Origin of the sequence: Nitrospira sp. KM1 (assembly GCF_011405515.1) — a bacterium.
Lineage (GTDB): Bacteria > Nitrospirota > Nitrospiria > Nitrospirales > Nitrospiraceae > Nitrospira_C.
On sequence record NZ_AP022671.1, the window covers coordinates 4,378,753 to 4,436,423 of the forward strand.

Annotated in this window: 54 protein-coding genes (2 of these 54 only partly in view); 45 read left to right on the plus strand and 9 right to left on the minus strand. The window is 55.5% G+C overall.

Features of this window, described 5'->3' with window-relative positions; all coding sequences use genetic code 11:
* The 4 genes from W02_RS20710 to W02_RS20725 all read left to right on the plus strand — a co-directional run.
* On the plus strand, positions 1-1,424 hold the 3' portion of the coding sequence (locus W02_RS20710; RefSeq protein WP_173051204.1) for a hypothetical protein. The gene continues 109 nt to the left of window position 1, outside the view; the window shows 1,424 of its 1,533 coding nt (coding positions 110-1,533); its start codon lies beyond the left edge, outside the window; the stop codon is at positions 1,422-1,424.
* A gap of 360 nt (positions 1,425-1,784) precedes the next feature.
* A complete protein-coding gene (locus tag W02_RS20715) occupies positions 1,785-3,662 on the plus strand; it encodes a ShlB/FhaC/HecB family hemolysin secretion/activation protein (protein ID WP_173051205.1) in 1,878 nt (625 codons plus the stop codon).
* Positions 3,663-4,345: 683 nt separating this feature from the next.
* Complete coding sequence (locus W02_RS20720) at positions 4,346-5,251, plus strand: DNRLRE domain-containing protein (protein WP_173051572.1); 906 nt, start codon at positions 4,346-4,348, stop codon at positions 5,249-5,251.
* Between the two features lie 61 nt (positions 5,252-5,312).
* Positions 5,313-5,864: a hypothetical protein gene (locus W02_RS20725; protein WP_173051206.1), complete on the plus strand. Its 552-nt coding sequence runs from the start codon at positions 5,313-5,315 to the stop codon at positions 5,862-5,864.
* Positions 5,865-7,153: 1,289 nt separating this feature from the next.
* Here W02_RS20725 and W02_RS20730 read toward each other — a convergent pair.
* Positions 7,154-7,294: a hypothetical protein gene (locus tag W02_RS20730; protein WP_173051207.1), complete on the minus strand. Its 141-nt coding sequence runs from the start codon at positions 7,292-7,294 to the stop codon at positions 7,154-7,156.
* Between the two features lie 756 nt (positions 7,295-8,050).
* On the opposite strand from W02_RS20730, the gene W02_RS20735 reads away from it, so the two are divergent.
* From W02_RS20735 to W02_RS20865, 27 genes are all read left to right on the plus strand, one after another.
* The gene (locus W02_RS20735) at positions 8,051-8,587 is read left to right on the plus strand and encodes a hypothetical protein (protein WP_173051208.1); all 537 of its coding nucleotides are present in this window, start codon (positions 8,051-8,053) and stop codon (positions 8,585-8,587) included.
* Between the two features lie 887 nt (positions 8,588-9,474).
* Entirely contained in the window at positions 9,475-9,924 is a 450-nt protein-coding gene (locus tag W02_RS20740; RefSeq protein ID WP_173051209.1) for a surface-adhesin E family protein, read from the plus strand.
* Between the two features lie 915 nt (positions 9,925-10,839).
* On the plus strand, positions 10,840-11,682 hold the full coding sequence (locus W02_RS21470; RefSeq protein WP_197742086.1) for a VPLPA-CTERM sorting domain-containing protein: 843 nt from the start codon (positions 10,840-10,842) through the stop codon (positions 11,680-11,682).
* 100 nt (positions 11,683-11,782) lie between these two features.
* Positions 11,783-12,616 (plus strand): DNRLRE domain-containing protein, encoded by an 834-nt coding sequence (locus W02_RS20750; RefSeq protein ID WP_173051210.1) that lies wholly within the window; start codon positions 11,783-11,785, stop codon positions 12,614-12,616.
* Between the two features lie 79 nt (positions 12,617-12,695).
* The gene (locus W02_RS20755; RefSeq protein ID WP_173051211.1) at positions 12,696-14,363 is read left to right on the plus strand and encodes a hypothetical protein; all 1,668 of its coding nucleotides are present in this window, start codon (positions 12,696-12,698) and stop codon (positions 14,361-14,363) included.
* Positions 14,364-14,441: 78 nt separating this feature from the next.
* Positions 14,442-16,169 carry a hypothetical protein gene (locus W02_RS20760; protein WP_173051212.1) on the plus strand — a complete coding sequence of 576 codons (1,728 nt, stop codon included), beginning with the start codon at positions 14,442-14,444 and terminating at the stop codon, positions 16,167-16,169.
* Between the two features lie 75 nt (positions 16,170-16,244).
* Entirely contained in the window at positions 16,245-17,129 is an 885-nt protein-coding gene (locus W02_RS20765) for a hypothetical protein (RefSeq protein ID WP_173051213.1), read from the plus strand.
* Positions 17,130-17,365: 236 nt separating this feature from the next.
* Positions 17,366-17,596 carry a hypothetical protein gene (locus W02_RS20770; RefSeq protein WP_173051214.1) on the plus strand — a complete coding sequence of 77 codons (231 nt, stop codon included), beginning with the start codon at positions 17,366-17,368 and terminating at the stop codon, positions 17,594-17,596.
* Between the two features lie 600 nt (positions 17,597-18,196).
* Positions 18,197-19,087: a hypothetical protein gene (locus W02_RS20775; protein WP_173051215.1), complete on the plus strand. Its 891-nt coding sequence runs from the start codon at positions 18,197-18,199 to the stop codon at positions 19,085-19,087.
* Between the two features lie 226 nt (positions 19,088-19,313).
* Entirely contained in the window at positions 19,314-19,496 is a 183-nt protein-coding gene (locus W02_RS22335) for a hypothetical protein (protein WP_370467992.1), read from the plus strand.
* Positions 19,463-20,320: a VPLPA-CTERM sorting domain-containing protein gene (locus W02_RS20785; RefSeq protein WP_173051216.1), complete on the plus strand. Its 858-nt coding sequence runs from the start codon at positions 19,463-19,465 to the stop codon at positions 20,318-20,320. The genes W02_RS22335 and W02_RS20785 overlap by 34 nt, the downstream gene beginning before the upstream one ends.
* Before the next feature lie 164 nt (positions 20,321-20,484).
* Positions 20,485-21,825 (plus strand): di-heme oxidoredictase family protein, encoded by a 1,341-nt coding sequence (locus W02_RS20790; protein WP_370467993.1) that lies wholly within the window; start codon positions 20,485-20,487, stop codon positions 21,823-21,825.
* A gap of 413 nt (positions 21,826-22,238) precedes the next feature.
* Positions 22,239-23,120: a hypothetical protein gene (locus W02_RS20795; protein ID WP_173051218.1), complete on the plus strand. Its 882-nt coding sequence runs from the start codon at positions 22,239-22,241 to the stop codon at positions 23,118-23,120.
* Positions 23,117-23,983 (plus strand): DNRLRE domain-containing protein, encoded by an 867-nt coding sequence (locus tag W02_RS20800; protein ID WP_173051219.1) that lies wholly within the window; start codon positions 23,117-23,119, stop codon positions 23,981-23,983. Before W02_RS20795 ends, W02_RS20800 begins: the two co-directional genes overlap by 4 nt.
* A gap of 63 nt (positions 23,984-24,046) precedes the next feature.
* Entirely contained in the window at positions 24,047-24,832 is a 786-nt protein-coding gene (locus W02_RS20805) for a MotA/TolQ/ExbB proton channel family protein (protein WP_173051220.1), read from the plus strand.
* An 18-nt stretch (positions 24,833-24,850) separates the two neighbouring features.
* Complete coding sequence (locus W02_RS20810) at positions 24,851-25,270, plus strand: biopolymer transporter ExbD (protein ID WP_197742088.1); 420 nt, start codon at positions 24,851-24,853, stop codon at positions 25,268-25,270.
* Between the two features lie 60 nt (positions 25,271-25,330).
* Positions 25,331-25,996 carry a TonB family protein gene (locus W02_RS20815; RefSeq protein WP_173051221.1) on the plus strand — a complete coding sequence of 222 codons (666 nt, stop codon included), beginning with the start codon at positions 25,331-25,333 and terminating at the stop codon, positions 25,994-25,996.
* A 25-nt stretch (positions 25,997-26,021) separates the two neighbouring features.
* Positions 26,022-26,972, plus strand: coding sequence for a type II secretion system protein N (locus W02_RS20820; protein WP_173051222.1), 951 nt, complete (start codon positions 26,022-26,024; stop codon positions 26,970-26,972).
* 311 nt (positions 26,973-27,283) lie between these two features.
* The gene (locus tag W02_RS20825; protein WP_173051223.1) at positions 27,284-27,892 is read left to right on the plus strand and encodes a hypothetical protein; all 609 of its coding nucleotides are present in this window, start codon (positions 27,284-27,286) and stop codon (positions 27,890-27,892) included.
* A gap of 324 nt (positions 27,893-28,216) precedes the next feature.
* Entirely contained in the window at positions 28,217-29,383 is a 1,167-nt protein-coding gene (locus tag W02_RS20830) for a molybdopterin-binding oxidoreductase (RefSeq protein WP_173051224.1), read from the plus strand.
* Positions 29,384-29,491: 108 nt separating this feature from the next.
* Entirely contained in the window at positions 29,492-30,994 is a 1,503-nt protein-coding gene (locus W02_RS20835; RefSeq protein WP_173051225.1) for a hypothetical protein, read from the plus strand.
* 209 nt (positions 30,995-31,203) lie between these two features.
* Entirely contained in the window at positions 31,204-31,965 is a 762-nt protein-coding gene (gene modA / locus W02_RS20840) for a molybdate ABC transporter substrate-binding protein (RefSeq protein WP_173051226.1), read from the plus strand.
* Positions 31,966-31,982: 17 nt separating this feature from the next.
* Positions 31,983-32,651 (plus strand): molybdate ABC transporter permease subunit, encoded by a 669-nt coding sequence (modB, locus tag W02_RS20845; protein WP_173051227.1) that lies wholly within the window; start codon positions 31,983-31,985, stop codon positions 32,649-32,651.
* Positions 32,648-33,739, plus strand: a complete 1,092-nt coding sequence (modC, locus tag W02_RS20850) for a molybdenum ABC transporter ATP-binding protein (RefSeq protein WP_173051228.1) — start codon at positions 32,648-32,650, stop codon at positions 33,737-33,739. Before modB ends, modC begins: the two co-directional genes overlap by 4 nt.
* Positions 33,740-33,877: 138 nt before the next feature.
* Positions 33,878-34,276 carry a TOBE domain-containing protein gene (locus tag W02_RS20855; RefSeq protein ID WP_173051229.1) on the plus strand — a complete coding sequence of 133 codons (399 nt, stop codon included), beginning with the start codon at positions 33,878-33,880 and terminating at the stop codon, positions 34,274-34,276.
* A gap of 377 nt (positions 34,277-34,653) precedes the next feature.
* On the plus strand, positions 34,654-35,115 hold the full coding sequence (locus tag W02_RS20860; RefSeq protein WP_173051230.1) for a hypothetical protein: 462 nt from the start codon (positions 34,654-34,656) through the stop codon (positions 35,113-35,115).
* Between the two features lie 264 nt (positions 35,116-35,379).
* Entirely contained in the window at positions 35,380-36,126 is a 747-nt protein-coding gene (locus W02_RS20865; RefSeq protein WP_173051231.1) for a response regulator transcription factor, read from the plus strand.
* A gap of 110 nt (positions 36,127-36,236) precedes the next feature.
* On the opposite strand, the gene W02_RS20870 is transcribed toward W02_RS20865, so the two are convergent.
* A complete protein-coding gene (locus W02_RS20870; protein ID WP_173051232.1) occupies positions 36,237-36,608 on the minus strand; it encodes a PilZ domain-containing protein in 372 nt (123 codons plus the stop codon).
* A 292-nt stretch (positions 36,609-36,900) separates the two neighbouring features.
* Here W02_RS20870 and W02_RS20875 point away from each other — a divergent pair, with 292 nt between their 5' ends.
* Positions 36,901-37,239: a hypothetical protein gene (locus W02_RS20875; RefSeq protein WP_173051233.1), complete on the plus strand. Its 339-nt coding sequence runs from the start codon at positions 36,901-36,903 to the stop codon at positions 37,237-37,239.
* A gap of 87 nt (positions 37,240-37,326) precedes the next feature.
* On the opposite strand, the gene W02_RS20880 is transcribed toward W02_RS20875, so the two are convergent.
* A complete protein-coding gene (locus W02_RS20880; RefSeq protein WP_173051234.1) occupies positions 37,327-37,665 on the minus strand; it encodes a hypothetical protein in 339 nt (112 codons plus the stop codon).
* 159 nt (positions 37,666-37,824) lie between these two features.
* Positions 37,825-38,325 (minus strand): response regulator, encoded by a 501-nt coding sequence (locus W02_RS20885; protein WP_173051235.1) that lies wholly within the window; start codon positions 38,323-38,325, stop codon positions 37,825-37,827.
* Positions 38,326-38,815: 490 nt separating this feature from the next.
* Between W02_RS20885 and W02_RS20890 the strand changes: the two genes are divergently transcribed.
* Complete coding sequence (locus tag W02_RS20890; protein WP_173051236.1) at positions 38,816-39,271, plus strand: hypothetical protein; 456 nt, start codon at positions 38,816-38,818, stop codon at positions 39,269-39,271.
* A 5-nt stretch (positions 39,272-39,276) separates the two neighbouring features.
* Here W02_RS20890 and W02_RS20895 read toward each other — a convergent pair whose 3' ends face one another.
* The gene (locus W02_RS20895; protein ID WP_173051237.1) at positions 39,277-39,774 is read right to left on the minus strand and encodes a hypothetical protein; all 498 of its coding nucleotides are present in this window, start codon (positions 39,772-39,774) and stop codon (positions 39,277-39,279) included.
* Between the two features lie 366 nt (positions 39,775-40,140).
* Here W02_RS20895 and W02_RS20900 point away from each other — a divergent pair, with 366 nt between their 5' ends.
* The 4 genes from W02_RS20900 (at position 40,141) to W02_RS20915 (ending at position 43,428) form a co-directional block, all read left to right on the plus strand.
* Positions 40,141-40,344, plus strand: a complete 204-nt coding sequence (locus tag W02_RS20900; protein WP_173051238.1) for a molybdopterin-binding protein — start codon at positions 40,141-40,143, stop codon at positions 40,342-40,344.
* A 238-nt stretch (positions 40,345-40,582) separates the two neighbouring features.
* Positions 40,583-41,776, plus strand: a complete 1,194-nt coding sequence (locus tag W02_RS20905) for a substrate-binding domain-containing protein (protein ID WP_173051239.1) — start codon at positions 40,583-40,585, stop codon at positions 41,774-41,776.
* Positions 41,777-42,329: 553 nt separating this feature from the next.
* On the plus strand, positions 42,330-42,869 hold the full coding sequence (locus W02_RS20910) for a hypothetical protein (RefSeq protein ID WP_173051240.1): 540 nt from the start codon (positions 42,330-42,332) through the stop codon (positions 42,867-42,869).
* A 28-nt stretch (positions 42,870-42,897) separates the two neighbouring features.
* Positions 42,898-43,428, plus strand: coding sequence for a hypothetical protein (locus W02_RS20915; RefSeq protein WP_173051241.1), 531 nt, complete (start codon positions 42,898-42,900; stop codon positions 43,426-43,428).
* A gap of 321 nt (positions 43,429-43,749) precedes the next feature.
* Here the strand turns inward: W02_RS20915 and W02_RS20920 are convergent, their stop codons facing one another.
* From W02_RS20920 to W02_RS20935, 4 genes are all read right to left on the minus strand, one after another.
* Positions 43,750-44,568 carry a hypothetical protein gene (locus tag W02_RS20920; RefSeq protein ID WP_173051242.1) on the minus strand — a complete coding sequence of 273 codons (819 nt, stop codon included), beginning with the start codon at positions 44,566-44,568 and terminating at the stop codon, positions 43,750-43,752.
* A gap of 76 nt (positions 44,569-44,644) precedes the next feature.
* Complete coding sequence (locus tag W02_RS20925; protein WP_173051243.1) at positions 44,645-45,409, minus strand: hypothetical protein; 765 nt, start codon at positions 45,407-45,409, stop codon at positions 44,645-44,647.
* A 387-nt stretch (positions 45,410-45,796) separates the two neighbouring features.
* Positions 45,797-45,964, minus strand: a complete 168-nt coding sequence (locus W02_RS20930; protein WP_173051244.1) for a hypothetical protein — start codon at positions 45,962-45,964, stop codon at positions 45,797-45,799.
* Positions 45,927-47,282 (minus strand): hypothetical protein, encoded by a 1,356-nt coding sequence (locus W02_RS20935; protein WP_173051245.1) that lies wholly within the window; start codon positions 47,280-47,282, stop codon positions 45,927-45,929. The genes W02_RS20930 and W02_RS20935 overlap by 38 nt, the downstream gene beginning before the upstream one ends.
* A gap of 410 nt (positions 47,283-47,692) precedes the next feature.
* Between W02_RS20935 and W02_RS20940 the strand changes: the two genes are divergently transcribed.
* The 8 genes from W02_RS20940 to W02_RS20975 all read left to right on the plus strand — a co-directional run.
* The gene (locus W02_RS20940) at positions 47,693-48,523 is read left to right on the plus strand and encodes an FkbM family methyltransferase (protein ID WP_173051246.1); all 831 of its coding nucleotides are present in this window, start codon (positions 47,693-47,695) and stop codon (positions 48,521-48,523) included.
* Positions 48,524-48,864: 341 nt separating this feature from the next.
* Positions 48,865-50,211, plus strand: a complete 1,347-nt coding sequence (locus W02_RS20945; protein WP_173051247.1) for a right-handed parallel beta-helix repeat-containing protein — start codon at positions 48,865-48,867, stop codon at positions 50,209-50,211.
* Between the two features lie 377 nt (positions 50,212-50,588).
* Positions 50,589-52,133: a lipopolysaccharide biosynthesis protein gene (locus W02_RS20950; RefSeq protein WP_173051248.1), complete on the plus strand. Its 1,545-nt coding sequence runs from the start codon at positions 50,589-50,591 to the stop codon at positions 52,131-52,133.
* A gap of 40 nt (positions 52,134-52,173) precedes the next feature.
* The gene (locus W02_RS20955; RefSeq protein ID WP_173051249.1) at positions 52,174-52,893 is read left to right on the plus strand and encodes an FkbM family methyltransferase; all 720 of its coding nucleotides are present in this window, start codon (positions 52,174-52,176) and stop codon (positions 52,891-52,893) included.
* An 8-nt stretch (positions 52,894-52,901) separates the two neighbouring features.
* Positions 52,902-54,380, plus strand: a complete 1,479-nt coding sequence (locus W02_RS20960) for an O-antigen ligase family protein (protein WP_173051250.1) — start codon at positions 52,902-52,904, stop codon at positions 54,378-54,380.
* A 9-nt stretch (positions 54,381-54,389) separates the two neighbouring features.
* Positions 54,390-55,205, plus strand: a complete 816-nt coding sequence (locus W02_RS20965) for a glycosyltransferase family 2 protein (RefSeq protein ID WP_173051251.1) — start codon at positions 54,390-54,392, stop codon at positions 55,203-55,205.
* Between the two features lie 11 nt (positions 55,206-55,216).
* Positions 55,217-56,296 carry a glycosyltransferase gene (locus W02_RS20970; protein ID WP_173051252.1) on the plus strand — a complete coding sequence of 360 codons (1,080 nt, stop codon included), beginning with the start codon at positions 55,217-55,219 and terminating at the stop codon, positions 56,294-56,296.
* Positions 56,297-56,300: 4 nt separating this feature from the next.
* A protein-coding gene (locus tag W02_RS20975) for a hypothetical protein (RefSeq protein ID WP_173051253.1) crosses the window boundary here: on the plus strand, positions 56,301-57,671 show its 5' portion. 420 nt of this gene lie beyond the right edge of the window; 1,371 of the gene's 1,791 nt are visible here — the first part of the coding sequence; its start codon is at positions 56,301-56,303; its stop codon lies off the right edge, out of view.

The window sequence follows — 57,671 nt, forward strand, 5'->3', positions numbered from 1 at the left end:
CAACTCACGGGCAGGCCTATCAAGGCGTCGCCAATCCGGTTGCGGGACAGGCGGCGGCGTCGATTCCGCTAAGCTTGTGTGATGCGGGAGGTCCGACTCCAGAGCGATATCAGAATCTCGCGAATATTACCGATTTAACGGACCCCACCATTCTCATCCCGGCCGGGAACATCGTGGTTTGGCGATGTACCAGAGGTGGTGTGCCGAATTTCCTGTTCCGTTACACAGGTGGATTTTCAGCCATGGCCTATAACAACGTGAAGGCTGCATTGGGCTCTCCTCAATCAAACTTCACCTCTATCGTACCGGGAGGGACGGGCTGTGTGGCCGTTGCCGGCAATCCTAAGACGGATCCAGGAACTGGAAAACAGTACAACAGTTTCCAGAATTGTTCACAGAAGGAACTGGTCCCGGCGAATTTCGCGACTTCGGATACAAAGGGTACTGCCTTTCAGCCGACCATGTGTGACCAGAGCGGCACCTGCGCTCAGACCATTCTTGACACCGGCGTCACGTCGTTTCCGATTACGGCCACGGCCTTTTCTGTTATCGTTGGAAACGGCGTGCAGAAGTGCGATCCGAATACAAAAGCCGCTGCAGGGAAAATTTCGCTGACCCGCATTCAGGCGGAAGCGATCTATACGGGAACGGTTTCGTCTTGGAATCAGCTGGGTTACTGCGTATATCCCGTACAGCCGTTGAATCCGCCCGATGCGTCGTTGGGCGCCGGAGCCGGCGACATGTCGCCGATCGGCACACCGTTCAACCCGGGCATCGATCAAAGCATCGTGACCTGCTCGCGGCCGGTCGATGCGGGAACCCGCATCAACTATGACGCGATATTCCAAAAGGATGTCCGACAGATCTCCACCGGGACCATCGGTCCGCCGTTTACCGGGGATATCAATTATCTCGCGCCAACCGTTTCTGACGGATTGGCCTGTGTGCAGGGACGCTCAGCGGCTCCTGCCAGCAACGCAAATATGAACGCCATTACGTACAATCGGGCGGACGAGGCGGCAAGCCCTGTGGCGTTCGGCCTCGGTAACGTCGGGCGTATGCGCGGCGGATACCCGGTGGCAATGGATGGTGTCCAGCCGAGCAACTTCACTGCACCGGCCGTGTTGTCCAATCCGAGCGATGCGGAGAGAGCCGCATCTCAGAAGGAATTCCGTTGCGGTCGATACATTTTCTGGGCCGACTGGGTCGGGATTCAACGCAACACGCCTGATGCCAACCAGGCTCTCTGGAACCAATACGTGGCAGGAATCGCGACTCTTCTGCCGAAAACCCAGATCGGATATTTCCACGCGAGAAACCTGCGCCAACCAGGTCAACCAGTGAATACGGAGATGTTCGTGCAAAAAGCAGACACGAAAGGGCCGATCACCGTTAATCCTGGTGATCATCCGGCCTGCTACTGATCGACGATCACTTCCTGGTATTACCGGGTAAGACCACGGAGAGAGATGATTACGGGGTTCCGTTGCGGCGCCCATGCGTCGCAACGGAACCGTGGTCGCAGCAGCAAGAGTGAACCTCTGGAAACAGTCCTGACAGAGAACAGCACCTCATCAATCGTGATCCGGTCGCAAGATCCCTGTGATTGGTGAAACGCGTACGCGATTGGTGGCGGTCATTGTTAAGGGAGCGGAGCCTCATCGACAGTCGAGGCACCTCTGTTCTGATCAGAACGAACAGTCCGCTGCTTGTACCATGGAGGTTGAGCAAGTCGGTAAGAGGAACCGGTTCCTCCAGATGTGGAGGGAGCGTGAATAGGGCAGTTGAAACACCTTCGACAAGTCTTGGCACCAATGGGCGTTGGCGACAAGCGATGCGGTTGGAAGGAGCCGCTTGCGGTCATAATCGTGTCACTCGCCATTGCGTCTGGAATCGCTCCAGCATATGGCGAAGGTCCTGCCCCGACCGGTAAGGCATCATCCACAACCGCAGTCCGAGCGGCGGATATTCCAAAAGCCAGCCCGTCTCGAAATGGCGATGTCAAAACAGTCGCCGCTGCCGACCGCAATACCAGCTCTTCGCGACCTTCCAAGGCTGCACCGGCGGTCAGACAGCCGGACCAGCCCGAAAGCGATGACCACGTTACGTTTACCATCAAAGATTTCTTTGTACAGGGAAACAATCTCCTGCCCCCCGAGCGCATCGATTCGTTGCTGGAACCATTTATCGGAAAGTCTCGCCGTTTCAACGACATCGAGAAGGCTCGCGCGACACTGGAGCAGGCGTACCGCGAGCTGGGGTATCCGACGATTGCCGTCACGGTTCCGGAGCAGACCGTGGAGTTCGGGATCATCACATTGACAGTGACAGAGGGTCGACTGAAGACGATCGACGTGACTGACAACTGGTGGTTTTCGTCCGCCTACATAAAGAACAAGCTTCCCGCGGTCAAGCCGGGAGCGCTCCTGCATGAGCCGACCGTTCTCAAACAACTGGATACTCTGAATGCCAACCCCGATCTCAAGGTCGTGCCGGTCTTGAAGACGTCCGACAATCCTGAGCAACTGAATCTTGAGCTGAAAGCGAAGGATCGGCCGCCTCTTCACGGAAAGGTCGAGTTGAACAATCGGGGTGTGCCGACGACCCCCAGGCTCAGACTGAACGCCGCGGTGCAGTATACGAACTTGTTCGACGCTGACCATGCCATCACGCTGCAGACGAGTCAAACTCCCCAGGATTGGGGCGCGGTCGAAGTCTACAGCGGCAATTACTACATACCGTTCGGCGCGTCCGAACACCAACTCGTGTTCTATGGTGCCACTGCACGCAGCCGCGCTCAGTTGGATTCCTCACCCATTCCCACGGGCGGCGGGTTGGATATTATCGGCAACTCCACCATTGCCGGGTTCCGCTACCAATTCCCGTTAGGCATGACGGGATCTTTGAGACACCAACTTTCGGTCGGGGTGGATTATAAACATCTCGGACGCAGCAATGCAGAGCTTCCGGGTACGGGCATCAGTGTGACGGCAACCAATCCGCTCACGTATACACCGGCGTCTCTGGGTTACACCGGTCTGGCTCGGGATGAACAGGGGTATACGAAGCTGACGGCGACAACTCGCGGCTACATTGCCGGCATCATGCCGGAAGGTGATAAAGATCATTTTGCAGGCGATCCCAACGATCCGTTGGAAACTCCCGGATTTCGAAAGGGCTCGTCCGGATCCTTCATTGTCGTGCAGGGCGGAATTGAGCGGTATCAGGTCTTACCAGGGGATTTCGGGCTTACGGCAAAAGCCGACGGTCAATGGGTGAACGAACCGGTTGTTCCAACCGAGCAATATTTCGCGGGAGGAATGGAGTCCGTGCGTGGATACCGGGAATTCGAAGCCGTCGGAGACAATGCCGCCCACGCGACTATCGAAGCGGTAAGCCCGGCTCTCAATAAGCTGCCGCTCGAGCATGTCAGCCGTTCGCTTCGCTTCGTGGCGTTCTATGACACGGCCTACTTGTGGATCAGACAACCTGTGCCGGGCCAAGTCGGCCATTGGTATCTCCAGGGCACCGGTGTCGGGTTCAGGTTAACAGTGAGCGATTACCTCCGGTTCCGCTATGACGCGGCCTGGACCCTCAACAGCGGACCGTTTACCCCTGCCGGGTCCTATTACGGACATTTTTCGCTGGAGGCTGTATTCTGAACAGAAGCAGCAAACACCGCGGGCATTGAGGCAGGGCACAAGATGCAGAATCTTTCGTCGATCCGGATACAAGATATTTAATCGCGGGTGCAGTGAAAAACGGAGATGAGAAGTGTGTAAACTATTTGTCAAAGGTGCCACGATAGGGTTGACGGAAAAGCACGTATTGGATAAACATACGTAGTATCGCTTCCAGACGTAGGGCGCGCTGCATCAATTGGGCGATTGTTGTAGCGGGGCGAGTCCGACGTTGAAGGAGAGCCGACGGCCGGTGCGCTCGACATCGGAGTGCCTGACCGTTGTGTCAAACCTGGTACGGACGTACCGGTCTTCTTTCAGCCAAGGACCTGTGTCATGAACCGCAGTCGCTCGCAGATTGATTCACCTATCCTCTTTCTACGAACCGGTTCCCGCCGCCGACGCGATGAACTCTCCGCAGAAGTTCCTACCCTGATATCAGGGCTCATCCATTCGATTCCACGGTTCGCGAGCACACTTGGCGCAAGGCAGCGTGCAGGCATTGGTCGGCAACTTCGCCGTCACGATGGGGTGTGCTTGACAGATGTTTCTGCTAAGAGGTTCAAGGGCCTACGGCAGAATGTCAGCAGTGCCAAGATGGTATTGCGACATGCTGATTTCCGCGCTCACGATGGAGCGCGTTTTACCATGATGGAGGTGTAACAATGTCCAAGCAGATCATGTTGAAGAGCGTCGCGCTCGTCGCGTTGGCGCTGGGCGCACCGGTCATTGCTCAAGCGGACACGGTGACGCTCCAAGCGTGGCACGACGCCACGATCTTTGAAAATGCCTTCCAATCTGGCGGCAACGGCGCCACGAACAGTAACGGGGCAGGCCCTGGCATCTTTGCCGGCTCCAATAGCAATCAATCTCCGCGACGTGGCCTGCTCTCCTTTGATGTCTCCAGCATTCCAACTGGTGCCACGATCACTGGTGCTCAGGTGCAGCTAACGGTAGGTCAGATCGCCGGCTCCGGAGGTTCCGGAAGCGGCGGTGATCAACTCACGAGAACTATTGAGCTCTATAAGCTGAACACGGATTGGGGAGAGGGAACGACTGGGAACACAGCGACCATGATTGGAGGCACCGGTCAAGGGTTTCCGGGAAACCCGGGCGATGCGACATGGACGGACAACAAGCTGACCCAGAGTCAATGGACTACCCCGGGCGCATTGGGCAACACGAATGGGGTAGCGAGTGCCAGCACTCAGATTCAAGGAGGTCTTGCGGTCGGAGGCGCCCAAAACCAAACATTTACGTGGAGCTCAGCCCAGCTGGTGGCAGACGTGCAGTCATGGTTGGCTAATCCAACAAGCAATTTCGGCTGGCTCTTGAAGAATGTCGATGAAGTCGATAATCCAGCGACGCCTGCCGTCAACGAAGGGTTCCAGACGTTCCGAAGCTTCTACACCAAGGAAGGTGAGACTTTGGGCTTGGGACAGGGGCCGCGGTTGGTACTGGACTATAGTTTGGCGCCCGTACCGGTACCGGCGGCAATTTGGCTGTTCGGCAGCGGCTTGGCGGCCATGGTCGGGTTTGCGCGCAGAAGCATGAATCGCATTGCGTCATAAATCATGACAGAGCAAGACCGGCGTTCGTAATGCGAACGCCGGTCGCCTCGAGGAGTCCACCATGATCAAATCGATGATAGTCGCGCTTCTGTCGAGTGGCTTGCTCGGATTCATGGCGCCAATGCACTTCGCAGAGGCGGCGCTGGTGCAGTTTCAGTTCAACGGCTCACAGACGGGCAATCCTGCGGTGACCGTGCAGGCGCTGCTGGGGATCGATTCATCCCTCGTGGCGCCCAACGGCTCATTCAATCAAGCGGACCTGTCCTCTTTTTTCGTGCAATATAACGGCACGGCGTTTACGGCGTCGTCCAGCGCGCTCCCGCCGAGTCTTTCGGGACAATTCAACAATGTGGCAAGCGGATTCTCCTCGCTCTTTGCCAACGACCCGCTGACTGTTCCCGGCCATTCCGGAACCAACAATTTTCAGTTCTTCGGAGGCAATGGCCAATCGTGGGCATTCGGCGTGACCGGTCCTGCGCCTGGCCCGTTGAACGTCCAAGGAACCGGTGTCTGGATGTTGGCGCCGGTACCCATACCGGCAGCTGTGTGGCTGTTCGGCAGTGGGTTGGCCTCGATAGTCGGCTTTGCACGCCGGACCGTGCAACAGCGATGATCGAATGGGCCGACATGTTGGCTGCAGTGTAGCGCATAGACAAATCGTCAAAGCAATGAGACAAGACGGCTAGTGATCGCCGGCCGTGTCATGTGTCTGCGGAGATGGCGCGAAGAACCCGGATGTTGTAACTATCGGGGACGATGACGCTTGGATTCCGGCTGACCGTGCTCACGAGTGTTGCGGAACAGATCTTTCGTAACGGCGGCAAGGCATCAGCCGACAATGTCACCCTTACGGCAATGTCAGCGGCCGAAACTGTGATTCAGGATAGTTCATCAGTCAAAGGCATGACGCAAGTGATTATGAGGACATGTCATCGGAGTTTATCTGACGGAGACAAATGAAAAGGCGACTAACGGGCCCATCTCTTCCGATTCAAGCCAACTGCTCGAACCGTCGGGTCGATAACATTTGCAAATCGTAATAATATGGTATCACGAGCAAAGTGAAGTCTTGATTTGCCATAATGGCCGTCGCTCGCCGGCGACGGCCATTTATGTTGGGACGCATGATGATTGGTTACTGTCCTGGCCCGAACAGGATGGTGTTCGTCCAAGTGTGAATGTGCGATACATTCACTTGTCACTGTTGAGCGGTGTGCAGCAAATTCCGGCGAGCAAATCCAGCGATCCTCACGAGTCCACTGCTGAAGAGCCAGAGGCGGCGAGAGAGGCGCTGACGAAGCGGTCTCTCTTCATCTACCGTGCGCCGCATTGTTCGGCGTAGGGCGGCGCACTGCTTCGATTGGGCGATCAAGCAGCGGGGCGAGGTCATATGAAGCTGCGCTCGGTCTTGAAGATCGTCGATGACAATACCCATATGTTTGAAATGTACGGCACCGACGATAAAAGCGGTCAGAAGCGAAGATGATGGAGATTACCTATATGCGGAAGTGATAACGCCGCCATGACGCGAACGCTATGCCTCGAGTCAGCGCATACAGGTCCTCCTCTCTTTCACTTGCGCGACTAATTGGAGATTTGACAGTATTGTGGCCGTCGTGGAGACAGCCATTGTGTTCCTGCTTGCCATACGACAAACCCACTCAAAAAATGGCGGAGGCGATAGCGGAGCGAACCCATCGCCAGTAGTCGCAAGACTGAAGCGCATAGTGTATTCGTCGAAGAGGAAACCAGGGCGAGCATACTGGATGGATGACGGTTTCGCTGTCCCTCTTAAGAGGCATCGATCGGCAATCCTGAACATACGACTGTAGGGCCGGTTGTTGGTAGTAACACGGAAGAGACGGCCCCCAAGGAAGTTCAGTGCTTCGATTGGCGTCGAGTTCATCCACCGGCAGAATCCCATGTCGAGCCGTTCCAGATCTCGACTCGGCCGGATCCATCGCCGAGCTCCACCACGCGCAGCTCGAGGTCTCCGATCTTCACCGGACCGACAATGACTCGAACTACTTGGTTATCAGTCATGGGGAGAGGTCGGTGCTTTGAGAATCTTAGATGAGATGGAAACTACGTCGTCCCACAGACGTTTCAACATCAGCCGAATTATGCGTCGTTTTCTCCCAACAATCCGCTCGCCTGTTTGTCGACGAGCGAGCATCTGTTCGGCACGGCTCTTCCACAAGCACTCTTCACAAACCTCATACCTATAGAGTGTACAGTTCAAGTGGCCACAGGTCGTACATCTGTCATGCCGGCCATTTCCCATGTATGTTCCTTTTGACATATGTCCAGGCAATAGCTCACGGCACTCATCCGCCATCAAGAAGATGGAGAGTAAGGAAGATATGTTTCGCAACTCCATACCACGCAAGAGGGGATGAGCGGTGAGTGCGAATTCGCGCATATAGTCCGGCACATGCGTCGTGCTGACACGTCTTCGATCATGCTTAGCACACCGAGTCGCAACCCCGGCTCGTCGACAGTGCGACGCCATCACCCTCACCAAAGATCGCTGGCAGGAATGACCTCGGAGTGGCGCTCGGCCCCTTCTTCCTTCGGGGCATCGAAATATATGCGAAAGGGACTCGCCGATACGAGATGCTGTACAATCGCCCTCACGAGCGCGCGCCGGCCAGGTTGCCGCAGAGTCAAATGAAGGCATCTTTGAGAACGCTAAGAGTGATGAAGCAACTTTTGTCCGGTTTGGTTGTGGCAGTCCCAATAATCACCGGGTGTGCCCTCGGAGATGAGAAGAAACCGGCCTCTACAGCGGAACCAGTTATGGCGTACTTCTGGGTCGGAGATCCGTTGCGGATCCCCTTGAACCGACAGTTTGACCAAGATAAGTATGCCTGTTTGGATGATTACCGGAGTCTGCAACCAGTTGTACCGCCAACACGCGACATCGTCACAGAGCTGCGCATGATGGATGTGCACCAGCACGAATGTCTGGCCAGTAAGGGGTGGGAACTCAGGCCGACCAATGCGTCACAGAAGACGGAACCGCAGCATGTGCCGCCTGCCCGACGACCGATTGCCTCCATTGCCAAAAAAGACGCTCAGACAACACGGCGCGATGAATCGCTGCAGACATACCTCCCAAATTTTATCTGGGCGGGAAATCCCGCGGATGAACCTTCAAGCGAGAGGTTTCACAGCTACGCCAATACATGTACTCAGTATGCGTTAGACAGGCAACAATATCCGGAGGTCAATCCAGAGGCTCGATATTACTTAACTGGGTACATGGACGATCTCTCGATCTGTTTGAACGGGTATGGCTACAGGGCGGAGCCGGTAAAGTCAGCGGTTCGATAATAGCATGGTGAACAAAACAGGTTGACAAGGGCCCTTCGCGATCTCCTCAGGAAGTCCAAGGAGAAGGGCCATGCCAAGTAAATGACCGTTACCATTTCGTCTCATTCCCGGCTGACATCGCTAGAACTCGTCTTGAAGCTCAACGGAGAGTACCGCTCGCGGTTGCGGGCATTGGGCCTGACCCAACTCCAAGCTGGCGTGCTTTTGTATGTACAACGGAATAATGGTACTCCGATAGTCAAGACGGCTATGGCATTGGCCATAGCACCCGCAACGCTATCAGAGGTACTCAGCCTCCTTGAGAAGAAACGACTCCTCAAGCGGCAAGCAACTGGTACAAATAGGCGCTTCTGCCGACTCATCCTCACGACCCAAGGCCAAGCTGCCGCCCTGCGCGTCCATAAAAGAATTCAGAATATCGAAGTTCAAGTGAATCTAGCAGGTTGATGAGCTAACAACCCTTTTTGAGAATTAGGCCGGTCCTGCAGACACCAGATGCGCCGGCCCATCCAGGGATGGAGCAACTATTCGCCGCAATAAGAGTGAGCCGTGGATGCACCGCCATGGCTGCCGAACGACACAGTGGGCGCTGGTTTTTACGAAAATGTAACGTACAAGCTGCACTAGGGGTTTCTTTTAACGCCTGGCCGCCTCTACAGTCTTTCCATGGAGACCGACGACAGGAAGCAGTTAGTCAGCAACTTCATCAAGGCCACGGAATCGCTGCAACGGTATATCCATACGTGCGGGGATCTTCCGGGTAGTGAAGAAGATGCCATCCGGTACATGAGTCTCACCATGTTAATTACGATGAGGGCGTTGCGCTCGAGGAATGTGGCAAGTTAGCTCTTCTTCGCATGCCCCATCACGACACTATGGTGGAGTCCGTGTCCCCCAAGATTTACAACGACGAATGGCTATCCCCAACAACCACTTCATTATGCCCGGCACTTTTCCCACTTACCGTCGCGCTGCTGCTTATCCATACCAGCGTCTATGGAGAATGGACTGAACTCGTGAGCAGCAGCAACGAGATCCTGACCATCTATGCGGACAAGGACACGATCGATCGTAACGAGAATCTTGTGAAGGTCTGGCAATTGTTTGACTTTAAAACCACTCAGACGTCGGGAGGCAAACCGTATTTGTCGGTGAAGATGCACAATGAATTTGATTGTGGAGGACTTCGGAGCTGGATACTCTCACTCGCTCAGTTCTCCGGCAATATGGGCAGCGGGAAGGAACTGTCTCAGGACTCACGCGAACAGCAATGGGTAAGTGGTCAACCGGCTTCTCTCGCCCGCATATTGTTGACAATCTTCTGCGACAAGAAATGAAGCGCAGCGAAAGCATCCGTCGTTGTTTCTACCGCCGAACACCTTCTTGGCGTCGTTCCTTGAATATGGGCATAGGTCGAATCTTCAAAAAGCAACCCCTCAAGTGTTGAGGCTGCAGAAGCGATCGGTTCGCCTCCTCGGGTCATCCACCTAAATTAAAGGGTGAATGCGCTTATCGCTGCCCAGACTTGCCTGTACTAGGCCTGCGGTTGCCTAGAAGCGATCTGAGGTGATCGCTGGAGACTCGTACGAACGATCGGTGTCGTTTCGCGGGTGCTCGATCAAATCCATATTCAAGATAGAGGAGCCCGATCAAAATAAGCATGCCCACCGATGCGCCGAGAACTGCCACCACCGCAAAGAAGTCATCCAAGGTCATACGCGTAGCCACGATGGAAGGGTGAAGCACGTTCCCGGATCTTGAGGCAATAGAGTAGGTCAATCCTGAGGCGGCATTCAAGTCGAGAATTACGTATTGGCCTGATCACTCTCCACCCCCGGTACATGAATGATATGAAGGGAGCGTATAGGACCGCATTAGAAAATTGTAAACTCTTCGTCAAATGGCTGTTTAGAGTTGACTGAGACCTGCATTTCCCTCTACGGTGCGCCGCATTGTTTCGGCGTAGGGCGCGCTGCTTCAAATACGGAGCAGCGGGGCGAGTCCGACGTTGAAAGAGACGATGACGTGTTCCTGGGCGGGAAGGTCATCGGTGTAACAACCTGACCTCTTTCACGACGGTCCGTCATGTTAAGCATCGGCATCCGTCCCTTCACACACTTCCGTTCATCCTCACAACTGATCCTCTCGCCTCGACTAGCGCCTCTGCGAACAGTTTTATTCTGCGTATCATGCAATCGGGAAGTTTCGAATTCAGATCACAGTCTGCTCGCCATTATCACAAGGAGTACGTTATGAATAAATCTTTTGCTTTACTTGCAGCTCTCGTGATTGGAACCACAATGCTGCCTGAGCCCGCATCGGCCGCGACCATGTATGCGGTGGGATTTAGTGACACCAACAGCCCGGTCTATACCATCGATACGGTGACCGGGACGCAAACATTGTTGGGAAATTCCGGCATTGCGCAGTTGAACTCTTTGGCTATGTCGCCTTCCGGAGTCCTGTATTCCGCAAACATGAATCAGCTCGTCACCATCGATCTAACGACGGGAGTGGCCACACCCGTGGCCACGATGACTACTGGAACGGCGCAGACCAATATCCGGTCGATAGCCTTTAACGATGCGGGGACGTTGTATGCCGTGAATCAGCCGGCTGCAGGAATGTCACAATCCGGTACGGGGCGGCTGTTTACCGTGAATACGACGACAGGAGCGACAACCCTGATTGGTGGCACTGCACAGATGGTCCAAGGCCTGGACTTTGCCCCAGATGGGACATTGTATGGCGTATCGCCGACGGTAGCTGGTGGTACTTCAGCGTCTAGTCTGATGACCATTAACCCAGCCAGTGGCGCTTTTACGAATGTAGGAGCGACCTTCACCAACACATTTGAAAGCATCGCCTTCGATCCTAGCGGGATTCTGTGGGGCGTGGAAACCGGTGGCGCAAGCGGCCAACTCTCCATCTTCAATCCCACGACCGGCGCCCGCCCGCTGATGTTTAGCACTGGCTTGGATCCCAATCTTCGCGGCATCGAATTCGCTGCGGTTCCCGTACCAGCGGCCGTGTGGCTGTTCGGCAGCGGCATGGCAGCTATGGTGGGATTCGCTCGGCGACGAGCGAACCACTAAATCAAGTGACAGAACGCTTACTAATGAAGTTGCGGGAATGAAGATAATAAACGCCGCCCCGTCAGAAGATTTGGCATTCAATCGCAAAGGAGAGAAAACCATGCGGCACCACCTGTTGAGTCTCTTCGGCATGCTGGCCATCACGGTCATCGTCGCTGCCCCAGTGGCGGCGGATGTCGTCACCATCGGCTCCTCCCATGACGCGACGATTTTTCAAAATAACGTGAATAACAGCAACGGCGGCGGTCCGGGAATCTTCTCAGGCGGCAACGGGGCCAATTCGGCTCGACGCGGCCTCATCAGCTTCGATGTCGCGAGCGCCGTTCCGGTGGGTGCCACAATCACCGATGTGACGATGACGCTCGTGTTGGGCCAATCGGCCGGTTCAGGCGGACAAGGCGGCGGTGGAGATTCCGTACCCCGTTTGATTTCGTTGTATGCCCTGACCAGCAATTGGGGCGAAGGGACGACACCGGTGAGTGCCACGATTGGCGGGACGGGGCAAGGCGTGTTGGCAGGGCTAGGCGATGCGACCTGGAATCAAAACCAGTTTGGCATCACGAATTGGACCACACCCGGCGGCGATCGCGCCGCAACTGCGAGTGCGAGTCTGCTCGCCGATAATCGGTTTCAAGGCCAATACATTTGGGGTTCGACGGCGCAGATGGTAGCCGATGTTCAAAACTGGCTTAACAATCCGTCCAGCAACAACGGCTGGGAGATGATCAACACCGACGAGAACGTGCAGTCGTTCCGTGCCTTCTATACGAAGGAATGGAGCGATCCCAGCATGCGGCCACAACTGAGCATTACCTATCTGGCGCCGGTGCCGGTCCCGGCGGCGCTGTGGCTGTTCGGAACCGGGCTCGCGACGGTCGTCGGGCTTGCCCGCAGGAGGATTCATTCGGCGGGTAGCGGAGAAATGAACGCCTGACGAACTAGATCGGGTTTGCATTGACACGTGGCCATTACCGGCACCCAACACAGGCCCCCTTCACAGAGGAGAATCACTTATGATGCCAGCCGTTCGTCTCAGTATCATCGTCAGTCTTGCAGTTATCGGAACATCCATGCCGATCGCCCATGCCGCGATTGTCGGCACCGGAGATGTCACCCCGATTGATCCGTCAACCTGGACGAGTACCACGTTTGCTGTCGTTGGCAATACGGCGAATGGCAGCGTGTTGGTCGATGGAGGATCTGACATTGTTTCCGGGCACACGCAACTCGGCCAAAGTGTCGGCGTCACAGGAACGATCACGATTGACGGTGCCGGGTCAACGTGGACCCGCACCGGCGGCCAGACCAACGTGGGCGTCGCCTCAGGCGCGACCGGCATCCTTAACATTCGCAACGGGGCCATCGTGACCGACACTTCTCTCATCTTCGTCGGTCAGGCCAGTGGGTCAGCTGGCATGCTCAACATCACCAACGGGGGATCGCTGACTGGCCGGGGGGTGATCGCCAGTAATGCTGGCGCGACCGGCACCGTGACGGTGGATGGGGCAGGGTCGCAGTGGGTTACCAGTGGCGCACTCATCGTTGGGTCACAAGGCCGGGGCCTTCTCTCGGTGACCAATGGGGGCGCCCTGACGTTTACCAGTGCGAATGGGCTTATTATCGCCGGCAGCGGAGGTGGAACAACCGCCGGAAGTCGCGTCATGGTTGACGGGCCAGGGTCAGTCATTACGGGGGGTAGGTTGACGATTGCGTCAGGAACCACCACCGGCATCATGACCGTCACGAACGGCGGCAAGGTCAGCACGGTAGGGGACGCAGTCTTAGGGAACGCCAATCCCGCTGCCGTCGCCACAATGTTCGTCAACGGTGCGGGCTCTGAGTGGACCAACACCGGCAACTTGAGCAACGGCAACCCCGGGAGTGGCCGGTTGAGCGTCACCGATGGCGCGAAGGTGAGCGTGAGTCAGTTGACCATGAATGCCCCGTCCATTCTCACCACGGACCTCGGGACCGGCAGTTCCGTGACCGTCGGCAGTGGCACAGGGACCCTCATCAATATCGGTACGATCCGCATGGCCGCCCGGGCCGATGTGGCCAACGGCACCTATGCGCCGATCGCGGCCGGCGCGTGGGCGGTAGGCGTGGGGGCCGTGCAAGCCTTAGGCGGTGTCTACAATCCCACGACCCATGCAGTCACGGTCTCCACGGCCGCGACCGGGCAGGCAGGTGTCGCCGCCACTATCGACCTATCGCACACGCAGCGCATCTTGATCACGGATGGCGCGACTGGCAAGCAAGTCGGCGCGAGCTTTCAAGCGGCGATTGCCCCGGCGAATCTCAGCTTGACGGCCTCGCTGATGAACAATGGGCAGTTGAGTCTGCTGCAGGGATTACTCGATCCTGGTAAAGCCATCTTGAGCGGATGGGATTTTTCGGCGACCGGCTACACGGCAGGAGATCCGGTCTATCTCTCGCTCCAGATCGGTGCCGACCAGAAGTTCTATGACCTCGATGTGTGGCACTACGATGGGACAAGCTGGGCGAAATATCTCAACACCGATTTTGCCTACGACAATAATTTTGCGAGCTTTGTCGCGACTGGATTCAGTGGCTACGCGATTAGCGGATTAGCGCCGGTGCCAATTCCCGCTGCGATATGGCTGTTCGGGAGTGGGCTGGTCAGTGTCGTAGCGTTTGCCCGTCGGCGTGCAGCGATCTGAACTCGCAGCGACCGAGATGACAATAGATAGGCGAAAGAATTCTCTCTGTTCGATTAGGCGAGTCATGAGGAGGATAACTTGAGAAATGCGTCACATGGTAACTCGCGCAGGCTGACCCCGTTCCTGCTCGCTATGTTCCTCATGGTGTTGATCACCATGACGGAACGTTCGGTGGACGCGGCCATCGTGACCACGGGTGAGGTCAATCCAGCAGATCCCTCCGCATGGGCTGGTGGAACCACCGTCACAATCGCCAATACCGCTAACGGCTCCGTCACGGTCAATGGCGGCAGTTCCATCTCGACCGGGACTGTCGAGGTGGCGAAGACATTTGGGGTGACCGGTGCGCTCACCGTGGACGGGCTCGGCTCGACCTGGAACACCGGCAGCAGCATCAGCGTCGGTACCAGCAGTCTTCCCGCGAACTTTGCCGGCGGGACGGGCATCGTCAATATCTCCAATGGTGGCACCATCAATGGGACGGTCTTTATCGGACAAGCCTTCAATACCACGGGATATCTCAACATCACCACCGGGGGACGCCTAACGCGTGGCGGGAGTCTGGGTGATCTGTTGAATTCCAACGGCATCGTGACCGTCGATGGAGTGGGCTCGCAGTGGGCGTCCACAAGTGGCAGTATCACTGTTGCCCAAAGAGGAAACGGCCTCTTGAAAATCCTTAATGGCGCGACGGTCTCTAGTTCGGGCGCGGGCGTCGGCCGGTACACGACTGGCACAGGCCGCGTCATTCTGGATGGGCCGGGCTCGTCGTGGACCATGGGCATCGGCGGCTTGCAGGTGGGCACCGGAATGGCCGGCGGTCCAGGCCCCGGAGGGGTGGGGCTGGTGACGGTCACAAATGGCGCAACCATGACGAATCAGGGCGAGGCGATTTTGGGGTACACCCTCCCCGCGACCGGCACGGTGATGGTCAACGGCACCGGCTCGACATTTACCAGTGCGTTCGACCTCTACATTGGTCGGGATGGGGCCGGTCGCGTCAGCATCACTGATGGTGCGAAGTTCCAGGGCGGGCCGGTCAACATCAATAGCCAATCTCTTCTGACGGTGGATGTCGGGACGGGCAGTTCCGTCGTCAGCACCGCTCCCTTCGTGCTGCCACAGCTCAATAATAACGGGACGATCCGCACGGTCGCGAAGGCGACGGCAGCTAACGGGACCTACACGCCGATTGTCACCTCCGGTGCCTGGGACGGCACTGGAAAAGTGCAGGCAGTCGGTGGCGTGTGGAACAATGCAACCCATACCATGACCGTTTCCACTGCCGCGACCGGACAAGCCGGCATCGCCACGACGATTGACCGCTCGGTGACACAGCGCATTCTCATCACCGATGGCGCCACCGGCAAGCAAGTCGGCGCGAGCTTTCAAGCGGCGATTGCCCCGGCGAATCTCAGCTTGACGGCCTCGCTGATGAACAATGGGCAGTTGAGTCTGCTGCAGGGATTACTCGATCCTGGTAAAGCCATCTTAAGCGGATGGGATTTTTCAGCGACCGGCTACACGGCAGGAGATCCGGTCTATCTCTCGCTCCAGATCGGTGCGGACCAGAAGTTCTATGACCTCGATGTGTGGCACTACGATGGGACGAGTTGGGCGAAATATCTCAACACCGATCTGGCTTATGACAACACCTTCGCGAGCTTCGTCGCGACCGGCTTTAGCGGGTACGCGATCAGCGGTCTTGCCCCGGTGCCCGTGCCGGCAGCCATGTGGCTGTTCGGCAGCGGCATGGTGACTGTCATCGGATTGGCTCGACGGAGAATGTCGTTCGCAAAGGCATGACGAGGATAGGTAGCATTTCATTGATCAGAGTATACGAAGTATAGGCAATCTGTGTTCGACAGAAAGAGGTTTGGTATGTCGCTCAAACATGTCTGGCTTGTTCTCGTGGGTGTGTTGGCCACCATTCCAGTTACCGATGTGAAGTCCGTCCTGGCAGCAACCATGTACGCCGTCACCGACGGCTGTGGACGGAACGCATGCGTCCCTGCAGCCAACGGTGTCGGCCGGCTCTTGGCCATCGACACGGTCACAGGAGTCCAAACGGTCATCAGTAACGACCTTGGGACCGGCCCCTTGCAATCTTTGGCTGCCATGCCGTCCGGGCTCATGTATTCCGTCTCGCTCACGGGCCTGCTGATTGCGATCGATCCATTCACCGGCACCGCCACGAATACGGGGACCCGCCTTATCACGCCGGCGCCCCTCTATGCCCTGGCCGCGAATGCCAATGGGGAGTTGTATGGATTGGCCGGAGATGGACTGGCGGGGACGCCTCAGCTCTACAAGATCAATCCCGCCACCGGGGCGACCTTAATCGGCGATTTGGGAGCCGGTAGGGGCGGCGCGGCTATGGATTTTTCACCTGACGGCACGTTGTATGTGGCGAGCGGCAATCGACTGGTGACCGTCAATACGGCAACCGGAGCAGCCAGTGCGCCCATCGGCCCGTTTCCCGATTGCTGCGGGCCCTATAGCAGCATTGCATTTGATTCGACCGGAACCCTCTGGGCCTCCTGGGAAAACGATGGCCGTGTCACAGACGTCGCGCCGCCGTATCCCGCTAGCGGCCGGTTATTTACGCTGAATGCGTCCACGAGCGCACAGACGTTGATGTTCGATAGCGGGTTGAACCCCACCATCACCGGCATCGAATTCCTTGCGCCCGTTCCCATTCCCGCGGCGGTCTGGTTATTCGGGAGCGGCCTCGCAGCGATAGCTGGTTTCGCGAGGCGAACTTGACCACCGGAGTTTTCACATCTATCTCGCCCGCTCCGCTTGCTTTCGGTGTGCGTGGCATAGCATATCCCGCGCCCGTGCCGGTCCCGGCCGCTATCAGGCTCTTCGCCGGCGGTTTGGCCGTGATCGCGGGACAAGCGCGACGAAGATTCCTGACAGTGAATGACCGGCCATGACTGTGTGCCGTGGTAAGGAGTCGGCAATTTTGCAAATGACCCGCGTCAACTTGGAGAGTAGTCATGGCACAAGCGGCCACCCAGAGCACCGCTAAATTGATAGCTGTTTTTGTTGAAGCCCATTCGACCTTGGAAGCGTATTTAGGACAAGGCGCCGTACGTGAATCTGAGCTACGGTCTCTCGCCCTCACCATCTCGGCTCTTCAAGTCTTTCTTGCGAAATGGAACCGGATTCGAGCCGGTGGAACCATGATAGATACAGCTGTTAGTTTCTTGCTCAAGTCCTTGCAGTAGAGTGAATCCTTAAAGAGAGAATCGATCAGAACTGTTCGTCACCACTCAATGTAAATTATTCGTCAAGGCGCCGCAGATCGCTTGACGAAATAGCCGCTATTCTTTACAAGGGTCGTAAAACTGCAAACATTGTTCTCCGCACGTAGGGCGTGTGGTGTCGATGGGGCGATCGACACTGCAGGGCGAGTCCGACGTTGAAGGAAAACCGTCGGTGTTCCGTATGCGAATCACGCGTGCGGTGCCGCTGGTGTTGGTCTGGTGCGCAGGCACCGGATGATTTTATCAAGGACTCGGACATGCCGCCCAATCCTCGGACCGCCGCTCCGCCTTCAGAACCAAATTCTCTCCAGAATAATTGTGCGTTAAGACCGTTTCCTTCCGGCATGCCACACGAACGGGCTTACCCGGTGACATACGACCGACTGTCTGTGCGTCTTCCCTTCTTTCTCACATGTAGGAGACTCCAATGAGACATGGTCTGCGGAGCGTTGCCTCTTCGGGAGCGGTCTGGCGGCGATGGTCGGGTTTGCGCGCGGGAGAGCCGCATAGGTCCAGAGGGAATCAGCCTTTGAGACGCCAATTTTACGAAGGAGACTGTACATGAGGAGAGCAGGGTTTGCAGCTGTTCTGATGAGTGTATCGTTGGTTGGTTCGTTGGTCGCCGTAACTCCGGCAGCGGCCGACATGATCGGCCTCCAATTCTTCAAGGACAATTTCCAGATCAACTCGATCAACACGACGACCGGAGCCCAGACGGCGATCGGCAGTACGGGGATTGACAGGTTGAATTCACTCGCCGCGACGCCATCCGGAGAACTGTATTCCGTTGGAGGCCCAAACATATCCGATCAAAGCCATCTGGTCAGGATTGATCCGCTGACCGGAGCGGGAACGGACCTGGGCGCGATCACCTATGACATTGCTCCGCCGACAGTCGGTGGTGTGTCAGTCGGGGTAACGGGATTGGCCGCTGATGCATCCGGGAACTTGATTGCCACCATCTTCAGCTCACAATCTCTCTATAGCATCAACCCCACCACCCTCCAGGCAACTCAACTGACTGCCTCTAATGGCGTCTCAACCAACATCGTGGGACTCGATTTTTCGCCGACCGGAGTCTTGTATGGAACGACACTCGTCAGTCGAGGGTTGGTCACGATCGACCCCACCACCTGGCAAGCCACACGCGTTAGCCCCGCATCATCCGCTTTCCCAAATATTCAAAGCATCGCCTTTAGCCCCGACGGGACGCTGTGGGGGATCGGCGATTCCATGGGCGACATCAGTGGGTCTGGTCGAATCTACACGATCGATCCGATAACAGGCATTGCAACACTTAAGTTCGGTTTGGGGCTGAGCAACGATTTCCGCGGCATCGAATTTCTCGCGCCTGTTCCGATTCCCCCTGCTGTGTGGTTGTTTGGAAGCGGTCTGGCGGCAGTAGTGGGCTGTGCCCGTCGTAAGATGGCCGATGACGCATCCATTATATAGGGCACTTTCAATCGGATCGACAATCGGCAACAAAAATACTGAGGCAATCGTTCATTTACAAGTACTTAGGGGGATTGGAGTGAATTTTTCAGGAAAATTCATTTCGACAATACCACCACAGGAGCGGAGACCTCTACCGGCTCTATGGATTTAACCATTCAGCTCCTTGGCGGCATCGGCTACGGATCCCAATTTAGGTGGCATTGAATTTGTCGCGGCCGTTCCTGTGCCGGCCGCGGTATGGCTCTTCGGCAGCGGATTGGCCGCCATCGTCGGCTTGGCGCGGCGGAAGGGCATCTTAGCGCAGGTGGTATGTAGTCAGGTCTTTTTTACAACCTGTGACTTGGGACTTGTCGTTCCAAGAAAGGAGTGCCAATGCGAAAGGGCGTGCTTATATTATCCGCTGTGATGTGCGGTGTGATCATCCAACCCGGAGTGAGCCTGGCGGAGTCGGTATTCACCGTCAGCACGGCGACGAAGGATGCATTCCTAGCCAACGGTTCATTGTTCAATGCGGGACCTCCGCCGACTGGTAATCCCGTCTGCAGTACGAATTGCGCAAATCTGAACTTCGGCGGAGCAGGCACGCTGGCGATTGCGCCGGCGTCTTCTGACAAAGGACAGTTCGACAGTGTCGTGCAATGGGATACTGCCGGCGCCGTGACGCAATTCAATACCGCATTCGGTGCCGGCAATTGGCAGATCACCAATGTGTCGCTGAACCTGGCGAGCAACTTTGGTGATCAGGGGGAGCAGCCGAATAACGGCATCTTCAATACCATCAACAACGGCCAATTCAACGTCCAGTGGATCTCGAACGACACCTGGATAGAAGGTACTGGGAGCGGCATGGGGACCAATCCTGGAAGTCCGCCGAGTGTTACCTTCGGGAACAAGGCCACCACGTTGTTGACCGGCACGTCCGCGAATCTCGGCACCTTCGCGTACGCACCGCCTGGAGACGGTGTGTATCGCTCCTATAGTTTGTCGCTTGATCCCAACTTGTTGAGCGACATTACCGGTGGCAACCTGGCTTCGCTGTTCTTCACTGCAGCGGATGATCAGGTCGGCTATCTCTTCAATTCAAAGACATTTGCGGGCAATAGTCCGCAGTTCATCATCACGGCCGATGTGACGCCGGTTCCGGTTCCTGCAGCTGTATGGCTGTTCGGGAGCGGACTTGCGGCGATGGTGGGGTTTGCAAGGAGAAATGTGAATCGCATGGCCGCGTAGGAGAGCGGGGGCGGTCGCCGGCAGGCGGCCGTCCCCATCCGTACCAATGGCCGCATGAATAGGTTCCCTAGCACGAGCATCTCACATCAACGAAATCAAGTGGGTCATCGATCATGATGTCACTCGGGCGACCTTCCAAACTCGTACTCGTAGTTGGCCTCACGATGGCCGTCGGTCTCCCATTGTTGGAGGCTAGCTCTCAGATAGCACCGCCCTTTAAAGCTCAGGACCCTGGTCCGCGGCAGACTCCAAGCAAGAGTGGAACCTCTTTCAAAGATCTGACGCCTACTCAACATCAGCTGTTTATCGACGGCCATCACGTGTTCAACGAGGCGGCTTCTGTCCGGGGGACTCTGCCCGCTACGCGTCCAGGACTGGGGCCGCGGTTCAACCTTGACAGCTGTGGCGGATGCCATACCCATCCGCATCTGGGTGGCACCAGTCCAAAGCTCAATCCCCAAGTGGAGCTGGCCACGAGAGAAGGTGCCGCCAATGAGATCCCGTCATTCATCACGGCGGACGGACCGGTCCGCGAGGTACGCTTTAAATTCAAACAAGACGGCTCGCGGGATGACGGGGTTCAAGCGCTCTTTACAATCAGCGGCCGCTCCGACGCGCCGGGCTGTTTCCTGCAGCAGCCGAATTTCAAGCGAGCGGCGGCATTGAATAATCTGAGCTTCCGCATTCCGACTCCCATGTTCGGCGCGGGACTGATCGAAGCAATCGATGACGACACGATTCTCGCCAACATTCATGCCGACGGCGCAAAGAAGTTCTCGTCGGGCATTCGCGGTCGTGCCAACGGGGCCGGCCGTCCGAACATCGACGAGAACGATCGTACGATCTCGCGGTTCGGGTGGAAGGCGCAAATCAAATCCTTGGAGCTCTTCGTCGCACAGGCCTTTAACGTCGAACAGGGAATTACCAACGACCTGTATCCTCAAGAGATCGAAGAATCGGCATCCTGCCGTTTCAACATGACGCCGGAAAGCACAATGCACCTCGATGCGGTGGTTCCTTTCGATGTGCTCAGCGATGTGGTGAAGGCGACACGGTTCGTCCAGTTCCTCGCGCCGCCAGAGCCATTACCGGACAACGAATCGATCATCAGGGGAAGGACGCTGTTCGGAGAGGTCGGTTGTGCGCTCTGCCACACGCCGATGCTGCGGACCGGCAACGCAACGCATGCTTTTTTGCGCGACCAGGAGGTCAAACTCTACTCCGATCTGGTGCTCCACAATATGGGCCCCGGCTTGGCCGACGACATCAACCAGGGGAGGGCGCAGGGCGATGAATTCCGCACCGCACCGCTGTGGGGACTGAGCGATCGGTTTTTCCTCCTGCACGACGGACGAACGAAGGATTTGCTCGAAGCGATCAAGGCCCATGCGAGTCGTGGAGATTGGCGCTATCCCCCCTCTGAAGCCAATGATGTCATTGTACGATTCGACCGGTTAACGGAAATCGACAAGCAGCATGTCTTGAACTTCCTCCGCGGGTTGTAGAATCGTTCGGCCGGCTTTCGTTCTCTTACCTGGAGCTCTGTGCCGTTTGCGAAATGGTGTGAATGGCTCAGTGCGGCACCCTCTCCACGCTATCGGGGGACTCTTCTCGGATCTGACCGATGTTTTCCGAGCGTGGGCTCCCCCAGGGTATATTCCGTTTGTCATAAATACATGACACGTGCAGTGGACGACGACTGCAGACGGCTCTTCCGTTAATTCTTTGTCAAACGTGAGATGTCCTGCTTGACCAGCCAACGGACATTCCCATAGGGTCAGGCCATCGCTCTTGAAGGATCATGATTGATTCATCCGATGGTTGACCGTGTGGGGGCGACACAGGGGTTGCCGGCGGCGTTCTCTTGGTGTGACTTGCGCGGTCGTGTAGAGGGGGCAAGTAATTAGGAGGAGGTGCGATGCAATCATCGATTCATACGAAGATCGGCGGGTTGCCTGTGCTTCTGCTCTCGGTGATGGTTGCTGCCGGGCTCAGCCCAACAACCGCGTCAGCTGTTACGGTGACGCTCGGGGCAGGGAAAGCATCAACGATTTTTGAAAATCAGCCTGACAACAGCATCGGACGAGGGCCGGGCGTTTTTGCCGGAGGCGACAGCAACGGCTCGCCCCGGCGCGGACTCATTGATTTCAATGTCGCCGCCAATATTCCCGTGGGGGCGATAATTACGAGCGCTCAACTCAGTTTATATTTGGGGGCCGTGGGTGTGTCGGACACCGGAACTCCCGATTCCGTCTCGAGAATGGTGGAACTGCACCGGCTCGTCGGTGACTGGGCTCACGGACCGACAGGATTGGGAGTGGTCTCCATTGATGGAACCGATCAGGGATATCCTGCCGTCCCTCCCAGCCCTACCTGGAATGAACGGCGGTATCAGCAGAATCAGCCCTGGTCGACACCAGGAGGAGACTTCAAGCCGGCGGCGAGTGCGACGACGCTCGTGGGGCAGCAACTCAACACCGCATACACCTGGTTATCGACACCGGATTTGGTGGCGGATGTGCAATTCATGCTTGATCAACCGTCGTTGGGTTTTGGTTGGATGATTGTGAATCCGGATGAACGGGTCTCAGGATCGTACCGTGCGTTTTACACCAAGGATTGGACCGATCCGCTCATGAGGCCTCAATTGCTCCTCACGTACGAACTGGCGCCTGTTCCCGTGCCGGCTGCCGTGTGGTTGTTCGGCAGCGGCCTTCTCGCCGTTGCTGGGATCTTCCGCCGCTCGTCTTCGCGGCATGACGCGAGTTCGACATTGTCCGCACGGGAGGTCGACCGATGACACGATCAACGACAATTTCTTGCGTGGCATGTGTTCTTGTCATGGTGACGGTGCCGACAGTGGCGCGGGCGGAGTCCATTACGCTGACGCCATTCAAAGATGCCACGATTTTCGGTGAGAGTATCAATCAGGGTGTCCCCAATACGGATGGTCAGGATCTGTTCAACCGGAGCAATGGCGCCGGACCCGGAATTTTTTCTGGGGGCAATGGCGCATTGGCCGCCCATCGGGCGCTGATTGAATTTGATGTGGCCGGTCAGATCCCGCAGGGGGCCCTCATCACCGGTGTGGCCTTGACGATGCATATCGGTATCGTGGCCGGTTCGGGCGGCGCCCCCGGTCTTGGGGACCAAACGTCACGGATTATGGACCTGCACCGGCTTACCGCCGATTGGGGAGAAGGTATTACGGGAGCAACGAGTACCACGGTTGGAGGAACCGGGCAGGGATTCCCCGCGAATCCCGGAGATGCCACCTGGAATGCGAGCCACTTTGGAAGCACTTTGTGGAATACTCCCGGGGGCGATTTTGACAGCACCGTGAGCGGGTCGTTGGCTGTCGGAAGCGTGTTCTTTTCTCCTCAGACATGGCAGTCGACGCCCGGGATGGTAACCGACGTGCAGAACTGGCTCAATGACCCGTCAAGCAACTTCGGCTGGATTCTCATCAACCATGATGAAAAAGCCCGACAGACGCACCGGGCATTTTACTCGAAAGAATGGACAGACCCCGCCATGCGCCCGCAACTGCTCGTGACCTATGAATTGGCGCCGGTTCCTGTTCCGGCAGTCCTCTGGCTGTTTGGAAGCGGCCTCGTCGGTGTGATCGGGTATGCAACGCGCAATGGAATACGCCTTGCGTAACGTGGTGCGGAACCCTTCTTCATCAGCCTGATCAGGTGAATCATCCGAAAGGATTGATGTTTCATGGATGGATCGATGGCAGGAGGAGTCGCCTTTGCGCTTTCGCACGCGACCCTCGAAGGCAAAATTACGATCGCGGTGCTGCTGGTGTTTTCACTGGCCAGTTGGTCGGTGATCGTCAGCAAATTGCTGCAGTTGGCCAAAGCGAGGCGCCGAAATCGAACGTTTCTCGACGCCTATTCGAAAACCAGAGGTCCGTTGGTCGTGTTCAGCAAGGGACCGATTACCAAGCTGCAGGGCTCGCCCATGTACGAACTTTATTACGGAGGTTGCGAGGAACTGACTGTCCAGCAGGAGAAATACAAGGACAAACGCATACCGCGTCACGGGATCAATGCCGTGCGGATTGCTCTGGAACGGGTGCTGGGCGAATGTGTGGTCAGTCTGGAATCGGGCATGATCGTTCTCGCGACGGCGATCAGCGGCGGGCCGTTTGTCGGTCTCCTGGGCACGGTATGGGGCGTCATGGATACGTTTTCGGGCATCGGGCGCGCACATCAGGCGAGCTTGACGACGATGGCGCCCGGCGTCGCGTCGGCATTGATTGCCACGGTGGCCGGTCTGATGGTCGCCATCCCGTCGCTGTTTTTCTACAACTATCTCGTGACCAAGATCAAAACACTGGTCATGGAATTGGAAAATTTCGGGGCGCATCTGGAGAGTGTCTTCACGGCGGAATTCCAGATTGAACGAAACGGAAAAGACGAACCCGACGATGACATCGAAGGTTTCGGAGGGCCCGGACGAGACGGAGAAGATCTCACGATGGACACGGCTTCAACCCATTGAGAATAGTGACGATCAGCGATGCGACGAATGATGCGAGGCGGGCACGGTGCAGTGGCGGACATCAACATTACGCCGCTGCTCGACCTTGCCTGGGTGCTGCTCATCATTTTTATCATCACGACGACCGCCATGGTACAAGGGATCGAATTGAACTTGCCCGAATCGACACCGCACGAAACGGAGATGGAGACGACGACCAAGACGATCTCCGTAAAAAAGAGCGGGGACGTGTTCATGGACGAAGAGCCGGTCCAGGTGTCGGAACTCGAAGGGATTCTCAAAGGACTCAAGCAAGCCTCGGGAGGGAAACTCCCGGTTGTCCTGCGAGGAGATGCGGGGGTCGAGTACCGATATGTGGTCGCGGTCCTGGACGTGTTGCAGCGCATTCCCATCGAAGATCTGGCGATCGCCACCAAGCCGATGGATGAGGGGCACTGATGCGTAGCCGCCCGGTTGACAGTATTACGGCGAAGCAGTTTGGTATAGTTTGCGTCAACGATGCCAGGTTATCGGGGATATCACGCCAAGAAGAAAGGGTGGAATCGATCCACAACCATCGTGGTCGTGGCGGTACACCTTCTTGCGTTGTACGGTCTGTACCAACTCAGCCGGACCAACTTCCTGCAGGATCTCATCAAGGTGACGAAACTCACCACGATGCCGGAACCGCCAAAGCCGCCGGAGCCTCCGCCGTCCGAGCCGGCGCCGGAGCCGGAGGCATTGCCCGAGCCGACCCCTCCGGAGCCCCTGCCACCCACAGTGAAGGAACTGCCGCCGGAGCCGGTCGAATCTGCGCCTGCCGAGGAACCATCCCAGGCGCCGGACTCGGAAGGAGAGGGCCGGGAAGCTCCGGCAACGGACCATGCTCCGTTTGCGATCGGCAAAGGCGGGAGCGTGTTTTCCGGTTACGAGGGAATCCTCACCGCGGCCATCCAGGCCGCGTATCAACAACCACCCGATCTGCCGGACAATGTCGATTATGCGGTGATGTGCCAATTGGTGTTGGACGAAGACGGCTACGTCCTGAGTTATCAACTGCTGAACTCGTCCGGGCATCCGGTATTCGACCGATCAGCGCAGTTGGCGCTCTCGAAACTCCGGCAAGTGCGTCCACCACCTCCGGGAATGTCCCGCACGATCGTGGTCAAATTTTTCCCTCCTTGAACAACGCGAAGGCGAGGCGGTCACGATGCTGGGTGTGAGTCCGAACATGTGGCGGCGATCGGTGATATCGGGTCAGAACAGACGGCGCGCGCTGCTGGCAGTATTTGTCGTCTGCGGCACATTTCTCATCGCACACGTCATCAACGGAGTCGTGGGCGACACACTCATGGCGTCGGTCAATAATATGACCGCGGACCCCTATGTGGCGGGCATCCAGCTCGACCGTCGGACCCAGCAGGCTGTGGCGCAAGAACGCGTGCAGGTCATCTTATCGAGCGGATTGTTTCCGCTGCCGACGCCTGAGCAGATTGCCGCCGCCCGAGGAGGAATTCCTGCCACGGCGCCGGTGACGCCGATGAATGTTGCGACGAAGATCAGCCTGCTTGGGATCGTCGGAGGCACCGGAGAAGACGCCCGCGCCGTTCTCGAACAGATCGGCAACAAACAGCAGGGGTTATATCGTCTCACCGATCATGTCCCGGATATTGGTCAGCTCGCTGCCATCGAAAAGGACCGTGTCTTGTTTCGAGCGGGAGAGCAGCAGGAATGGTTGGACCTCGCCATCATTCAGCAACGGGGACTTGTCGGTTCGCCTCTGCAACCGCTTTTGACATCTGTGGACGGGGCCCCCGCACGCACCAAAAACAAGCATGCAACTCGCCGGACTATCTCGCGCAGCCAATTGATCGAAGTCACCGGAGATCCTCAGGCGTACCTGATGGAGGCCAGATTCCAGCCTCATTTTGCGTCTGGGAAGTTGGACGGATTTCAGGTTGACGGAATTAGACAGGTCGGTCTATTGGACCAGGCTGGATTGCAGAATCAGGACGTATTGGCTGCCGTTAATAACGTCGAAATTCGTGATCCGGGGAAGTTGTGGGAAATTTTCAAGCAGCTGCAGCATGAGCGGACGGTTCGGCTTCATGTCGTCCGTCACAATCAACCCCTGACGTTAATGGTAGACATCAGGGGCTGATCGTACAACAAAAGGCTTTGAGGTTGGCACGCCCACCGTCTCAAAGCCTTTTTCTTCAGGAGTGATACGCGTCGCTCCATGAAGGGGGAGAGAGCTGTCGATATGCGTCGGCAGCTCTCTTTTGTTTGGGGAGCATACTCGCTATGTTAATTATTCGTCAAGATATGCAACGGTCGGCGGCACTGCGCATTCCTGGCGACTGCGCCACGACCTTTGAGTGGCGTGACCGATGTGAAACCAGTAAACTATTGATACATGGCGTCTCAGTCGAGAAACGGCGTGACGCGACCGCTCGATCCGCTGGAGCCACAATGACCATTCTTCTCACGGTGCTCATCCTCGGTGCAGCTCTCGTATTCCCACATTCGATCCGAGCCGATGAGACATCATCTTCCCAGTCCCACGGAAAGCATGCACAACAAGATCGTTCGCCGAGCGAGGAGCGATGCGGAACGGTTCGGGCCCCTTCAACAACTGTCGAAGGCGTTCAGGTGGAAACGTCGGACATGAACTTGTTCGAACAGTTCTTCGAGTCGATCTTGCAGGCGAAAACGGTTTTGAAGAAAGATCATCCGCAGAAGGACATTCTGCGCGGATACTGTTTCCGTGAGTTCCTGATCGTGATCCGCCAGGATCTCCAGCATCCGCATGCTGCAGGATGGGTACAGATTAACTTTGCGGAACAGGATGCGGCCCGTGTTCAGCAGGAACTCCAGCGTGCGCTTGAACAATCTCCGGTTTTCAAGCTCGAAGAAGCTGAGCGGAATAAGATCGTCCGATTCAAATTGAAGCCGGATGTGAAACGGGGAAACCGAAAGGCCATCCGCTTGGAAGTATTTGGGCCAGAGGGGTTTATGGTTGGATTTAATCAGTACCAGGAAGCCGGTGACAGGACCCCAGAATCTCCCGCCTCGCGCTAATCACAATCCGAAAACCCATTCCAGTCTACCGGACACACTCCACTGTACTTGTCATCTTGTCTCTGCAAGGCGTCCGAAGCGCACCAATGTGTTAACTCTTGCTCAAGAGTCGCACCGGTTCATTGACACGGGTCATTCGCGCCCATATGGTCTGAGCGCGAGGATTGAAGCGAAAAATACTCTTGCGAGTGCGTTTCAATCGGATGACTCTTCGGCGGTGGTCCGGCGAAGGTCACATACCTGATGGGTTGTCGTGGGGCTGTGGGGCGACAGCTCTCCGCGAGCCAGCGGTGGTGTTCACACTGTTGCTGAAGGAGGGGGTTTATGTTGTCTCGTACCTGGTTCGGTTCCACGTCCGTCCGCTCCGCTCTTGCGGGGCTTGCCTGCACGGCCCTGCTCGGCGGTGTGGCGCATGCCTTGCCGGTTACCGACTCGTTCTTCCTGAACGGGCTCGTGCAGAACAGCGGCAGCACTGTCAATCTGGCCGATTTACAGAGCTTCACGCCTGTGACTCAAACCGTCACCTATCAGGCCGGCTCATCAACGGTAAATCAGGATTTCACAGGGGCGCTCCTTTACAGCTTCCTGAACGATCCCAACAGCTCCAATCCTAACGGCGGTGGAGGGCTCCTTCCGTTGACGCCGCCGCCGGGGACGCCGATGCAGCAACAGCAAAACCGCATGTATGTCGTGACGACAGGGAGCGATGGGTATCGAGCGGTCACATCCATTGGAGAAATTCGCCCGACTTTCGGCAATACCCCATCCTTGATCGCGTACCAGCAGGCGAATCCTCCAGGTTCCACGCCGACCGGTCTGGGGAATGACGGATTTGCCCGGACGACGGCGCCGCTCGATATCCGTGGCGGCCGCTATGTGTCGAACATCTTCAGAATGGACGTGTTCGATTCGCTTTCACAGTCTCAAATCAATGCGATTCCTGGTGGTGGTCTCTCACAGAGCTTCGCCTTGGCGGGTCAAATCGTGAACCCTCGCTCGTTCAATCTTGCCGATTTACAAGCCCTGCCGCAGACCACGATCACGACCAACGGTGGCAGAACATTTACAGGGGTATCACTCTGGAGCCTCTTGACCGGCGCAGCAGCCGGAGGCGGCATCATTACCGACCCGAACGTGAAGAACGACATTCTGGGGAAGTTCATAGTCGCGACCGGCAGCGACGGATTCAAGCAGATCTATTCGCTTGGTGAATTGGACCCAAGTTTCGGCGCCAAGAGCATTCTTGTCGCCCTCAGCGAGACCACTGGCGGCGGTAGTGGTTTGGGAACCGCCGGTTTTGCTCGGATGGTCGTCCCGACAGATGGTGCAGCGGGCCGGTGGGTGTCCAATCTCATCGGTCTGGAAGTTCTCGATGCGCCGCTGACGCCGGTTCCCGTCCCCGCAGCGGCGATTCTGTTCGCTTCGGGACTTGGCGGGCTGGCGCTCCGGCGATTCCGCCGGCACGGATCACGCTCTATCGTGAATTGTTAGATCTATTCGGCCGCGGGCGCCGTTCGAGCCGAACGGCGCCTCGGCGATCCGGGTCGTCCCCGACAAAAACCTTCTTACTCCACTGCATTGAGTTGCATTGAGGGATCCATGACGCGCATTACGCGGACGCTGACGGCTTTCGTGTATACACTCTCGGTATCATCGCTGGCTCATGCCGGTTATCTCACCGACGTCGGCTACGATGCTCTCCTTGCTGAATTCGGGACTTCCACGCCGACCGGAGCCGGCGTGCCGGTGACCCAGGTGGAGGCGCCAAATAACGATGTGAGTGGCGGCGCTCCGCCCGTGTTTATGCCGGACCCCTCGAACAGTGATTTCGCAGGAAAGGTGATTACGAGTCCGAACGGGAATCTGTCCGGGGCGTATTCATCCCACGCGACGTCCGTCGGCCAAATCTTTTATGGAAACACAGGTTCCATGGCTTCGGGGATCAGCCAGATCACCAGTTACGAAGCCCAAGCCTGGATCAACACATTGGCTGCATCGGGTGGCGCCGCAACGACGGCTTCAAGCCGCATTGCCAATCATAGTCGGGTCGGTGGTGGTGGAGACGCCCAGACGGATGGATCCATTCTTCGTTTCGTGGACCGCCAGGTCGCCTTGAAGCAATATGTCCAAGTCGTGGCGTCGACCAGCAGTACGACCGCATCTCCGCTGCTAAGCGACTCATATAACTCGATCGTAGTGGGGCGGACAGATGGGGTCAATCATATCGGAACAGACGCGGTCGACAGTGTGTATGTCGCGGGGAGAACTGCGCCCTCCATCGTCGCTCCCTTTGAGACTCCCAGTGCCGCCACTCCGGTTGTCGCTTCTGCTGCCGCCCTATTGATACAGACCGGCCATAATGCTGGTTCTGCGCTGTCAGACGGCTCGACGACTATATCGGGAGTCGGTACCGTGTACGATGCGGAACGAGCCGCGACGGTGAAAGCTGTTCTGATGGCGGGAGCGGATCGTCAGACCGCTAATACGAGCACGGCCGCCAACATCACCGACTACCGCAGCGCGGGACATCAGACGACCAATGGGTTGGACGACCGCTACGGCGCGGGCCAAGTCAATATCTACAACAGTTACCGCATTCTGACCGGCGGTGAACAAAAGAGTTTTCAGCATGGAGGGCATGACATTACGACCGCGGGATTCGATTATGCCTCTCTCGGAGGTCTCAGCGGCACACCGTGGACCGCGTCGTATTTTTTCAATGGAACACCCGGCACGTCGTTGTATGCCTCGCTCGTCTGGAATCTGACCGTCTCCGATAACAGCCTATTGGCGACACACCTCTACAACCTCGATCTGTCATTATTTGATGCGACGACGAATTCCTTGCTGGCGTCGTCATCGAGCCTGTTGGACAACACCGAAAATATCTATTTTAAGCTTCTGCTTGGTACACGATATGAATTACGAGTGACAACCAGCGAGGCCGTCAACTTTCTCTCGGATTATGCGCTGGCCTGGAGAATCGATTCCGATCTTGCCGCCGTTCCCATCCCACCATCCGCATGGTTGTTCGTCTCGGCATTGATGTGCCTCTTCGTTCACCGAGCCGTCACGTCGAGCTGCCGCCGGTACGTCCCGTAGCCGATGCGGCGATGCCCATGAGCAGATTCGTTTGAATAGATTCGTTGGAATTTACGGCTGGACAGAGGATGGAATGATTCACTACACTGGATGCATACATTTCGTAAAGTATAGTGTACTGCACCTAGTGCAGGTGTTGTTCTTCGGCTTGTTTCTTTTGTGACACCCCGATTTGGAAACGCCTTCCCTGCTAGCATCTGGAGGAATTCATGAGGAAACATCTTTTAATTGTCTGCCTGAGTGCCGTGGTCACCGTATTCCTCGCCGCTCACGGAGCTTCCGCCGGCCAGGTGCAGGTGGCGGTCGCAGCCAATTTCGTGCCGGCGTTTAAGGACATCGCGGCGGAGTTTGAAAAAGCGTCCGGTCATTCGGTCCAGACCACTTCTGGATCGAGTGGAAAGTTTTATGCTCAGATCAAGAACGGCGCGCCGTTTGAAGTATTCTTTTCTGCCGATGATGAGCGGCCGAAGCTGCTCGAAGACGAAGGACTTGGCGTGAAGGGGACACGTTTCACCTATGCGATCGGGCGATTGGTCCTCTGGAGTCAAGACGCCTCGCTCGTGACCGGAGAAGAGACATTGAAGGCCGGAAAATTCAAACACTTGGCGATCGCCAATCCCAAGACCGCTCCCTATGGCACCGCTGCGATGCAAGCGCTTACAAAGTTGGGGCTGTGGGATGGACTTCAATCCAAACTTGTCATGGGTGAAAACCTTGGACAGACGAGCGGATTTCTCGAGTCCGGCAATGCCGAACTCGGCTTCCTCGCGCTCTCGCAAGTGATGGACGATAAGCTCAAGGGAAAGGGAAGCCGGTGGGATGTCCCCGCACACCTTCACGAACCCATTAAGCAGGATGCCGTTCTATTGACGACCGGTGAGAAGAATCCGGCTGCAAAAGCGCTGTTGGAGTTCATCCAAAATGAAAAGGGCCGGGCCATTATCGAGCGGTTTGGGTATGCACTGAAGTAGCAACGAAAATTGAACTGATGCTCAACGATCTCGACCTCAGTGCGCTTTGGGTGACGTTACGCCTTGCAGGCATGACGGTTCTCGTCCTGCTGATCGTGGGCACCCCTATCGCCTGGTGGTTGGCGCACACGCGATCGCGGTGGCGCACGGTCGTCGAAGCCGTCGTCGCGCTCCCGATCGTGTTGCCGCCGACTGTGCTGGGATTTTATATCCTCGTGGCACTTGGACCCTATGGGCCGATCGGACGGTTGACCGGAGTGACATTCGCATTCACGTTTTGGGGATTGGTCGTCGCCTCCGCATTCTACTCGATGCCGTTTGTCGTTCAACCGCTTCACGCGGCCTTCGAAGCAATCGGGAGGGCTCCGTTGGAGGCAGCATGGTCGTTGCGTGCTTCTCCGTTCGACGCATTTGTCACCGTCGCGTCTCCGATGGCACTTCGGGGATATATATCCGGGATCGTCTTGGGATTTGCACACACCATGGGGGAATTCGGAGTCGTGCTCATGGTCGGCGGATCCATTCCCGGGAAAACACGGGTCCTGTCCACGACAGTCTTCGATCATGTTGAGGTCATGGAATATCAACAGGCCCACGTGCTGTCCGCAGCTATGCTGATCTTCTCGTTTCTCGTCCTGTTAGGTGTCTATATCGTGAACAGAAAATTTCCCATTCATGTGTCATGAACCGCTTGACCGCGCGGTTTGACCTATCCTATCCGGCTTTTCAGCTGCATGCTCAAGTGGACGTGCCGGCGGTCGGCGTATTGGCACTGTTTGGTCCCTCGGGATCCGGCAAGACCACGCTCGTACGCTGTCTCGCTGGGTTGGAGCGGGCGCCGAACGGATTCATGAAGCTTGGCGATGATGTCTGGCAGGATGAGTCACGTTGCCTCTATAGACCTCTGCATCAGCGCCGGATTGGTTACGTGTTTCAAGATGCACGATTGTTCCCTCACCTGAGCGTCCGAGGCAACCTCGCATATGGCATGAAGAGAACTCCTTCTCAAGAGCGCAAAGTCTCTTGGGAACAAGTGATCGATATCTTGGGGATCGAGTATCTGTTGGAGCGGCGTCCACATAAACTGTCCGGGGGTGAACAACAGCGGATTGCGATCGGGCGGGCATTGCTCACCAGCCCTCGATTGCTCTTGCTGGACGAACCGCTGTCGTCTTTGGATGCAGAACGAAAACGAGAAGTCCTGCCGTTCATTCAGCGGCTCTACAAGGAGCTGAAGATTCCCATCATCTATGTCAGCCATTCGATCAATGAAATCCTGCAACTGGCACAACAGGTCGCGCTTCTTCAAAATGGATCAATTGCAGCGATCGGTCCGATCAACGAGGTATTTTCTCGGCTCGATCTGCATGAGAGTATAGAGCGAAGGCACATTGGCGCGGTCATCGATGTTGAAGTGGCTGAACATGAACCGTCATTCGGGCTCACGCGCGTCGCCTTCAAGCACCACTCGCTCTATATTCCTCTTCAAACACGAGGAACCGGAGACCCATTGCGCATCCACATCCTTTCAAGCGACGTGACCCTCGTCCGCTGCATGGCGTCGCTTGCGACGAGCGCCCTCAATATGTTGGATGCGGTGGTCGTGGAGACGAAAGAAGCGGATCAGACGACGGTCGATGTGCTCCTTGACGTCGGGTGCCCTTTGGTGGCCACAGTCACAAAGAAATCACTCCTCAATCTTGACATACAGCCGGGACAACGTCTCTGCGCGCATATCAAATCGGTCGCTCTTATCGAGGACCTGACAGATTGATGCAGCCAAGCCGGCTTGATGGATCTCATGTGCCAAAAGGCAGTGTCGAGCCTATTGCCATTGTATAGTTGACAGATATGTGAACAATTATTTAGTGTCCGCCGTACCAGACGTCAGCTACTGACGCTTTGCCCCGCTATGCCAAAAGCTTACAAGCGCCACACGGATGTCCTGACGGCCAAAGAGGCAGCCAAATACGTTCGCCTCACCCTCGCCACGTTTTACCGGTATATTTGGGAAGGGAAGATCGAAGCGCCGAAAATCGGCGGGCGGTATAGGTTCAAGAAAGCTCTCCTGGACCGATGGCTTGGGAAAAAGAGATCCGGCACGGAAGACATGAGCGGGAGGAACAAGCTGGTGGGGAAGATTACGGGTATCAAACGGGATACCATTATGGCTCAAGTCGATTTAGACATCGGGTCCCATAAGATCACAGCCGTCATCACGCGCGATGCACTCGATGAACTTGGCCTTGGCATCGGGGATACTGCGATGGCGCTCGTGAAGGCCACGGAGGTCATGGTCGTCAAGGATTAGCAGGGAAATGCTCAGTATCCCTACTATTAATTGTTTGTTAAAGATTCGCCCTAACGCTTGACCCATTACATCGATTGGCGTACAACGTGATCATCACTGGCCTTGCCATGATGGCCCGACGGCTGGGAGCACGTGAAATGCCTATGCCAGATCAAAAGCATCATCGATACACGGCCAGCCCCTCACAGTCTGATCCTCCTGCTCGCTATTCTTCACTCATCTGAATCGCATTCTCTCTTCGCGCCGCAGTCTGGTTCCGTACCGCGTCAAAGAACATCCGGTACATTTGAAAGAGGCGTGAGGAGAACGCTTGTCAGGTCGTTGCCCTGCGTCAAACGGCGCGGCAACTCCGATGGCAGTAAGTGAAGGAGCAGCGTATGGGACTTTTGGCGCAGATGTCAGTTTCCTGGAAATCCTCCAGGCTCCATAGGCTTGAGAAAACTATTGCCCCTCCGCATCAACGGGTCTCACTGATCGTGGCAGAACTTATGTGTGTGTTGGAGCAGGGAGGGTTGACTGAAAAGGACCGTGCATTTGAAGAGTTTGTGGACTTGTGCGAATCGGACGAAGGCATACGACGGATCATGGAGGCCGAACGGTTGACTCGTCGTGATCTCAAAGGCATCGTCGTCTGTTTGATGGCGCGCGGGCTCGGGGAATGGATCAAGGGGCACTACGTCGCATTGTCTACTATTGCCTATGCCGAACCGCTTCAATATTTTCTTCGCGCTGAACGGCGCGGAGTTCATCCACAGCGTGTATTGCGGAATCTCCTCGACTATTGGGAAGGGAGAATTTCCCCTCAAGAGTTACTCGGGCACCTGCCGGCGGATATCTGATCTTCGGGGTGTTCTGCAGCCCAACCGACAGGGCGCCAACCCCCATATCGATGAATTTTGATAATCGGCGTCACCGTTGTCGTGCGCGCTCCGATCATAGCCTGCCTCAACAAACGCTCCTGCTGTCCGCTCTTTGGCAAAACACTTAGCTGAATTTAACGAAGTGTTAACGGTTGGAAGGGAATTCCATATTGAACAGGGAAGTCATTAAGGAGACAGTAGGAAACAACAATCAGAGGTCGCCGAGGGTCTCAATCAAGAAAGATGATTTCCTACAGAACAACCGTGCTGCTCGGTCAAGGAGACCAGGGCATTCTTCGTCAGCTGAGTTCCTGTCTTGATCGTGAGGGCTTTAGAATTCTGACGGCCGGGAACGGGCATGACGCGCTCCACACCGCGTTGGCAAGACATCCGGACTTGATTATTCTCGATGTCCTGCTCTCGAAGTTTGACGGCCTGGATGTATGCCGGCAACTCCGCTCGTCCAATCACATGCGCACCGTTCCCATTATCATGCTGACGACACCGGCGCGCGAATGGGAAGTCGTCAAGGCGCTGGAAATTGGGGCGGACGATTATGTGCGAAAGCCGGTTAACGCGAAAATCCTCATGGCGCGAATCAACTCGCTGTTCGGGCGCATCGGCCGTACCGGCACGCGGGGAGGGGAGAGCCGCTACAATTACGGCTCGATCAGCGTCAATCTTTTGCGGCACGAAGTGATGATGGATGGCCGGGAAGTCGTGTTGACCGCGAAGGAATTCGGTTTGTTGGAACATTTAATCCGAAATCCGGGAAAGGTCCTCACGAGAGATTTCTTGCTGAACGCGATTTGGGGATACAATTACTACGGCACGACGAGGACGGTCGATGTACACATCCGGCGAATCAAACAGAAGCTCCCCTGTTTGAGCACGGCCATCCGGTCGATCAAATGCTTCGGATATGAATTGAGAGCTCAGTTCGAAGTCGATGGGACGACTTTGCCGGTGCCGGATGGTCCGACGCGATGAGACGGCTGGGATCGACACGTCATCGGGGTCTCGCCTGCTGAACAGACGCGATTGTCCGTATGAACTCGATCGACATGGTGAGGACCGTTTGGTCTCGGGCATTCGGCCCATCAGGACCGTTTCGCCGTCGATTCGAAGGCAGGCACTGAAATGACTGCTACATCTTCCTCTTGAGCCTCACGAAGAACCTCGACGACCTTGCTCAGCCGCATCTTCATGCTTTCCGCCAGCAGGGGAAAACTGACTCCGAAGTATTCTCCTCCTGTCCATCGTACATTGGCTTGCTCGACATCGATGGGATCGATTGCATCAGGAAGCCAAAGCTTGAGCCTGATGCGCATGCCCGGAACAAAGTGAATCGGCCCCTTGATCCTGCAACCCGACAACGACAGATCCGTCAATACACCTTTTCCTTCTCCTCTGGCATATCGATATTCGACTTGCCGATGCACAAATACTCTGGGACGAATCCGCTTGGCCATTGTACCCCCCGTTGACTCGCTCACTGTCCTACAGAAATATAGCATCTAAATTGAACGGAAGACCCTCAGTTCTTCTCTAATGTGGGACAAAATGCTCCTTTTATGCTTTGGGTGGCCTTCTCCCTGACTTTTGGCGTCCCAATGGCGATCAGCTCAAGCGTTCAAACCAGGCCGCTCGTATCTGATGCAAAGGCCGGTTCTCAGCAAAGAATGTACAATTCTTCGGATGCATGAGACATATAGGGGGTCTGGTGTGAGACCTTCCGCCGACGGAGAATCCAGAATGCAAAACATGACGCGACAGCTTGTCAACGTGTTTTTTGCAGGATGGGTCATGTGGGTCGAGAGCGGATCGTTTCTTGACTTCCGAGACAAGCAAACGCGGTGGTCGATCTACGACGCGTATGAAGGCCGCGATGAATGCCGTGCCGAAATGCGTGAACTTATCGATTCAATTAAGGAGGCAGCCATCAAACGCGGAGAAAAAGTCTCCAATTCCGAACGGTATGCTTTGGTTTTCGAGAAGACGGGAGGAAGCCAGACTGCCCGCTATTACTGCTTGCCGTCGGACACGGATCCGCGTATCCAAACTCCTGCCATGCAAGACAATCCCCGTAGCGCTTCCAGATAGTCAGTAACTACCGAAATCACCTAAGTATTTCGTGTCGCATCATCAGAAATGCAGTGCGAGTCCGCCTACTGGATGATGCGCGTTGGCTCAAGACTTTGAAGGTGCCCAGAATACTGTCAGGGGCAACAGCAGCGCTTCCATCACTGCGTAGCTTGTACCACAGACCACCATGACCACAGTGAAGAGGCGGTCATACCCATTGGAGGTCGTCGTAAAGGTCGCGCACGCAAGATAAATGGCATATCCCAAAAGAAAGACGTTCACGAAGACCAGCGTCAAACCGAATACCACCACAAGCTGGCTAAACCCGTCCACAGAGGCCAGGCGTCGCTGGAAGTGTCCCGTGGCTATTTGATAGAGGCGGTAGGGAATGCCAATTACCGCAATCGGCACAAGAAACACGAAGAATACGGACAGGGCAAGCATGATCGCGAGACTATCGCGGCTTCGTGCCGCTGCCTATTCCGCGTTTGCATGGTTTGGACGGGGCGCATATAACACCTTAGAGAGAGAGGATAGGACGGTTAGAGTCTGTTCGTGAAGTGATCGCCCGGAAGGATTGAGAAGGTTCTAATGGATGGAACGTCAGTCTACCCAACCATCAAGCTCCTTAGCCCGCTCGGGGGCCTGTTTTTGCAGATCGGCCTCCTTGGTCGGTGGACCTTGCAGCGCATGACGCAATGTATCTTTCAGTTCTTGCTGCTCGAATGGTTTCGGCACAAATGGCACGGTCCCCCGGCGAATGCCGTACCCTGCCAGGTCCTTGTCGATATTTCCCGACATCAGCACAATACGAAGCGTCTCACGTATCTGGAGCGCACGTGATGCCAATTCGTGCCCGTGCACATGCGGGAATTCGTTATTGCCGGATGAGATCGAGAAGGTTGGCGCCGGGAGGATCAGATCCGTGAGCAAAATATCGATCGGAGACGGATGTGTCTTGCAAATCTTCAAGGCTTCGGCGCTTCCGGTGGCGGTCAACACCTGAAAGCCGGCAGGTTCCAACATGGCCTGGATCAACCGCACGATCGTACTCTCGTCATCGACGACCAGAATCGTGGGGTGTGGGGAAGTTGTCGCTGTCATGTATCCTCCATGCATCGGGCTCGAGAGACTGGGCCATCCGTGGTCAGAGCGTTCTCTTGAAAAGATCGTTGGAAAAGTGCACGACATCTCTGCGTGCAAAGAGTCTCTCAAGAAAGTCTCATGGCGGCTCCGTTCGTACAAACAATATTCGAAATGTTGCGCCGCCTTCCGCGCCGCGGATTTGACATGGACGTGCCCCTCATGACGATGTAGCCTGAGCCCACGAAGACATCTGTGAGATATATTATGAGAAGGGCCAACTGGCTTCCTCATGAAGCCCCCGTTCATGAGGAATGGTGAGCAACTGCAAGCCTGAGATCTCGGCGGCTGGCGCCCGTTGGCCCGTAAAAACGTGCGGACCATTGGGAACGATCTCCGGGATAACTTGCAGGCAATATCTGCCGTGCGGCATGAAAATAGTTTTACGACCAGACCGAAGCGATTCCATTGTAAGATACCGCCGGATGATTCCGGTGCAGGAGGAGCAAGCATGCGCGGAAAAGGGGCGAGGGCTGTTGTCAGGAAGGGGGGGCGGCTGGTCGTGATCGGTTTCCTGACTCTACAGATAGCGATGCCGGCTCATGCAGCCGGTTCTAAACAAGGGAAACCACACATCACCGCCGATGGGACCAAGTTCGAGCGAGGAGTTCATGCGCTCGATGGAATGGACTGTCGGGACTGTGTGTTCCATGACGTGACGCTAACCTATTCGGGTGGGGTGGTGCATCTCGTGAATCCCCGGTTCGAAGGAAATGTATCGGTGGAGTTCAAAGGACCGGCCCAAAATACTCGTGACCTGTTGCAGTTCATCGAGGCCATGGCCACTACCATGCCTCCTCGCAGTCAGTTTGAATCGAAAATGACCTCGAAGGTGGTGATCGGCAAGAACAAACGCAGTGGAAATCTGATCCTCAACGCCTCGCCAAAAGGCAAGAGCGTCCAATAGCCGGGTTATGACTCCTCGCGCATGATTGTGCAACCGCCTGGGTCGGGCGGTTGAACCACCAGTTGTGCGACCGTGACCAGTCGTTGCATTTCCGGCCAGTCGTCACAGAGAACGGCTTCGTCAAAACTCTCCAAAATAATAGATCGAACTGTCTTGTCTACATTCGGCTGAAGCTCGGCAATGATATCCATGGCCTCGCGCATGTTGCGCAATTGATCTTCGAGAAACGAAGCAGGCGGTTTCGTGCAGGCAAAACAGCGAAGGGTGAAATGTTCTTCCCACCACCATTGGGAGCTTCCGCACAGCGAACAGAGAGCCGGACATTGAAGGATTGCAGATGTGTGGACAATACGATTGCGGCGGTTTGCCCGGACGATATAGGAGGGGCTGGAATCGTTCGACTGATCTTTGACGACCGATCCCAAGATGATGCCGATCGCCGAACATCCGACCGTCCAGATTAAGACGACGCGCCCGCTTTCAATATGCGGGAAATCGTGCATAGGCCATCTCCGGATTGTCTGACTCAACCGTTCCCGGCTACTCCGCCGCGTGTGGTCGCTACCATGGTGCGGCCGTACATTCCGAGCAGCTCCCACATGCGTGTCCGCTCAAAGCTTCTCGTGGTCGCCGGGCATACAGAACATACGCTGCTCATGTGTATAGAGGATGCGGAGGCTATGGAGTCAAGGGTTTTGGAGTTCTTTGACGAAGAATTAACCTGCCGGAGTATCTCGTGGAGATCTGAATCACACTAGTGGAAAATTCTCACACAACTGGCATCCTATTCTTGCGCGATACTGCTACCTTCACATCATACGGGATTTGGCACATCGCCATCCGGTCAACCATTCAAAGAGGAGGACATCATGAAACTCAGCGCACGCAACCAGTATCAGGGCAATGTCACGCATATCAAGGAAGGTGCGGCTATGGCGGAGGTGACCGTCAAAGTCGGCAACTTGGAGTTTGTGGCGGCCATCACGGAAGGCTCCGTCAAGAGCATGGGTTTGAAGACCGGCGATTCAGTGACCGTCGCTGTCAAAGCGACCGAGGTGATGGTCGGTAAGTAATAGGGATTTGGTTCGACGTCCCGGCGGCGAACGACGCGTCCTCATACGTTTGCCGCCGATCGTTTTATCTCTCCAAGTCTTCTTGCGAAGGTGGCGTGTCCATCGTCCTCTCATTCGGCGCCATTCCTCGGGCGCATCTGCATAAGGTGTGTGAAATCGTCAACAAATCTCTGCGCTCACGAAACGTGTCCGGTATATTTGACATTACACGTCGATCTCTGTTACCCACTCGCAATCCATGAGTGAAAATAATAAAGCCGAACCGGCCAGCAACGTCGAAAATCGGTTGAAAAATCTCCGAACGGCCAAAAATCTGTCCCAAGGTGATTTGGCACGAATGGCAAGGCTCACGCGGCAGGCCGTCTATGCGATCGAAACTGGCCGTTACCTTCCCACGACCGCCGTCGCACTCAGGTTGGCCAAATCTCTCCAATGCAGGGTCGAAGATATATTCTCTCTCATTTCGGATGGAGAGGTCATCGAAGGAGAGTTAGTGGGATCGCCAGTGACGGATGTGCGAGCTCGTGTGAAGGTAGCGAAGATTGGTTCACGGATCGTCGTACGGCCTTTGTCCGAATTGGGCGATGTGTTGAGCTTAACGGTCCCTGCTGACGGGTTGTTGCTCGGTTCCGTTCCAGGATCTCGGTCCGGAGTCCGTCGGACGAAGAATCAAGTTCAAGTCGAGTTGTTACGGGATCATCGGTTCATCGAAGACGAGATCATCGTCGCCGGTTGCGATCCAGCCATCTTTCTCGTCGGAGAATATGTGCGAAGACGTCACGACCGGTCATCGGTCGTGGGATGGACGATGGGGAGCATGGCCGCCCTTGATGCAGTCAAGCGCAGGGAAGTTCATGTGGCCGGCCTTCACGTTCAGGACGCCCGTTCCGGAGAATGGAACTTACCCTATCTGAGAAAGCATTTGGCCACGGGTGAATTCACGATCGTTACGTTTGCTCGGTGGGAAGCCGGCTTAATGGTTCGCAAATCCAACCCAAAACGAATCCGTGACATCGCCGATTTGGTTCGCAAAGACGTCACCGTCGTGAATCGAGAATCCGGCTCCGGTGCCCGTGAGCTTCTCGACCGCCGCTTGCGAGGCGTTGACATCAGGCCTCAACAGGTTCGAGGCTATGAACATGTCGTCACGTCCCATATGGAGGTTGCCCGGCGTATCGTAGAAGGGGTGGCCGATGCAGGGATCGGGCTACGATCTCTGTCTCGACTGTATGGGCTCGATTTTATTCCGCTTCAAGATGAACGATATGATCTTGTGATTCCAACAAGGCTGCTCGCGGAACACTCGGGGCTAACGGCCTTTTTCGACACCATTGTCAGCCGTGTGTTTCGGTCAGAGATTGAGTCGCTCGGCGGTTACGACACGCGAGAGACCGGGACGATACGCGAGCTTCGCACTCATTCCCGAACATAGTCCGCCCGCATAGTCTTCTCCTTACGCTGAACGTCACCCGCCTGTCGAATCGTATTTTCCAAACGCGCCTTGTCCTCTCATGTTCGGTGCCATCTCTCTGCTCAGATGGCCTATGATTGTGTGCTAGATGAAATATGTATACTTGACATTTTGTAAAGTATACAGTAAATCACTATGCATGACTTTGTCCGGAACGCGATCAACCTTAGCTACGGTGAACCATGGAAGAAATCACGCAGACCAGACCGCGTGTTAGTCGATTGGCGATACGGGCCTGTCCTTCTTGTCAGCACGAGACGCTCGTTTCGAATGGCGCTTTTTGGAAGTGTGAAGTATGCGAGTACGCCGTGGCCTCCCTGGCGCTGACGAAGGATCTACAATTGTCGGGCGACCTTCCCTCGGTTGCACGCCACGCCACGCCGTATCGTCCAGCCCCGCGAATGGCGGTCTCCGCGCGTTCACGAAGTTTCCGAGAACACCTCCTGGGACTGTTGCGGAGCATGTTCAAACCGGAGACGTCCACGGACTATGAAATGGCTCGAGGAGGCTCATTATGGTCACGATGATCAAGGTCGAGAAGCCGCCTGCGACACTACCGCTGACAACCAGTGTCGGACCAAAGACGGTAAACCGCATCGCTGGAACCATACTCGCGACGGGGACTCCTCCCCACGAGGTGCTTCACGTAAGAACGGATGAGGGAGCGTCATTGGACTTACGTATCGACCGAGGAACCAGTGCACCTGCACTTCGTCGTTTTTTTGCAGTGGGACAACGGGTCATGGTCGCCGTGGACGCCGCTGAAGTGAAACTGCACGTTCCATATCCCCAGACTGAGAATCGATGCAATGAATGGTCCGCGAGAGTTGTTTTGGTAGAGCGGGAACGTTCATCGGTGACAGTCAAGATTCTTGGTCAACAGGTTACCCTAAAGAGCACGAGTATCGATCCCTCGGCCATCCGTCCGTTGCGAGTGTGGGATTCGACGAAGATCAGCATTGCCCCGGAAGCCGTACACGTGACGCCGTTAGGGACGTGTTCGCGACTGCGTAGACGGTTATTAACCGAGCAAACAACGGAACGCACGCGCTAAACACGCCTGCTTGTCATGAGAGGGCCTCATGGTAGCGAGATTTTCATATCTCATCGCGATGGCGGTTGGTACGGCTTGTTCGGGCTGTGTATCGACCGGTGATCTCATGTCTGTGCGTCAAGATGTGCAAAAAGAGATGCAGGAGATGCGGTCCAAGTATGATCGATCACTATCGGATAACGAGGCCAAACGGAAAACAATGGAAGAACTTCAGTTGCGTCTTTCAAAAGATATAGACGCGCAGGGAAAAACGCTGGCGTCGCTGGCCACGACGACCCGCGATCTGCAATCAAGACATGAGATGTTGCTAAAAGAACGCGCTTCAGGTCAGAACAGCCATGCATTGGTACGTGACGCGATGTTGCGGGCCTTGAAAACAGAGCAAACCGACTTGGAGCAGCGTCTGAAAAAGACAGCCGAATATATCAGGGAGTTGGAGCAAACCGACGCAAGTGGTCAGCCTGGCAAGACTATTTCGAATACTTCTCTCGCACCTGAGCGATCGGATCACACCTCTGGAGAAGAGAAGCCTGCAACAGATTCAAAACCTGCAAAATAGGTCGACCTCACGAGCGCTATGGCGGAGTGCCCACCACCGTAGCAGCTCGTGCCTCCAGCGGGGATGCTGCCGACCGACCCGTCTCCGCTAGTCTGAACAGGGAGCACGACCCGTGCTCCCTGTTTCTTCAGAGTCAGTCCTGCCATCTGCATCATCCCTCAAAGAGTGAATAACAGATATGATCTCGTCGTTTGCCGATTTGAATAAGTCGGCGCAAAGCGAAAATATCTGCTGTCTTGACGTCCGGGAACAGGGGGAGAGGAGTCATGCCTCTCCCCGAGACCGTTTCATCATGATGGTTTCATCAACCGAATGAGCGTTTCAGATGTCTGAACGCTCATTATTGGATCTCCTCTCCATCATTTGCATGGACGCGGGTTGGTTAGCGCCGCGGTGGCGTTGGGCGATCCCGGCCAAGCCGATCAAGCCGGTGCCGAAGAGAATGAGGGCGGCGGGGGCGGGCACGGGCTGCAATTCGCAGCCGGGGGTGCCGCAAATGCTGAGCAAGCCGTTGGAGGCCAAGAGAGCCCGGCCGACGTCGCTGAGCACGTTGAAGTCAGTGCCGACGCGGGCCTGGCCCTTGATCATGGTGAGGACCTGATCGAAGAGGCCCTGTTGTTGGGCGCTGGTGAAGGTGCCGCTGAGCGTGCCGCCGACGCCGAAACTGCTGGTGTAGGAGGCCGGATCGGTGGCGGGGAGCACGGCTTCGGTGCCGGGCCCCGTGGCCAAGCCCAGGGCATTGCGCCAGCCCGACATGCCGGAGTTCACGGCGACGACGCCGGTATTGTATTGGCCGGCGGCGATCTCGGCCGAGGTGAACGCCGAAGCCGTATTGATGAAGGTGTTGAGCTGGGTGGTGCCTTGTCCGCTGAGCAGCGACCAGCGCGCGGGCTCGGAGCCGGCCGTCACGGTCAGGGGATTGAGCGGACTGCCGCTGAGATCGATATCGACGCGGGGGCCGGCCAGCACGGTCGAAGCCGGGCCGAGGTTGCGGTAGTACTCCTGGGAATTGGCGTAGATCGCCAGGACCAGATCACCGGAGTTAAATTCGAGGGCCGCGGCCTCCACGGCGCTGAGAGCGGCGAGACCGGTGACGAAGGCGGAGAGGGTTTTCAAGCTGTGTGTCCAGGTGCGTGTCATAGTCGGAGATTCCTTTCTCTGGGTGGAGAGTTCTGAGCAGATAAATGTGTGTGTCATCGTTGATATCCGGCTCACGTTAGGCGGCCGAGTTCACGGCCGTCGGCCGGCCGGTGGCCGTGGAGTTGGCGCGGCGTTTTTTCATCCAGGCGTAGCCGACGCCGAGGAGGCCGGTGCTGTAGAGGTACACCGCAGCCGGAAGGGCGACAGGAGCCGGGCCGGCATCGACGACTTTGCCCTGCAGGAAGAACGTGCTGGGATCGCCACCGCCGTGGCTGCCGCTGGACGAGGAGTTCCAATCCCGGCGCTGATTGTCGTAGCCGCCCTTCTCTTGCCAGGAGCTGTGGTGGGACTGCTCATGGCGCCAGTGGCGGGATTTGCCGGAGCGGGGCGACTCCATCGCGGAGTCTTTCAAGAGGTTCTTCCAGGAGATGGAGAACTCCGTGGTCTCGGGATTGTAGAGGCCGGTGGCCTGCCCGCCGATATTCCACAGGCGCAGTTCGCCGCCGTGCTTCTGTGCCAGGAACAGCGAGGATAAGTCGACGGAGATGGAGGAGCCGTGAATGGTGGCGGATGGAGCGGCGGCCCCCAGCACGTTGCTGGTGAGCAGACTGTACTGGCCGTGCTTGCTATCGCCGATCTCGCCCCACGACTGATACTGGCCCAGGGTGAGCGAGCCCTCCTGATTGAACGCGCGCTCGATGGCGCGTTCCTGTTTGAAATTCCCGTTGACGGCGCCGCCGGTGAAATCCAGTTGGGTCACGAGTGCGGCGTGGGCAAAGTCAAGCCCTCCGCCCAGGACACCTGCCAGTACACCGGACAGCACCAATACTCCCTTACGCATAGGTCACATCCTTTCCATCGGCCACCACGCATCTGCAGAGGCCGACTGCTGATTGTTAGTGAGATGAACAATCCTACGCTTTCTGCCTTTCGCTGCGTGTTACCACAACTTCAAATGAGGTCGTCGAGACCGCTGAATGCAGGGAAATTAGTGCATTTCGAGGGGGAAAACGGCAAAGCTGACGAAGGACAAACGAGCGGGGTCAATCAGCCGTCGCAGAGTTCACATGAAATTCACCAAGAGATATGTGAATGACTGCACGGGCAATCAGGAAAAATCCGTGAACGCTTTCCAAGGCGGCGTGGACGATTGGTGTCAAACGTGTCCGGCCATGATCGGCCGTAAAGGGAAGATGCTATCCGAATTGCTGAAGGAGAGGCGTGCAGGTTATTCCAATTCCTCCTGTTCCGTCAGTGCGGCAATCACGCTCAAAAGAGGAATGACCAAAAGAAAAAGCACGAGCAGGATTGCTGTCGTGAATATTTCCCATATCCGTTTGATGATCGTGCCCTCTGGATTACGTGAGGCCGGGTCGATAACAGAACTGTTGATCATGGGGTCCTCCTCCTGCCAAGGCCCATCGTGAGGTAGTCTGTTCGGATTCCGCGCGTAAGCGGATGCAGATCCAATCTGCATATGACGAATTCATGTAGGTGAAGCTCGAGACGCCGGGTGGTGTCACGCTCACTGTCGTCCACGACGGCTGCAAAGACGAAGAAACGTCGATGCGATGCGAAAAGGTGCCGGTGAGTTGGTCGATCCATCGAAGTTCGAATCCGTAGGGAGCCAATGAAAAGTGTGCAGTTGGACCAACAGGAGCAGGGTCGGTCTGGACAGCCGTCGTGCCGCCGTTTTGTGCCGGTGCCGTCGTTGCGGTGATCTCGACGGGGTCGAAACAGAACTGCCGGTCCATTGGACTGGAAGCGATTGCCCAGAGCGAGACGGCCGGGCCGGCCTCTTCTCTGATACGCAAGCAGACCCAGGTGGCATCGATCGCCAGCGGGTAGTCAAATGTCGTGTCTGTAGGAGGCAATACGGCCAACACCGTCCATCCCGCCGAGGTGGAACTGCTGATCTCTATGCGGTGAACAATGGAAGAGGAAGAAACCGCGGGAGCCCAGCTCAATCGGAAGCCGGGGGGAATCAGCGTCAACTTCACGGCTTGAGGTTCAGACATGACCGTGGACGCCACAATGGCCTGATCATTGACCGGTACGCGAACCGGCGCATAACAGAATTGTCTGTCACTGGGACCGCTGTCTTGTGCCCAATCGGACACGATAGCGCCGACCTCACCGCGGATTCGATAACAGACCCACTCCGCTTGGGCGAGCTGATATGAAGAAAATCTTGTGGCGCTGGATGGGAATATTCCAACAAGGGACCAGGAAGGCTGGAGAGAGTTTGAAATCTCGATGCGATGCGGAACCGCAGGGGTATTAGGATCGATCCAGGTCAGTTGAAAGCCCAAGGTATTTATTGTCAACCGGACAGAGGTCGGATCAGACAGACGGACAGGCGGTGGAAGGTCGGTCAGTCCCGAGAGTTCGAAGGAAATGACGGGAGACAGGCTGCTTTCATTGTTGCTCGTGTCGTAGGCAGTGACCGCGCTGAACCAATTGCCGTTGGTTGCAATCTGGGCGTCGGAGCACTTGATGCTGGTGCGGTTGCCGAGATCTTTGACTTGATTTAATTGACTGGCCAAACGGCCCGAGTACAAACGGTATCCCGCAAGGTCGGGTTCGGTATTCGCATTCCAGGATATCTGACAATCCTGGTAAAGAGGGGAGGCGACAGCCACAGTTATGGTCCCCAATCCCTGTAAGGAGAGGACGATCGTATAAGCGATGATTCGACGTAATGCAGCAACCATCAAAGCATCGCTTTTCGAACCATGGGAAATCAATACCCGCGCTGTTAATTGCGGGCAACACCATAGCGCAACCCCTTTGGTTACTGGTTACGTCTGTCCCTAGATCGTGTTAACAAATCGTCAAATAATATGAAGACGTCAGGTTTTGCTTAAGGAGAGACTGTGGCACAGGGGCCCATCTGCCTCCCGCCTCCTTTTTTGCAATTCCGTAACACAAACTTGTAGGTCATGGACCTGCTTCTCGACGTGAGGTCGAGGTATATTGTTTTTTTAATCGAAACCCCAGATTGGGTCAGGCAGTATGTCCTTCACCCAGCGCAACGCAAGATGCATGGGACGTGATGCCATCGGTAGGAGCAGCCCACAGTCGAAATGAGGCAGGAAACGCTGTGAAACTACGACGGAGACTCGTGCGAAGTCTTTTAGCGAGAACCTATGCACTCCGTTTGAGAGCATCTCTTCTCCGTTGCCATAAAAACAAACCTACGGTCATTCATTCAAGAATTAACGGACATGCTCTGTTGGTGCTCGCAAACGAAGATGTCGGTCGCGCAATACATTTTGGCGGTTCTTACGAGACGAATGAAACTGAATATCTTCGCAAGATGATACGTTCTGATGCCGTATGCGTTGACGTTGGAGCCAACGTTGGATACTACACCATGCTCATGGCACAGACAGCTAGTGGGGGGAGTGTTCATGCCTTTGAACCTATCGCCCTTAATGCTGCGTTATTGCGCGCCACTATTGAACTAAATGGCATGAGCAATGTTCGTATTAACCAATGTGCCTTGGGAAATTCTATCGGGGTTGTCTCATTCTCACAATCTTCCGATAGTGCATACTCGTCAATTCATGATACTCAACGTAAGCCGCTCGAGCGTACTCTGACGGTTCCAGTCACGACATTAGACAGTTATCTTGAACGTGAAGGCGTAAAGCGAGTGGATATTTTAAAAGCTGACGTTGAGGGTGCAGAAGGTTTAGTCGTGGCAGGAGCGTCCAGGTTGCTGAGTGATGAAACAAGAAGGCCGCACATAGTTTTACTGGAGTTGTTTGATCAGAATCTCCAAGCGTTTGGCAGTTCTGTCAAGACGGTTATAGAGGACATGCAGCGCTTCGCGTATCGACCGTTTGTCATAACCGACAAAGCAAGATTGGTTCAGTACAGTGATGAGTCGAAGGCACATTATTACAATGTCTTGTTTCTTCCAACCACGATGAAGACGCTCACTAATTAATTATGGAGTCGAACCTCTCCTCTTCTTTCTTTTTCCTTCGCGTGGCCACGCTGAGTCTTGCCATCACGGTCCTCTTCATGCCGAAGATAGGAACGGCAGCCACTGTTTATATCAACCCTACATGCAGCAACAACGGCGATGGAACAATGAAGGATCCCTGTGCCGGGTCACGCGGCGCGCCAGGGCCTCGTAACACCTGGACGGGATTAACTTGGATCCCCGGGAATACCTATGCGGGACAAGGTGGAACGATTTCCAATCTCACGGATTTTATCGTCGAAGCCAGCGGGACGTCAGGGAACCCGATCACCATCACAAGCTATGGAAGGGGGCGACATGTCTTGAATGGAAATGATTCTTATGCCATCGCGTTCATCAACCGGTCATATGTCATCTTTGATAATGTTGAAGTTCGGAGCAACACTCAGCACGGTATCTATTTTGCGAATACTGCCTCATCCAGCAACCTCGTCATTCAAAATTGTCACTTCACTGACATTGTAGGTAACGCCATCCAATTCGGGGAAAGTGGCCGCAACACAGATTTCGATAACGTCACGATCGTCAACAACAAGTTCGACAGTATCGGCGGGGGAGGAATTGTCAACGCTCCGATTGATGTCGGCTCAGCGCAAAACTGGAACAACCTCACCATCGCCAACAACACCTTCACCAACATGGGAACATCATCGGCCAACAGCGCCATTGATTTTTTGATGTCCGCAGGAACGTCCGCCACAATGACGAATCTGACCATTACCGGAAATGTCATCAGCCAAACGAATGTAGGGGAAACTACAACCGCAGTTCCATCCATCCGTCTGGTGAGAAGCCCCATGGGATCAGCAGCCGAAAATCGATTTTCCAATGTCGATATCAGCGACAACACGATTACGACGACCGATATGGGAATGATTTTCCTTGCCCATGCAATGTCGCCCGCCCGCATTGCGAATAACGCGATTTATAACCTCGCCTCGAATGCGGCGGTTGCGGTGTTTTACAGCGATGGTGTTGAGGTGTCAGGAAATACAATTCGCAACATCGCGCCTCTCGCCGTGTCGAAGTACATCGACGGCGCGGGACTGGATTTGGAAGTGAACAGCAATTTATCGGTGCATGGCAATACGATCACGGGGAATCTCGGTCATGCCAGTCAGGTCAATTCAGGGCAAGGCATCTATATCTATAATGACAAAGGCTCGCTGGTGTTCAGCAACCTTCTGGTGGGGAACAAGCTCGGCATCATGTCGGATGCAGGCGTCAGTATGACGACGTTCGCCAACAACACCATCGTCAATTCCAGTAAATACGGAATCTGGGCGTCGCCCTTTGCAAACTATGGGCATTGGTTCGTCAATAACATCATCACGGGTTCAGGCGAGTATGGCATCCTCACCGCGGGTGTGACAGACCAGAAGTTGACCACCAATCTGTTTTTTGGGAATAGGTCCGGGAACTATGGAAAGCAGATCGGCGGCGTGTCCGATTTGACAGTTGACCCGCTTTACATAGGCCCTGGAAACTTTGAACTCCAGGCAGCTTCTCCTGCCATTCGTGCTGGAACGTGGTGGGGACCTCCCTGTGTTGACCTACGGGGACGCTCATGTTTCCAGGGACGAATGGCTCTCGGCGTCTACCAACCGTCTCAGTACCTGACTAACCCAAGTGGTCTGACAGTTCGTTAAGGGCTGGGCGAATGTCACTCTTAACAATTAGTTAACACAAACTTGACGAAACGATTTGCACGGAACGACCGGGAGCCGGTAGGGTATGGTCCATCGGATGGACAGTGGGCATTCCGTGCGCTCGGTCTAGGATGTAGGGGAGCCCTTTTACTAAGGGCGAGGTAAGCAAGGTCCGGTGTCAGATACTGCGAATCAATGAAGCTTCTCCAAGCCGTCCCACACGATTTGCTCGAAGCAGTTTCACATCGTGTGAGTGACGCAATATCAATAAAATCCCATCCATAGCATGACAAAGTCGTTGCGGATTGCGCTGCGGCAATGTGGAAGTGTCATCCGGGTTAGTCCAGCATTGATAGCGGCGTATTAAATGCCCAGTTATGATTCTGAAACGTCATATCTTCACGAGCGCCACTTCCTCAGTGGCTCAGGTCGTCATAAGCGGCATCTCGCTCCTTCTGCTGTACAGGTTCCTTCTCGAAACGATTGGCATCGCGCAGTTGGGGATCTGGTCGTTGGTGCTGGCGATTAGTTCAACCGTGCAGGCCGCGAATTTCGGCTTGACGGGAACCATCGTGAAGACCATCGCAGATTATGATGCACGCCAGGACCGCCGTTCAATGGCGGGTGCGGTGCAGACGGCCTCCATTTCCGTGGCAGTCTTGAGCCTCATGGTTCTCGGCTGCGCATACGGGGGCGCCAAATATTACTTTGCTTTCGCCATGGATCCGCCGGCCTATCAACAAGCCCTCGATCTGCTGCCGTTCGCGTTACTGGCGTTCTGGATCTCAATGGTGACAGGCATCTACCAATCCGGCCTGTATGGATGCCAACTCATTGCGCAAAGCAATATCATCCTAATCCTCGATTCCATTGGCTATCTTTGCCTCTGTCTCTACCTTGCACCCCGGTACGGTCTTGCCGGGATCGCCTACGGGCGCGTTATTCAGAACGTTGCTACCCTTCTGATTTCCGTTGCAGTCCTGAAGCGGCATCTTCCGCACCTGCCGTTGCTGCCGCGCCGCTGGGATAAGAACCTCTTCAAAGAAATGTTGGGGTATGCGACGGCATTTCAGTTTATTTCATTGATGACGATGTTGGCCGATCCCGTGACCAAAGCATTTCTTGGAAGATTCGGGACAATGTCCACGGTGGGTTATTTTGAGATGGCGAGCAGGCTCGTTCAGCAATGTCGCGCGCTGATGGTGGGAGCAAATCAAGTTCTCGTTCCGACATTCGCTCATATCAAGCAACTTGAGCCGCACAGAATTGCCTCTCTGTATCTCAATTCCTACCATGTCACGTTCTATCTTTCCCTCACGGGTTTTGGTCTGCTTGCGATCTGCGCTCCCCTCATCTCGGATGTATGGATCGGGAAGTACGAGCCATTTTTTGTTTGGTCGGTCATCGTGCTGTGTGTGGGATGGTTCGCGAACACGCTTTCCCTCCCAGCCTGTTACGCGTGCATAGGAACCGGCATGATACGCTTCAATGTCGTTTCGCACCTGGTCATGACCCTGATGAACCTCCTTTTGTCCGTTGCGCTGGGCTGGTGGTTGGGCGGATTGGGAGTTGTCCTCTCGTGGGGGTGCGCCCTCGTCGTTGGAAGCGCCTGCCTACTCCTTCTCTTCGCCAGAGCAAAGCGGATTCCCGCTACCAGTTTGCTTCCTCATTCCCACAAAGTCCTGGTTTGCTATTGCCTCGCGGGGGTCATGTTTACCTATGCGATTTGGGCCGGTCTTCAAGGGGGAACAGCATCATCCCCGTTCCTGAGAAATATTTCACCGGTTGGACATTCGTTAGTCCTGGACGGGGCGATGATTCTCGTCTACGCCGCTTTCATGATCATCCCCGTGTGGAGCCATCCGGTACGAAAAGACCTTCAACGGTGGGTTCAGGAAGCATTCATGGCCGTGAAGTCCTAGAAGCAGATCCGTGATGCGACGGGAGTATAAGGCACGATAGATGTTGCGCTCATCGGTCAAAGCGTGCTTGCGCAAATGGGGATACGTTGTATCGCGCTACGATTTTCGATTGGATCCGCTCGCGGTGCGGGAACGGCTGTTCGAGACCCGGGGCATCGATCTTGTCTATGACATCGGAGCGAATGTGGGGCAATTCGCCCTGGAACTACGACGGTCTGGCTATCGGGGAAGGATTATTTCGTTTGAACCTCTCGAGTCCGCTTTTCATACGCTTTCGGAAACTGCCGAGAGCGACCCGCGTTGGGAAGCCTGCAATTATGCCTTAGGAGATCAGGACAGCACTGCGGAAATCAATGTCGCTCGGAACTCGTGGAGCAGCTCGCTCCTCAGCATCCTTCCAATTCATGTGAGCGCCGCCCCTCACTCGGCCTATGTCGGCACGCAGACGGTCAGGGTCAGAACGCTCGATTCCGTATTTTGGACGTATTGCAAACCAGAGGATCGTGTATTCATCAAAATCGATACACAAGGATTTGCCAAGAACGTATTGGTAGGAAGCGAGCATACCCTTGAAAGGGTCGATGGCTTACAGATTGAGATGTCCCTAGTTCCACTCTATGAAGGCGAGCCGCTAATCGATGAACTGATCTCGTTCCTTCGTGGCAAAGGATTCACATTGGCGTATGTGTCTCCAGAATTTTTTGACGAACGTACGGGTCAGCAGTTGCAGGTTAATGGCTTGTTCCTTCGTCTCGGATGAATAAGACCATGCCGTACTTGCCTTATATTGGAGCCATCGTCGGGTTGATGGCGTTCTTGTTTTTGTCGCCCCGAATCAAGGTATTCATCGCATTTTTTGTGATGACCTCGTGCTTCGATTTGGTCCCAAGCCTTGTGTTCAACAAAAACGTCTGGGATTTCGGCGCGGTTCTTCTCGCGATCGCTTGGGTTCAACTATTGTTATCCAAGCCGAAGATTTCACCCCGGACAACGAGCTATGTCGCCCTCATCCAAGTCTTCATAGGATGGATGGTGGTCTGCGTGCTCTGGTCGCTCTTGTTCTATAACTACCCTCTGCTGAATACGCTCAAAGCTTGCCGCCAAATGATCATTGGATTCCTGTCTTTTTTCGTGTTCCAACGACTGTTTCGAAACGACCCGGATTCGTTCGATTTTTTCATGAAGGCTCTCTATTGGACGACTTACGCTCTTTTGCCCGTGAGCCTGCTGGGATACCTCGTGAACAAGCCGCTGCTCTTCGGATTGCAAACCGAATATGGCGGGGTTATTCGGTCGCTGCCAGTTTTTCTTCCAATTGGACTCATGCATTTTTGGATCATCACATCAAGATTGCTGTCCGCCGAGAAGGTGAGAGCACATGAGTTGCTGTATGTAGGGATGGTGATCGGCGTCACCGCCCTGACATTCACTCGTGGAATCTATTTAACGGTAATGTTTGTCTTTTGCGTGATGCTCGTCACATTGACGTCCAGGAAAAAATTGAATTTTGCCGCGGCCACCTCGTTCATGACCATCGGCGTCGTTTTAGCAGTTGTTCTCGTGTTGGGGGGATATGCCAATCGGGTTGTGGAACGTTTCAATAGCGCAGTGGACCTTGTTTCAGGAGGAAAGCGCGCTGTAAGCGAACGCAATGACGATACTTATACGGGCCGAATAGCCTTAGCCAAAGAGAGAGTGGCTCTGGTCGCTCAACACAATCCCTTCGTCGGATATGGATTTATTCATGAGGACGATGTGCCGGACGCGTTGAGATCCAAATTGAAGTACGGCTCAGTGGTTTACACGCCTGAATATGTGGATTTGTACCGTATGGGATATCCCTACATGCTCGCCCTGCATAGTGCAGACATCGGTTGGGCCGACATCGTTATCGATACGGGGATTTTTGGACTCATCCTATGGATACTGTTTTTTGCGTTCTTCGTCAGAGAATACTACTACACAGCCCGGCGTACGCAGAAACTACTGTACTATGCCCAACTCGGGTTGTTCCTTCAAACGCTCGTCGGTGCCCTGTTGATGTTCGAAAGCAATACCTTCGTCAGTCTTGTCCAAATTGCTTCCTTTATGCTGGCTGGATGTTGGTATTGCTCTCAGGGACGAGTTTGGAACGATGTAAAGAATTCTCAGTCCGATGGCAGACCAATGCCAGGCAGATCATTCGGCAGGGTCATTTCTATTCCGCAACGCGCCGGGACTTCGGGAAGAATACAGCCTGCAGTATAGTAACCAACCATGCCGTCCACTACTTCCAAGCCAAAGTTGACGATTCTCACTCCGTCCTTCAATCAAGGCCGATATATCGAGCAAACCATTGATTCTGTGCGGGTACAAGATTATGGGCCCGTCGAACACATTGTGATCGATGGAGGCTCGACGGATGGCACGGTCGATCTCCTGCGGCGCTATCCGCACGTGAATTGGATTTCAGAAGCGGATCGAGGGCAGGCTGATGCGCTGAACAAGGGTCTCGCACGGGCGACAGGTGACATCATTGGGTGGATCAATTCCGACGACTACTACGAGCCGAACATCTTTACCTCGGTGATGCAGTGTTTCGAGGACCCCGTCGTGATGTGGGTAGTGGGGAATCTCACGTATGTGCGGGAAGGAGCCGGAGAGATGACACCCGATAAAAGCCCGCCGGTCAGCTTCAACCTGCTCATGCACAATCCCGATATTGTCCGTCAGGCACCTGTCTTTTATCGAAAGTCTTTTGTTGAACAAGCCGGAGGATGGAATTGCGATTATTTCATGGCAATGGATTTTGACCTGTGGACCCGGCTGGCCAAACTATCACCCCCACGAATGGTCGACAGGAACTGGGCCTATTTTCGAATTCACCCTAACCAAAAGACTTCTCATGCCAATGTCATCCGCCAGAAAAAAGAAATCGTGACAATTCTGAGACGCGAACGAGCGCACTGGAGCTTAATTGCCTCGCTTTTCCTGCGCAAGCGATGGTATTGGGCGAAGGGACTTGTCAAAGAGTACCTCATAGCTGCCGGTCTCCACGGCAAGGTTTCCCCAACGAAGACCAATACGACATAAGCTGAACACGTATGAGAATCGTTCATCTAATTTGGGGACTGAACGTCGGCGGGTCCGAGACGCTGCTGGTCGATATCGCGAATGAGCAGAGTTCATACGCCGAGGTCTTTGTTGTAATCGGCAATGACACTGTGGATCAGGTGGTGACGGATTTATTCAGTCGTCGGGTGACAACGCGATTCCTCCGAAGACCTCCGGGAAGTTGGAACCCGTGGCATCTCGTAAACCTCGTTCATACTCTAAGAGGCATCGGACCCGATATCATTCACGTCCACCAGAATAGCTTTGCGGCAGTAGCTCATTTTCTCTCCGCGCCGATGGCACTCACGGTACACGGAATGAATGATGATTTCCAACATCTGGAAAAGTTTGCCGCGGTGTTCGCAGTATCAGAGGCGGTGAGGCAGGACATCGTCACAAAGCATCCGCGAGCAACTCCGATCGTGATTCATAACGGCATTAATTTTGCCAAGGTCACTCGGAAAATACACTACGGTCGCGAGCCGTTCCGGATCGTTCAAGTCGGGCGGCTCTATCACGAAACAAAAGGTCAGCATATCCTCCTTAAAGCCCTGCATCGTCTGAAACGCGAGCTGCCGGACAAACATGTGGAAGTGGATTTTGTCGGTGAAGGAACCTCTCATGAGTATCTCTGCGACCTGGCCAAGGAACTCGGCATAACGGAATCGTGCAGGTTTCTGGGGCAGCAGCCCCGGAGTCGCATTTATGAGTACTTGCACACCTATGATCTTTTGGTGCAGCCCTCTCGGTCGGAAGGATTCGGCCTTGCCGTCGTTGAAGCTATGGGGGCCGGTGTGCCGGTTCTCGTCTCCGACATTGAAGGTCCGATGGAGCTTATCGATTATGGAAACAACGGGTATTACTTTCGAACAGAAGATCACCTGGACTGTGCCGAGAAGATTGCGAGAATCGTAATGGAATCTCACGACAAAAAATCTTGCGAGCAACACCGGAGAACCGCGGAATATGCAAGAGAACGATTCGATATCTCAGCCACAGCAAGGCGATACTTCGAGGAATACCAAAAACTTAATATCGAAGTTACCCCGGCTCGAATGCGGCACGGTTAATGGAATGAGCGGCACGGCAATTGATCTAGTGGCCATATCCCTCGTTGTGTGCTTGCTCCTGGCTGCGGGATGCGGTGGCAGCGACGGAACCAACGGAGGAGGAACAAGCGGGAGCGACGGGCCTCAGGCAGCGGATCGTCCTACGTACTATATCGATCCGACCTGTGCCGTAAATGGTAACGGCACCACGACTACGTGCGGTGTCAATGGACCATTCAATAGCTGGAAGAGTGTCGCGCCGTGGGCCGCCGGCAATGTTTACGCCGGGAAGGGCGGGGCATCCGAAGTCACGAACCTGGGAATACCGGTCAGCGGGTCTCCGGGCGCGCCGATTACGATCACCTCTTATGGGGCCGGACAATTTACTTTCGTCTCGACAGGAGCCATACCGTTGTATGCGCATGGGAGGGATCACCTCGTCTTCGACAACATCGCCGTTCGTTCGAGCGCGACCCATTGTCTCTACTTCGGAGGAGTCGGCTCTGACATTCTCGTGCAAAACAGCACGTTTCTTTCGTGCGGTGCAGATGGAGTCGGGACGGCGGGCGTGACGGTTGACGCGGAAAACGCGACGGCCCTGTATACCCACTTCGTGGTGCACAACAATAATTTCACGGACATTGTGGGACCCGCGTTCGCCATACACATTTCCAGTGCCAACCAGGGGGCCTGGGAAGATCTGGCGATTACGAACAATAACATGACCAACGTGGACAACGGGGCAAGCTCCTCGGGAGCGATCATCATCATCATCGAAACCGGAGCGACTGCGACCTATTCGAACATCACGATCACCCACAATGACTTGACGCGGGTCAATGATGAACTGGACCCGGCGGTGTCGTCGGTCTTTCCACCCGCATCGATCAAAGTCTCGCAAAGCGTCATCGATCATCCCATTGCAACGGCCAGACGATTCTTCGGGGTCAATATCTCGAACAACACCATCACAGACGGCGCGGGGGGAATATACGGTTCCTACTGGGGAAGTGCGCCCACGGCTCCCAGGAATACCATCAGCCACAATACCGTCTCGAACGTGTATACCGCCGCGGCGATCGGCTTCAATGCCATGACGGACGTACTCGTCTCTTCCAACGATATCAGCTCGATTTCTACGGGGAAGGGGCTGGGGTATTGGGACGGCATGGGTCTCGACATCGATTACGGCAGCTCGCAGATCGAAGCGGCGCACAACCTTATCCGTGATTGTTTGGGGCAAGTTTCCAACCTCACCGAGGACCACAACACACCGGGTGAACTTAGCGGGCAGGGGATTATCACCTTTTCTACCAACAGCTCAATCATCCATGGCAATCTGTTGGTCAGAAACCGCCACGGTCTTGTGGTCGGGGATGAGACGAACTTGGATCTC

What these genes read in the sequence shown, in the direction of transcription:
- W02_RS20925 (WP_173051243.1), bottom strand. Translation starts at nt 45,409, where the DNA reads ATGCGTAAGGGAGTATTGGTGCTGTCCGGTGTACTGGCAGGTGTCCTG.
- W02_RS20950 (WP_173051248.1), top strand. Translation starts at nt 50,589, where the DNA reads ATGATTCTGAAACGTCATATCTTCACGAGCGCCACTTCCTCAGTGGCT.
- W02_RS20915 (WP_173051241.1), top strand. Translation starts at nt 42,898, where the DNA reads ATGGTAGCGAGATTTTCATATCTCATCGCGATGGCGGTTGGTACGGCT.
- W02_RS20785 (WP_173051216.1), top strand. Translation starts at nt 19,463, where the DNA reads ATGCGAAAGGGCGTGCTTATATTATCCGCTGTGATGTGCGGTGTGATC.
- W02_RS20860 (WP_173051230.1), top strand. Translation starts at nt 34,654, where the DNA reads ATGGGACTTTTGGCGCAGATGTCAGTTTCCTGGAAATCCTCCAGGCTC.
- W02_RS20920 (WP_173051242.1), bottom strand. Translation starts at nt 44,568, where the DNA reads ATGACACGCACCTGGACACACAGCTTGAAAACCCTCTCCGCCTTCGTC.
- W02_RS20880 (WP_173051234.1), bottom strand. Translation starts at nt 37,665, where the DNA reads ATGCTTGCCCTGTCCGTATTCTTCGTGTTTCTTGTGCCGATTGCGGTA.
- W02_RS20905 (WP_173051239.1), top strand. Translation starts at nt 40,583, where the DNA reads ATGAGTGAAAATAATAAAGCCGAACCGGCCAGCAACGTCGAAAATCGG.
- W02_RS20900 (WP_173051238.1), top strand. Translation starts at nt 40,141, where the DNA reads ATGAAACTCAGCGCACGCAACCAGTATCAGGGCAATGTCACGCATATC.
- W02_RS20750 (WP_173051210.1), top strand. Translation starts at nt 11,783, where the DNA reads ATGCGGCACCACCTGTTGAGTCTCTTCGGCATGCTGGCCATCACGGTC.
- W02_RS20875 (WP_173051233.1), top strand. Translation starts at nt 36,901, where the DNA reads ATGACGCGACAGCTTGTCAACGTGTTTTTTGCAGGATGGGTCATGTGG.
- W02_RS20895 (WP_173051237.1), bottom strand. Translation starts at nt 39,774, where the DNA reads ATGCACGATTTCCCGCATATTGAAAGCGGGCGCGTCGTCTTAATCTGG.
- W02_RS21470 (WP_197742086.1), top strand. Translation starts at nt 10,840, where the DNA reads ATGAATAAATCTTTTGCTTTACTTGCAGCTCTCGTGATTGGAACCACA.
- W02_RS20885 (WP_173051235.1), bottom strand. Translation starts at nt 38,325, where the DNA reads ATGACAGCGACAACTTCCCCACACCCCACGATTCTGGTCGTCGATGAC.
- W02_RS20795 (WP_173051218.1), top strand. Translation starts at nt 22,239, where the DNA reads ATGCAATCATCGATTCATACGAAGATCGGCGGGTTGCCTGTGCTTCTG.
- W02_RS20765 (WP_173051213.1), top strand. Translation starts at nt 16,245, where the DNA reads ATGTCGCTCAAACATGTCTGGCTTGTTCTCGTGGGTGTGTTGGCCACC.
- W02_RS20910 (WP_173051240.1), top strand. Translation starts at nt 42,330, where the DNA reads ATGGTCACGATGATCAAGGTCGAGAAGCCGCCTGCGACACTACCGCTG.
- W02_RS20965 (WP_173051251.1), top strand. Translation starts at nt 54,390, where the DNA reads ATGCCGTCCACTACTTCCAAGCCAAAGTTGACGATTCTCACTCCGTCC.
- modC (WP_173051228.1), top strand. Translation starts at nt 32,648, where the DNA reads ATGAACCGCTTGACCGCGCGGTTTGACCTATCCTATCCGGCTTTTCAG.
- W02_RS20775 (WP_173051215.1), top strand. Translation starts at nt 18,197, where the DNA reads ATGAGGAGAGCAGGGTTTGCAGCTGTTCTGATGAGTGTATCGTTGGTT.
- W02_RS20825 (WP_173051223.1), top strand. Translation starts at nt 27,284, where the DNA reads ATGACCATTCTTCTCACGGTGCTCATCCTCGGTGCAGCTCTCGTATTC.
- W02_RS20970 (WP_173051252.1), top strand. Translation starts at nt 55,217, where the DNA reads ATGAGAATCGTTCATCTAATTTGGGGACTGAACGTCGGCGGGTCCGAG.
- W02_RS20720 (WP_173051572.1), top strand. Translation starts at nt 4,346, where the DNA reads ATGTCCAAGCAGATCATGTTGAAGAGCGTCGCGCTCGTCGCGTTGGCG.
- W02_RS20865 (WP_173051231.1), top strand. Translation starts at nt 35,380, where the DNA reads ATGATTTCCTACAGAACAACCGTGCTGCTCGGTCAAGGAGACCAGGGC.
- W02_RS20855 (WP_173051229.1), top strand. Translation starts at nt 33,878, where the DNA reads ATGCCAAAAGCTTACAAGCGCCACACGGATGTCCTGACGGCCAAAGAG.
- W02_RS20830 (WP_173051224.1), top strand. Translation starts at nt 28,217, where the DNA reads ATGTTGTCTCGTACCTGGTTCGGTTCCACGTCCGTCCGCTCCGCTCTT.
- W02_RS20935 (WP_173051245.1), bottom strand. Translation starts at nt 47,282, where the DNA reads ATGGTTGCTGCATTACGTCGAATCATCGCTTATACGATCGTCCTCTCC.
- modA (WP_173051226.1), top strand. Translation starts at nt 31,204, where the DNA reads ATGAGGAAACATCTTTTAATTGTCTGCCTGAGTGCCGTGGTCACCGTA.
- W02_RS20770 (WP_173051214.1), top strand. Translation starts at nt 17,366, where the DNA reads ATGGCACAAGCGGCCACCCAGAGCACCGCTAAATTGATAGCTGTTTTT.
- W02_RS20805 (WP_173051220.1), top strand. Translation starts at nt 24,047, where the DNA reads ATGGATGGATCGATGGCAGGAGGAGTCGCCTTTGCGCTTTCGCACGCG.
- W02_RS20725 (WP_173051206.1), top strand. Translation starts at nt 5,313, where the DNA reads ATGATCAAATCGATGATAGTCGCGCTTCTGTCGAGTGGCTTGCTCGGA.
- W02_RS20820 (WP_173051222.1), top strand. Translation starts at nt 26,022, where the DNA reads ATGCTGGGTGTGAGTCCGAACATGTGGCGGCGATCGGTGATATCGGGT.
- W02_RS20930 (WP_173051244.1), bottom strand. Translation starts at nt 45,964, where the DNA reads ATGATCAACAGTTCTGTTATCGACCCGGCCTCACGTAATCCAGAGGGC.
- W02_RS20835 (WP_173051225.1), top strand. Translation starts at nt 29,492, where the DNA reads ATGACGCGCATTACGCGGACGCTGACGGCTTTCGTGTATACACTCTCG.
- W02_RS20890 (WP_173051236.1), top strand. Translation starts at nt 38,816, where the DNA reads ATGCGCGGAAAAGGGGCGAGGGCTGTTGTCAGGAAGGGGGGGCGGCTG.
- W02_RS20730 (WP_173051207.1), bottom strand. Translation starts at nt 7,294, where the DNA reads ATGACTGATAACCAAGTAGTTCGAGTCATTGTCGGTCCGGTGAAGATC.
- W02_RS20955 (WP_173051249.1), top strand. Translation starts at nt 52,174, where the DNA reads ATGTTGCGCTCATCGGTCAAAGCGTGCTTGCGCAAATGGGGATACGTT.
- W02_RS20870 (WP_173051232.1), bottom strand. Translation starts at nt 36,608, where the DNA reads ATGGCCAAGCGGATTCGTCCCAGAGTATTTGTGCATCGGCAAGTCGAA.
- W02_RS20735 (WP_173051208.1), top strand. Translation starts at nt 8,051, where the DNA reads ATGGCGTACTTCTGGGTCGGAGATCCGTTGCGGATCCCCTTGAACCGA.
- W02_RS20800 (WP_173051219.1), top strand. Translation starts at nt 23,117, where the DNA reads ATGACACGATCAACGACAATTTCTTGCGTGGCATGTGTTCTTGTCATG.
- W02_RS20960 (WP_173051250.1), top strand. Translation starts at nt 52,902, where the DNA reads ATGCCGTACTTGCCTTATATTGGAGCCATCGTCGGGTTGATGGCGTTC.
- modB (WP_173051227.1), top strand. Translation starts at nt 31,983, where the DNA reads ATGCTCAACGATCTCGACCTCAGTGCGCTTTGGGTGACGTTACGCCTT.
- W02_RS20810 (WP_197742088.1), top strand. Translation starts at nt 24,851, where the DNA reads ATGCGACGAATGATGCGAGGCGGGCACGGTGCAGTGGCGGACATCAAC.
- W02_RS20755 (WP_173051211.1), top strand. Translation starts at nt 12,696, where the DNA reads ATGATGCCAGCCGTTCGTCTCAGTATCATCGTCAGTCTTGCAGTTATC.
- W02_RS20815 (WP_173051221.1), top strand. Translation starts at nt 25,331, where the DNA reads ATGCCAGGTTATCGGGGATATCACGCCAAGAAGAAAGGGTGGAATCGA.
- W02_RS20790 (WP_370467993.1), top strand. Translation starts at nt 20,485, where the DNA reads ATGGCCGTCGGTCTCCCATTGTTGGAGGCTAGCTCTCAGATAGCACCG.